The sequence below is a fragment of the Kribbella sp. NPDC051952 genome (assembly GCF_040680855.1).
Taxonomy (GTDB): Bacteria; Actinomycetota; Actinomycetes; order Propionibacteriales; family Kribbellaceae; genus Kribbella.
On sequence record NZ_JBFAXQ010000003.1, the window covers coordinates 281,139 to 338,809 of the forward strand.

At 68.3% G+C, this 57,671-nt stretch carries 46 protein-coding genes (1 of these 46 only partly in view); 28 read left to right on the top strand and 18 right to left on the bottom strand.

Annotated features, from left to right (window positions below; translation table 11 throughout):
- From AB0L70_RS08435 to AB0L70_RS08450, 4 genes are all read left to right on the top strand, one after another.
- Positions 1 to 621, top strand: partial view of an ABC transporter ATP-binding protein gene (locus AB0L70_RS08435; RefSeq protein WP_363681462.1) — the 3' portion only. The gene continues 381 nt to the left of window position 1, outside the view; 621 of the gene's 1,002 nt are visible here — the last part of the coding sequence; the start codon falls outside the window, past its left edge; the stop codon is at positions 619 to 621.
- Position 622: 1 nt separating this feature from the next.
- Positions 623 to 1,444, top strand: coding sequence for a hypothetical protein (locus AB0L70_RS08440; RefSeq protein WP_363681465.1), 822 nt, complete (start codon positions 623 to 625; stop codon positions 1,442 to 1,444).
- Between the two features lie 189 nt (positions 1,445 to 1,633).
- The gene (locus AB0L70_RS08445) at positions 1,634 to 2,431 is read left to right on the top strand and encodes a DUF2785 domain-containing protein (protein WP_363681467.1); all 798 of its coding nucleotides are present in this window, start codon (positions 1,634 to 1,636) and stop codon (positions 2,429 to 2,431) included.
- A gap of 340 nt (positions 2,432 to 2,771) precedes the next feature.
- Complete coding sequence (locus AB0L70_RS08450) at positions 2,772 to 4,076, top strand: cytochrome P450 (protein ID WP_363681815.1); 1,305 nt, start codon at positions 2,772 to 2,774, stop codon at positions 4,074 to 4,076.
- A gap of 616 nt (positions 4,077 to 4,692) precedes the next feature.
- On the opposite strand, the gene AB0L70_RS08455 is transcribed toward AB0L70_RS08450, so the two are convergent.
- Together AB0L70_RS08455 and AB0L70_RS08460 are read right to left on the bottom strand one after the other, a co-directional pair.
- A complete protein-coding gene (locus AB0L70_RS08455) occupies positions 4,693 to 5,415 on the bottom strand; it encodes a leucine-rich repeat domain-containing protein (RefSeq protein WP_363681469.1) in 723 nt (240 codons plus the stop codon).
- A 9-nt stretch (positions 5,416 to 5,424) separates the two neighbouring features.
- On the bottom strand, positions 5,425 to 6,243 hold the full coding sequence (locus AB0L70_RS08460; protein ID WP_363681471.1) for a TIGR03619 family F420-dependent LLM class oxidoreductase: 819 nt from the start codon (positions 6,241 to 6,243) through the stop codon (positions 5,425 to 5,427).
- Between the two features lie 218 nt (positions 6,244 to 6,461).
- Here AB0L70_RS08460 and AB0L70_RS08465 point away from each other — a divergent pair, with 218 nt between their 5' ends.
- Both AB0L70_RS08465 and AB0L70_RS08470 read left to right on the top strand, forming a co-directional pair.
- On the top strand, positions 6,462 to 8,018 hold the full coding sequence (locus tag AB0L70_RS08465; protein WP_363681473.1) for a GGDEF domain-containing protein: 1,557 nt from the start codon (positions 6,462 to 6,464) through the stop codon (positions 8,016 to 8,018).
- A gap of 39 nt (positions 8,019 to 8,057) precedes the next feature.
- Positions 8,058 to 9,617, top strand: a complete 1,560-nt coding sequence (locus AB0L70_RS08470; protein ID WP_363681475.1) for a GGDEF domain-containing protein — start codon at positions 8,058 to 8,060, stop codon at positions 9,615 to 9,617.
- Here AB0L70_RS08470 and AB0L70_RS08475 read toward each other — a convergent pair.
- Positions 9,611 to 11,050: a methyltransferase gene (locus AB0L70_RS08475; protein WP_363681477.1), complete on the bottom strand. Its 1,440-nt coding sequence runs from the start codon at positions 11,048 to 11,050 to the stop codon at positions 9,611 to 9,613. The two genes, AB0L70_RS08470 and AB0L70_RS08475, sit on opposite strands and share 7 nt — an antisense overlap.
- Positions 11,051 to 11,057: 7 nt before the next feature.
- Positions 11,058 to 14,711: an NPCBM/NEW2 domain-containing protein gene (locus AB0L70_RS08480; RefSeq protein WP_363681479.1), complete on the bottom strand. Its 3,654-nt coding sequence runs from the start codon at positions 14,709 to 14,711 to the stop codon at positions 11,058 to 11,060.
- A 157-nt stretch (positions 14,712 to 14,868) separates the two neighbouring features.
- Here AB0L70_RS08480 and AB0L70_RS08485 point away from each other — a divergent pair, with 157 nt between their 5' ends.
- From AB0L70_RS08485 to AB0L70_RS08500, 4 genes are all read left to right on the top strand, one after another.
- Positions 14,869 to 16,185 (top strand): hypothetical protein, encoded by a 1,317-nt coding sequence (locus AB0L70_RS08485; protein WP_363681481.1) that lies wholly within the window; start codon positions 14,869 to 14,871, stop codon positions 16,183 to 16,185.
- A 282-nt stretch (positions 16,186 to 16,467) separates the two neighbouring features.
- Positions 16,468 to 19,194 carry a type I DNA topoisomerase gene (gene topA, locus AB0L70_RS08490; protein ID WP_363681483.1) on the top strand — a complete coding sequence of 909 codons (2,727 nt, stop codon included), beginning with the start codon at positions 16,468 to 16,470 and terminating at the stop codon, positions 19,192 to 19,194.
- A gap of 10 nt (positions 19,195 to 19,204) precedes the next feature.
- Entirely contained in the window at positions 19,205 to 19,636 is a 432-nt protein-coding gene (locus tag AB0L70_RS08495; protein ID WP_363681485.1) for a Fur family transcriptional regulator, read from the top strand.
- Positions 19,637 to 19,945: 309 nt separating this feature from the next.
- Positions 19,946 to 22,744 carry a glycoside hydrolase family 2 TIM barrel-domain containing protein gene (locus AB0L70_RS08500; protein ID WP_363681487.1) on the top strand — a complete coding sequence of 933 codons (2,799 nt, stop codon included), beginning with the start codon at positions 19,946 to 19,948 and terminating at the stop codon, positions 22,742 to 22,744.
- Between the two features lie 113 nt (positions 22,745 to 22,857).
- On the opposite strand, the gene AB0L70_RS08505 is transcribed toward AB0L70_RS08500, so the two are convergent.
- A complete protein-coding gene (locus AB0L70_RS08505; protein ID WP_363681489.1) occupies positions 22,858 to 24,273 on the bottom strand; it encodes a PLP-dependent aminotransferase family protein in 1,416 nt (471 codons plus the stop codon).
- Between the two features lie 63 nt (positions 24,274 to 24,336).
- On the opposite strand from AB0L70_RS08505, the gene AB0L70_RS08510 reads away from it, so the two are divergent.
- The 7 genes from AB0L70_RS08510 (at position 24,337) to AB0L70_RS08540 (ending at position 33,038) form a co-directional block, all read left to right on the top strand.
- Entirely contained in the window at positions 24,337 to 25,437 is a 1,101-nt protein-coding gene (locus AB0L70_RS08510) for a pyridoxal phosphate-dependent aminotransferase (RefSeq protein WP_363681491.1), read from the top strand.
- Positions 25,438 to 25,446: 9 nt separating this feature from the next.
- Entirely contained in the window at positions 25,447 to 27,429 is a 1,983-nt protein-coding gene (gene tmk / locus AB0L70_RS08515; protein WP_363681493.1) for a dTMP kinase, read from the top strand.
- Entirely contained in the window at positions 27,429 to 28,601 is a 1,173-nt protein-coding gene (locus tag AB0L70_RS08520) for a DNA polymerase III subunit delta' (RefSeq protein WP_363681495.1), read from the top strand. The genes tmk and AB0L70_RS08520 overlap by 1 nt, the downstream gene beginning before the upstream one ends.
- A gap of 125 nt (positions 28,602 to 28,726) precedes the next feature.
- Positions 28,727 to 29,395 (top strand): DUF4190 domain-containing protein, encoded by a 669-nt coding sequence (locus AB0L70_RS08525; RefSeq protein WP_363681497.1) that lies wholly within the window; start codon positions 28,727 to 28,729, stop codon positions 29,393 to 29,395.
- A gap of 34 nt (positions 29,396 to 29,429) precedes the next feature.
- The gene (locus AB0L70_RS08530) at positions 29,430 to 30,446 is read left to right on the top strand and encodes a DUF4190 domain-containing protein (RefSeq protein ID WP_363681499.1); all 1,017 of its coding nucleotides are present in this window, start codon (positions 29,430 to 29,432) and stop codon (positions 30,444 to 30,446) included.
- Positions 30,447 to 30,489: 43 nt separating this feature from the next.
- Positions 30,490 to 31,500: a regulatory iron-sulfur-containing complex subunit RicT gene (ricT, locus tag AB0L70_RS08535; RefSeq protein WP_363681817.1), complete on the top strand. Its 1,011-nt coding sequence runs from the start codon at positions 30,490 to 30,492 to the stop codon at positions 31,498 to 31,500.
- Positions 31,497 to 33,038, top strand: coding sequence for an alpha/beta hydrolase (locus tag AB0L70_RS08540; protein WP_363681501.1), 1,542 nt, complete (start codon positions 31,497 to 31,499; stop codon positions 33,036 to 33,038). The genes ricT and AB0L70_RS08540 overlap by 4 nt, the downstream gene beginning before the upstream one ends.
- Here AB0L70_RS08540 and AB0L70_RS08545 read toward each other — a convergent pair.
- A complete protein-coding gene (locus tag AB0L70_RS08545; RefSeq protein WP_363681503.1) occupies positions 33,035 to 33,661 on the bottom strand; it encodes a hypothetical protein in 627 nt (208 codons plus the stop codon). The two genes, AB0L70_RS08540 and AB0L70_RS08545, sit on opposite strands and share 4 nt — an antisense overlap.
- Positions 33,662 to 33,749: 88 nt before the next feature.
- Between AB0L70_RS08545 and AB0L70_RS08550 the strand changes: the two genes are divergently transcribed.
- Entirely contained in the window at positions 33,750 to 34,088 is a 339-nt protein-coding gene (locus AB0L70_RS08550; protein ID WP_363681819.1) for a sterol carrier family protein, read from the top strand.
- A 166-nt stretch (positions 34,089 to 34,254) separates the two neighbouring features.
- Here the strand turns inward: AB0L70_RS08550 and AB0L70_RS08555 are convergent, their stop codons facing one another.
- On the bottom strand, positions 34,255 to 35,058 hold the full coding sequence (locus tag AB0L70_RS08555; protein WP_363681505.1) for a hypothetical protein: 804 nt from the start codon (positions 35,056 to 35,058) through the stop codon (positions 34,255 to 34,257).
- 143 nt (positions 35,059 to 35,201) lie between these two features.
- Between AB0L70_RS08555 and AB0L70_RS08560 the strand changes: the two genes are divergently transcribed.
- Positions 35,202 to 36,488: an MFS transporter gene (locus AB0L70_RS08560; RefSeq protein WP_363681507.1), complete on the top strand. Its 1,287-nt coding sequence runs from the start codon at positions 35,202 to 35,204 to the stop codon at positions 36,486 to 36,488.
- Positions 36,489 to 36,500: 12 nt separating this feature from the next.
- A complete protein-coding gene (locus AB0L70_RS08565; RefSeq protein WP_363681509.1) occupies positions 36,501 to 37,469 on the top strand; it encodes a hypothetical protein in 969 nt (322 codons plus the stop codon).
- 83 nt (positions 37,470 to 37,552) lie between these two features.
- Here the strand turns inward: AB0L70_RS08565 and AB0L70_RS08570 are convergent, their stop codons facing one another.
- Positions 37,553 to 39,040 (bottom strand): PLP-dependent aminotransferase family protein, encoded by a 1,488-nt coding sequence (locus AB0L70_RS08570; protein ID WP_363681511.1) that lies wholly within the window; start codon positions 39,038 to 39,040, stop codon positions 37,553 to 37,555.
- A gap of 28 nt (positions 39,041 to 39,068) precedes the next feature.
- Here AB0L70_RS08570 and AB0L70_RS08575 point away from each other — a divergent pair, with 28 nt between their 5' ends.
- The 3 genes from AB0L70_RS08575 to AB0L70_RS08585 are packed head-to-tail and all read left to right on the top strand — an operon-like array spanning position 39,069 to position 41,532.
- Positions 39,069 to 39,869 carry a methyltransferase gene (locus tag AB0L70_RS08575; RefSeq protein ID WP_363681513.1) on the top strand — a complete coding sequence of 267 codons (801 nt, stop codon included), beginning with the start codon at positions 39,069 to 39,071 and terminating at the stop codon, positions 39,867 to 39,869.
- Positions 39,866 to 40,009: a hypothetical protein gene (locus AB0L70_RS08580; RefSeq protein ID WP_363681515.1), complete on the top strand. Its 144-nt coding sequence runs from the start codon at positions 39,866 to 39,868 to the stop codon at positions 40,007 to 40,009. Before AB0L70_RS08575 ends, AB0L70_RS08580 begins: the two co-directional genes overlap by 4 nt.
- Positions 40,010 to 40,041: 32 nt before the next feature.
- Positions 40,042 to 41,532, top strand: coding sequence for a CYTH and CHAD domain-containing protein (locus AB0L70_RS08585; RefSeq protein WP_363681517.1), 1,491 nt, complete (start codon positions 40,042 to 40,044; stop codon positions 41,530 to 41,532).
- Positions 41,533 to 41,654: 122 nt separating this feature from the next.
- Here AB0L70_RS08585 and AB0L70_RS08590 read toward each other — a convergent pair whose 3' ends face one another.
- The 9 genes from AB0L70_RS08590 to AB0L70_RS08630 form a co-directional block, all read right to left on the bottom strand.
- Complete coding sequence (locus AB0L70_RS08590) at positions 41,655 to 43,286, bottom strand: cation acetate symporter (protein ID WP_363681821.1); 1,632 nt, start codon at positions 43,284 to 43,286, stop codon at positions 41,655 to 41,657.
- An 11-nt stretch (positions 43,287 to 43,297) separates the two neighbouring features.
- Positions 43,298 to 43,630: a DUF485 domain-containing protein gene (locus AB0L70_RS08595; protein WP_363681519.1), complete on the bottom strand. Its 333-nt coding sequence runs from the start codon at positions 43,628 to 43,630 to the stop codon at positions 43,298 to 43,300.
- A 230-nt stretch (positions 43,631 to 43,860) separates the two neighbouring features.
- Positions 43,861 to 45,435: a cation acetate symporter gene (locus AB0L70_RS08600; protein WP_363681521.1), complete on the bottom strand. Its 1,575-nt coding sequence runs from the start codon at positions 45,433 to 45,435 to the stop codon at positions 43,861 to 43,863.
- 12 nt (positions 45,436 to 45,447) lie between these two features.
- Positions 45,448 to 45,828: a hypothetical protein gene (locus tag AB0L70_RS08605; protein ID WP_363681523.1), complete on the bottom strand. Its 381-nt coding sequence runs from the start codon at positions 45,826 to 45,828 to the stop codon at positions 45,448 to 45,450.
- A 1-nt stretch (position 45,829) separates the two neighbouring features.
- Positions 45,830 to 46,576 (bottom strand): LytTR family DNA-binding domain-containing protein, encoded by a 747-nt coding sequence (locus AB0L70_RS08610; RefSeq protein ID WP_363681526.1) that lies wholly within the window; start codon positions 46,574 to 46,576, stop codon positions 45,830 to 45,832.
- Positions 46,577 to 46,586: 10 nt separating this feature from the next.
- Entirely contained in the window at positions 46,587 to 47,717 is a 1,131-nt protein-coding gene (locus tag AB0L70_RS08615) for a histidine kinase (protein WP_363681528.1), read from the bottom strand.
- Between the two features lie 17 nt (positions 47,718 to 47,734).
- The gene (locus AB0L70_RS08620) at positions 47,735 to 48,472 is read right to left on the bottom strand and encodes a metallophosphoesterase family protein (protein ID WP_363681530.1); all 738 of its coding nucleotides are present in this window, start codon (positions 48,470 to 48,472) and stop codon (positions 47,735 to 47,737) included.
- A gap of 55 nt (positions 48,473 to 48,527) precedes the next feature.
- Entirely contained in the window at positions 48,528 to 49,697 is a 1,170-nt protein-coding gene (locus AB0L70_RS08625; RefSeq protein WP_363681532.1) for a hypothetical protein, read from the bottom strand.
- A 1-nt stretch (position 49,698) separates the two neighbouring features.
- Complete coding sequence (locus tag AB0L70_RS08630) at positions 49,699 to 50,886, bottom strand: hypothetical protein (protein ID WP_363681534.1); 1,188 nt, start codon at positions 50,884 to 50,886, stop codon at positions 49,699 to 49,701.
- 102 nt (positions 50,887 to 50,988) lie between these two features.
- On the opposite strand from AB0L70_RS08630, the gene AB0L70_RS08635 reads away from it, so the two are divergent.
- From AB0L70_RS08635 to AB0L70_RS08655, 5 genes are all read left to right on the top strand, one after another.
- Positions 50,989 to 52,425 (top strand): serine/threonine-protein kinase, encoded by a 1,437-nt coding sequence (locus AB0L70_RS08635; protein WP_363681536.1) that lies wholly within the window; start codon positions 50,989 to 50,991, stop codon positions 52,423 to 52,425.
- A gap of 57 nt (positions 52,426 to 52,482) precedes the next feature.
- Positions 52,483 to 53,826 carry a dipeptidase gene (locus AB0L70_RS08640; RefSeq protein ID WP_363681538.1) on the top strand — a complete coding sequence of 448 codons (1,344 nt, stop codon included), beginning with the start codon at positions 52,483 to 52,485 and terminating at the stop codon, positions 53,824 to 53,826.
- Between the two features lie 73 nt (positions 53,827 to 53,899).
- Positions 53,900 to 55,024: an NAD(P) transhydrogenase subunit alpha gene (locus AB0L70_RS08645; RefSeq protein ID WP_363681540.1), complete on the top strand. Its 1,125-nt coding sequence runs from the start codon at positions 53,900 to 53,902 to the stop codon at positions 55,022 to 55,024.
- A complete protein-coding gene (locus tag AB0L70_RS08650) occupies positions 55,021 to 55,326 on the top strand; it encodes an NAD(P) transhydrogenase subunit alpha (RefSeq protein ID WP_363681542.1) in 306 nt (101 codons plus the stop codon). The genes AB0L70_RS08645 and AB0L70_RS08650 overlap by 4 nt, the downstream gene beginning before the upstream one ends.
- The gene (locus tag AB0L70_RS08655) at positions 55,323 to 56,693 is read left to right on the top strand and encodes an NAD(P)(+) transhydrogenase (Re/Si-specific) subunit beta (RefSeq protein ID WP_363681545.1); all 1,371 of its coding nucleotides are present in this window, start codon (positions 55,323 to 55,325) and stop codon (positions 56,691 to 56,693) included. The genes AB0L70_RS08650 and AB0L70_RS08655 overlap by 4 nt, the downstream gene beginning before the upstream one ends.
- Positions 56,694 to 56,704: 11 nt before the next feature.
- Here the strand turns inward: AB0L70_RS08655 and AB0L70_RS08660 are convergent, their stop codons facing one another.
- Positions 56,705 to 57,580, bottom strand: coding sequence for a helix-turn-helix transcriptional regulator (locus AB0L70_RS08660; RefSeq protein WP_363681547.1), 876 nt, complete (start codon positions 57,578 to 57,580; stop codon positions 56,705 to 56,707).
- Positions 57,581 to 57,671: the final 91 nt, after the last annotated feature.

Here is a 57,671-nt window from a genome sequence, read left to right on the forward strand (position 1 = left end):
TACTCACTGGGTATGTCGCAGCGGCTCGGTATCGCCGGCGCACTGCTCGGCGACCCGGAGGTGCTGCTGTTCGACGAGCCGGTGAACGGTCTCGACCCGGAAGGCATCGTCTGGATCCGCACCTTCATGCACCGGCTGGCCGACGAGGGCCGGACCGTGCTGGTGTCCAGCCACCTGCTGTCCGAGATGGCACTCACGGCCGAAGAGCTGATCGTGATCGGCCGCGGCAAGCTGATCGCCCAGAGCACCACGCAGGAGTTCGTCGACCGTGCCAGCGGCACGACGGTCAAGGTGCGTACGCCGCAGCTCGACCAGCTGGCCGGAGTCCTGCACCAGCAGCAGCTGGTGACCCGGATCGAGGACATCGAGAACGAGGGCAAGGTCCTGTTCGTCGAGGGTGACCTGACCACCGACCAGATCGGTGAGTCCGCCGCCGCGCACGGCATCGTGCTGCACGAGCTGACCCTGCAGCGCGGCTCGCTGGAGCAGGCGTTCATGCAGATGACCGGTGACTCGGTCGAGTACCACGCACACGACGAACTGGCGGCGATCGTCAGCGCACCACCACTCGACGCACCGACGAACACCGAGGTCGTCGCGGGTCCGAAGGAGGACAACTGACATGGCGACGGCGACGACGTACAAGAGCGTGGAGGCCGACGGCCCCACCTACGGCGGCCTGTCGGTCATCACGGTCGAGCGGATCAAGCTGTTCTCCACCCGTTCGCCCTGGTGGTGCATGGTCATCGCGGCCTTCCTCACCGTTGGCTTCGCGGCGCTGACGACCGGCTTCCTCAAGGGCGCCGACGAGCAGCAGGCGACGATCTTCATCACCCAGCCGGGCGCCCAGCTCAGCCAGATGGTGATGATGGTGATGGCCGCGCTGGCCGTCACCACCGAGTACCGGTTCGGCACCATCCGGACCAGCTTCCAGGCCGTTCCGCAGCGTGCCGCGCTGCTGCTCGGCAAGACCGCGGTGGTCGCGTTCCTGGCCGCTGTGGTCGGTCTGATCGCCTCCTTCGGCGCCTGGGGTGTCGGCAGCCTGTTCGCGAGCAACGCGGACCTGGCCATCAACACCGGAGCCGAGTGGCGGCTGCTGGCCGGTCAGGGCCTGGTCTTCGCGATCTCCGCCGTGTTCGCGGTGGCGGTCGGCATCCTGATCCGGCAGAGTGCCGGTGCGATCGCGATCCTGATCCTCTGGCCGCTGCTGGTCGAGAACCTGGTCAACCTGATCCCGAAGGTCGGCGACGACCTGGCCAGGTGGGCGCCGTTCGCGAACGGCAGCTCGTTCCTGAACCAGGGCCAGGACTTCGGTCTGGCCGGACAGGGCGCCGGGGGCAGCGACTTCGCTCTCAGCCCCTGGTGGGCACTGCTGTACTTCGCCGGCTGGGCGGCCGCACTGATGCTGATCGCCCTGTTCTCGGCGAGCAGGCGGGACGCGTAACACCAACTGAACGACCCCGGCCGAGGTTGAGGGGCCCTGGCCGGGGCGCGAGGCCCGGCCGGGCTGAGGGGTCCTGGTCGCTTCGGCCCGTGGCATATTTGGGAGACCAGATGCGCCACGGGCCGTTCCTTTGCGGCGATGCGTTCCAGAGGTGGCGAGATGGACCAGGAAGCGTCTACCGTGCCGCGCATGACCGACTGGGCGCAGGTGCGCGTTGCGGGATTCGAGGTACCGGATGATCGGCCGGTGGGCGAGCTGGTCGCGGAGCTGACCGGGATGCTGCGGTCACCGGATCCGATGGTGCGGGACAAGCAGGCGTACTCGGTGCTCGCCACCTGGATCGGCCGCGGCGTGCTGCCGGCACAGCAGTTGCGCGCCCTCGGCGACGAGATGGTCCCGCGGTTCGGGGACAGCGAGATCCAGGCCCGGACCTTCGCTCCACTCGTCCTGGACGCGATCGTCTCCGCCGGTGTCTACGAGCCGAGCTGGGTGCCGCCGTACGAACGCTGGTACGTCGCTGAGGACGACCTGCGCGGGTACGACGTCAAGCTCGGCTGGCTGCACGCCGTGGCGCATGGAGCGGACCTGCTGGGGACTCTGGGGCTGCACTCCGCAGTGGAGCCTGTGCAGATGCTCCGCCTCGGTATCGGGCGGCTGCTCACGCCGACCGACTACGTGTTCCGCGACATGGAGGACGATCGTCTCGGCTACGCCCTGGCCGCCACGTTGACGCGTCGCGAACTCGCGGACTCCGACGTGGTCGAGTGGCTCGACCCGGCGCTGCGTGCGTTCTCGAACCCGCCGGTGGAAGGAATCGCCCCGGAGGTCACCAACACGATCCGGACCCTGCGAGCCCTCTACGTGTTCGTCGATCACGGCGTCCGTGTGCCGGCCAGTGCCGCGGATGTGACGCAGATCCCGCAGGGCGACGCGGTAAAGACAAAGATCGCCGAGGTGCTTCGGGTCGTGACGCCGTACTACCTCTGAGTAATCTACGTCGGTGATCTTCTGGTCGTTGCTCTGGTCATCCTTCAGGGGAACCCACCGTGGGTGGGTCACGCATCCTACTTTCGGCTGCGGTTTCCCTGAAGTGTCCCTGAGGGACGGCGTGCCGCGGTCCAGGGCAAGGTACAGGTGGGTTCCGGTGGAAGCGCGGAACCTGTGTATGACAAGGTCTGCACTGGTAAAACCATGGCCCCCTCCCATGGTGGTGCCAACGCCACTGCTGGAGTAGTGCCAACACCATCAGATCTGGTCCTTGGCGAGGTTAGCTTTAAGTGACGCAAGCCGTCGGGGGTTGCAGTTCTAGAGAGGGCGCGTGGAAGTCATGGTTGCGACATACCTGAAGAAGTGGGTCGGCAGCCGGATCTTGAACAGGACCACCCGCAAGGGTGGTCTCGACCTGTCGAAGATGCGGATGTTCCCGCGCCAGGTCTCGATGCCGCTCCGCCGCGAGGGGCTGGATCCGGTCCCGGAGCTGGCGCAGGTGCGCGAGACCGAGCCGGTGCACAAACTGGCCCACCTGTTCGGGCTGAACGTCTTCGTGGTCAGCGGTCACGCCGAGGCGAAGGCCGTTCTCGCCGACACCACGAACTTCAGCAACGACATCCGGCCGCTGGTCGGCTCGGACCCGAACAAGCCGTCGGAGGGGATCGGCGGTCTCGGGTTCACCGATCCGCCGGACCACACGCGGCTGCGCAAGCTGCTCACCCCCGAGTTCACCAAGCGCCGGCTGGCCCGGCTGGAGCCGGCGATCGAGAAGATCGTCAACGACCAGCTGGACCTGATGGAGGCGAAGGGCCCGGTCGCGGACATCGTGGCGGACTTCGCCTTCAACGTGCCGTTCCTGCTGATCGCCGATCTGCTCGGCGTGGAGGAGTCCGATCGCGATCGGTTCCGCGCGTTGGGGCCGGCCCGGTTCGACCTGTCCGGTGGTGGGATCGGGGTGTTCGGGTCGGCGAGTGAGTCGCGGGACTTCCTGTTCGAGATCGTCCGCAAGCAGCGGGCCGAGCCGGGTGACGGGCTGATCGGATCGATCATCCGTTCACAGGGTGATGATCTCGACGACATCGAGCTCGGTGGGCTCGCTGACGGGGTCTTCCTGGGTGGGTACGAGACGTCGGCGAGCATGCTCGCGCTCGGGACGCTGGTGCTGATGCGTGACCCGTCGAACTTCGAGCGGATCCGGAACGAGCCAGGCGCTGTTGACGTGATCGTGGAGGAGTTGCTGCGGTACCTGACCGTCGTACAGGTCGCGTTCCCGCGGTTTGCCCGGCATGACCAGGAGCTGTTCGGTCACCAGGTGAAGAAGGGCGATCTGGTCGCCGTGTCGCTGTCCGGGGCGGACCGGGACAAGAAGGTCTTCGGGGAGGACGCTGAGGACTTCTATCCGCGTCGTACGGTGTCTTCCGCTCATCTCGCGTTCGGTCATGGGATGCACCGGTGTGTGGGTGCTGAGCTGGCTCGGATGGAACTGCGGGCCGCGTTCACTGCGTTGGCTCATCGCTTTCCCGATCTGTCGCTCGCCGTACCCGAGGAGCAGCTCCGCTTCCGCGACTTCTCCATCGTGTACGGCGTAGAAGCCCTCCCCGTCCAACTACACGCCACCGCCACCAACCAAGCCGCCGTCTAACAACCCACCCCCACCCGCTCCACCCAGCCGCCGCGAACGCCCCGTTCGCGGCGGCTGCTTGCCGTCCGCCTCCGGCTGGTCGTGGTGCCGGTGATGGGTTGGTTGTGCGAGACGTGGTCGGTGCGCATCGGCCACCGCTTCGCGACTGCTGCTTGCCGTCCGCCTCCAGCGGTGGGCGGGACTGGTGTCACGACCACCGTGGTTCGCGCTGGGGGCTATGGATGCGGCTGGGGTGTTTGCGGGGATATCCGCTGGTGTTGTCGGTTGTCTGGTGGTGTGGCGGGCAGATAACCGTCAGCTGGAGGGGTTATCCCCTCGGGTGTCGAGCCGGTTGATTGGGTCGTGGTGCCGGGTGGTGGGTTGGTGCATCGGTCACCGCTTCGCGGCGGCTGTTTGTTGACCGCCTTCCGCGGGGGCGGGACTGGTGTCACGGTCGCCGTGGTTCGCGCTGGGTGCTGTGGATGCGGCTGGGGTGTTTGAGGGGATATCCACTGGTGCTGTCGGTTCTGTGGGGGTGTGGCGGGCAGATAAGCGTCAGCTGGAGGGGTTATCCCGTCGGGTGGCGAGTGGGTGTCGGGGGTGGAGCAGCGGGGCGGTGGTCGGGTGTGGGGTGCGGTTAGGTTTTGGTGCGGTAGGTGGCGCAGCCTCGGTGGTGGAGGGAATGGATCCAGGGTGGGGTGGTGGGGAGGTTCAGCCAGCGGAGGTCTAGTTTTTCTAGGGCTGGGAAGGCGTCTGGTGGGAGGTCTGGGAGCTGGGTCAGGTGGTTGGCCCGGAGGTCCAGATGGCGGAGGTTGGGTAGGCGGCTCAGCTGGGTGGGGAAGTCGACCAGGGCGTTCGCGCGGAGGCTGAGTACGCGGAGTTCGGTGAGTTGGTCGAAGGTCTGCGGTAGGCGTTGGATCGCGTTGCGGTCCAGGTGGAGTTCGCGCAGGCCGGCGAGGTCGCCGTACGTGGTGGGGAGTTCGGTGAGGCGGTTGCCGTACAGGCGCAGCTCGATCAGCTTGCTGAGTCGTCCGAGTGACTCGGGGACCGAGGTCAGGCCGTTGTCGGTCGCGCCCAGGTATTGCAGGGATGAGAGATTGCCGAGCGTCGACGGCAGCTCGGTGATCGCGAGGTCGCTCACGTACAGGAACTCGAGCCGCTGCAGCCGGCTCAGGTCAGGAATCGCCTTCAGCGGTTGATGACTGAGATCGAGAACCCGCAACTCGGTCAGCTCGCCCAGCCAATCGGGCAACTCCGTCAGCTGGTTCTCATGCAGATACAGCTCGTCGACGGCCCTCTGCTCGCGGAGACTCTCGTCGAGGGACCGCAGACCTGACCCACCGAGATTTACCGTCGGCATCCAGCCACCCTATGGGGTGAGGGCGAGGCGTTCGGCGAATGCGGATAGGTCGTCGAGGGTTGCGGGGTTGACTACCAGGCGGGTGACACCTTGGGTTTCGAAGGCTTCGACGGTTTGCGGGGTCAGGTCGGTGGGTGCCCAGCGGGTGTAGTCGAGGTTGTCGCGGGCGGACGTCGTACGAATGAGGTCCCATTGCGCGGCGCGTTCTTCAGGGGACAGGGCGCCGCCCGGGAAGTAGCCGTCGCCACGGTGGGCAGCTCGGCGGGCGGCGGCGCGGCTCGAGCCGCCGATGTGGATGGGGAGTGGGGCCAGCGGGTGCGGGAAGCTGGTCAGGTTCTCGAAGCGATAGAACTCACCCGAGTAGCTGACACCGTCCGCGTCGCCTGACCACAGCAGGCGGAGGATGTCGATCGCTTCGTCCGTACGGCGGCCACGTGACGCGAAATCGACTCCGGCGGCAGCGGCCTCGCCGGCGAGGCTCCCGAGACCGACCGTGAGCAAGCGCATCCGTCCCTTGGACAGTACGTCGATCGTCGCCAGGCGCTTCGCGAGTACGACGGGATGGTGGTACGGCAGCAGCAACACCGCGGTGCCGAGCAGGATCCGGTCAGTCGCGGCTGCGACGAAGGCGAGCAGGTCGAGCGGATCGCCGTACGGCAAGGTGGTTGGCAGTTCCATCCGGCCGAACATCGCGCCGGGGTAGAGCGCGATGTGCTCCGGGACGTAGAACCCCTCGAATCCACAGGCCTCCGCATGCTGTGCGAACGCGACCAGCTTGTCCGGATCCATCCCCTGGAACGGCGTGCTGTAACTCACCGCGAATTTCATCCCAAGACCCTAAAACCCTGCCCCTGGGGGCAATGCAAACGCGGGCTTCTTACGGAACTGGGGGTTCTTGTGCGTAGCGTTGTTGTGGCACTAGGTGGTCGGTGTCCGGTTCGGGTCGTGACAGGAGTGGGGGTGGGTGGTCACAATGGGCGGTCTGGCCCGAGGTGCGGGTGTGTGGGGAACAGGGAAGGCCGTCGGCGGGTATGGGTAGTGGCGAGATGGCTGCGGGGGACGCGCTGACCGCCCGGATTGCTGCTGCCATGACTTCGGCTCAGTCGGGTGGGCATGCGAGCGCGGCGGTGGAGCTGGAGGCGATCCGGGTCGAGCTCGGTGGTGTGCCGAGTTATCAGCTGGCCGCCGTCGAGTACGTGCGTGGTGTCACGGCACATCACGCCAGCGACGCCGACGAGGCGCTGAAAGCGGTCGACGACTGCATCGCGGTCGCGAAGGCGATCGACGAACCAGGCTGGGAAGCGAACGCCCTGCCGATCCGGATCATCAACCTGGCCCGGAGCGGACGTGGTGGCGACACCATCAACGACCTGGTCACCGCCGAGCACGCACTGAGCCGGACGCAGGACCCCGGCCTGACCGCCTGGGCCCACACCGGCCTCGGCTATGCGTACGACGTTCTGCGACTTTTCGAACTGTGCATTCCCCACTACGAGCTCGCCTCCCAACTCGACGTGGACGTGTTCGAGCTGGCCGAGTCCGCGGCGATCGACCGGCTGAATCTCGCCGAGACCTATCTGCGTTGGGCCCACGAACTCGAGCGGCTCGGCGATCCGGCGTACGACCAGGAGATCCAGGACCGGCTGGCGTCGGCGGCGTACTGGTCGCGGGAAGCCGAGCGGGTGGTCGTCGACGACGAGAGCCAGAAGTTCTGGCGACTGACCGCGCGGTTGTGGCTGGCGGCCGCAGCGACGAACGCGGATCCGGCCGCGGCGGTGGTCGAGCTGACCGAGTGCCGAGACGAGATCAGCAAGCTGGGTGAGACCGAGCGACTCGCGATCGCCGGCGCCTATCTGGCCCGGGCGCTGCAGGCCGACGGCAAACCGGAGGAAGCCAAGGCGGCCGCCGATCGAGCCGCGGATGACCTGCTTCCGTTGGCCGATCCGTCGACCAACGTGCTCGTGTTGCAGACCGGGTCCGAGATCGCCGCGGCCGCCGACGAGCCGGGAGCCGTGATCGGCCTGGAGTACGCGCGGTCGGTGGCGAGGGGCTGGTGGAAGGAGCGGCAGCGGGCGCTCAACGCCGTACGGCATGCGCTTGCCACCCGGGATCTGTCCGCGCGGCACGACGCCGAATGGCACGCGGCGCGGCAGGATCCGCTGACCGGCGTGGGGAATCGGCGCGCGATGGACGAGCGGTTGACCGCGGCCCGCGACTCCGGGCGGGCGGTGACGCTGCTTGCCATCGATGTAGACGAGCTGAAACTCGTGAATGACACCTTCGGGCACGCCTGTGGGGACGAATTGCTGCAACTAGTGGCAAATCTCCTGGTAGAACAGGCGCGAGCAACCGATGCCGTGATTCGATCGGGAGGCGATGAGTTCTTCGTGGTGCTCGACCAGCCGGACGCCAAAGGCGGTGCGCAGCTGGCCGAGCGGATCCGGACCGCGGTCGCGGCGATCGCGGCGGCGACGGACAAACCCTGGCTGCGACGGCTCGGACTGAGCATCGGGTACGCCGCAACCGCGGAAGGCGTCGGGGTCGATCAGCTGATCGCCACGGCGGACCGGCGCCTGTACGGGGACAAGCGCCGCAAGAGGTGAGGCCGGCACCAGCAGCCGCAGGAACGCAGGGGAGGTGTAGTGCGCGAGACGTCGGGGGTGACGGCGCGGATCGCGGCAGCGATGACGCGGGCGCAGTCCGGCAGTCCGGCCGAGGCCGGCCTGGAGATCAGCGCGCTACTCAGCGAGCTGGGGTCGGAGCCGAGTCACGAGCGGGCCGCGGCCGAGTACGTGCGGGCCGTCGCGGCGCATCACGCCACTGACTCGGTCGAGGCGCTGGACGCCGTCGACGCGTGTATCCGGGTCGCCCGCGCGATCGACGCGCCCGGCTGGGAAGCGAACGCGATCGCGATCCGGATCGTCACGCTGATCCGCACCGGTGAAGGCGGTGACTCCGTCGCCGACCTGGTCGCCGCCGAGAACGCTTTGTCGCGCACCCGCGATCTAGGCCTGGCCGCCTGGGCACACACCGGCCTCGGGTACGCCTACGACCTGCTCCGGCTGTACGAGCTGTGCATCCCGCACTTCGAGCTCGCCGCGGAAGGTGACCACGATCCGCTCGGACTGGCCGAGGCCCCCGCGATCAACCGGCTCAACCTGGCCGAGTCCAACCTCCGCTGGGCGCATGAGCTCGAGCGCCTCGGGGATCCGTCGTACGACGAGGAGGTCCGGGAGCGGAGGCGGTCCGCGCATCGATGGGCCGGCGAGGCCGTCGAGGTGATCGTCCGCGCGGATCTGCTCGGGTACTGGCCGATCGCCGGGCGGATGTGGTTGGCCGCCAGCAACGAAGAGGCGGACGCCGCCGAGGCTGCAGTGGTTCTCAAAGATGCCCGGGACCAGTTGGCCAAGCTGGGTGATCTTGAGCTGGCCGCAATCGCAGGGACCTACCTGGCCAAGGCGTACGCCGCTACCGGCCGGCTAGACGACGCCATAGAGGCCGCGGAGCGCGCAGGCAGCGATCTGCCGCCGACCTCCGATCCGCCGGTCGAAGCACTGGTCCGGCACACCGCTGTGCAGATCGTGGCCGAGTCAGGTGACGCAGGAGCGGTCACTGGGCTGCAGTACGCGCGCGCGATCACCAGAGGCTGGTGGGCGGAGCGGTTGCGCGGTTTGTACGCCGTACGCAGTGCACTGGCCAACCATGAGCTCTCCATTCGGCACGACGCGGAGTGGCGGGCCGCACGGGAGGATCCGCTGACCGGTGTGGGTAATCGGCGGGCTCTGGACGAGCGGATGTCCGTGGCGCATGACGCCGGCCGCTCGGTGGCGGTGATCGCGATCGACGTGGACAACCTCAAGGTGATCAACGACAGCTACGGGCACGCGTGCGGTGACGACGTACTGCGGCGGGTCGGGCATCTGCTGACAGAGCAGTGCCGGGCCGAGGACGTGGTCGCGCGGGCCGGTGGGGACGAGTTCGTCGTCGTACTGGACAAGCCGGACGAGCGTGGTGCGCGCGAGCTGGTGGAGCGGATCAAGTCCGCGGCGGACCGCGAGGCGGCACTCGCGGTGGAGCCCTGGTTCGCCATGCTGCGGCTCAGCATCGGACAGGCGAGCAGCACAGACGGTACGCCGGTCAGCGATCTCCTGACCGAGGCCGACCGGCACATGTACGCCGACAAGCGCAGACGGCGTCAATAGTCCAGGAAGCCTTCTACAACAAGGCGTCTGACCTCCGGCAGGTAGTCCCGGTAGACGTCCTGCACCGGGCGATCCAGCAGGTCGGCCAGCGCAGCCAGGATCTGTCCGACACTCAGGTCGCCGTCACACGCGCCGACGAACCCGGCCAGCACAGTGTCGGCCTGCTCCGCCCGTCGCATCCCGCACTGCCGCCGGAGCACGATCGTGGCCGGATCCTCCGCACCGGGCTGGCCACTCGTCTCCTGGACCACGTCCTCCGCCAGCATCAGGTGCAAGCCGGTCAGGTCCGCCGGCATCCCCTCAGCACGTTCGAACCGACGCAGTACGTGCGGTCCGATCGGCCGCTCGATCTCATACGGCCAAGCCTCGGCCTCGAGCTCACCTTCCACGTTGTGCAAGGTGATCCAGCCCATCCCGATCGCCTCGACGCTCTGCGCCTCGAGCCAGCGCATCCACTCGTCGTACCGCGTCGTGTACGCCGGACTCCCTTGCAGACCCGCATCCCGCAGCCACAACTCGACGTACTCCGACGGGTCGAGCTGCTCGCGCTGGACGGCCCAGGCGGACCGATCGACCGTCCAGCCGGCGATCCGGTCCTGCCAGTCCTCACCACGCACACAGGTCCAGTTGGCCAGCAGCTGACACCAGCCACCGTCGGTCAGGTGGTACGGCGCCTGTCGTACCAGTTGCTCGACGACGGCATCACCGGCGAACCCGGTCTCCCGGTAGGTCAGCCCGCCACCAGGCGGTGAGATCACGTACGGCGGATTGCTCACGATCAGGTCGAACCGCTCGTCGCGCACCGGCTCGTACAGGCTGCCCTCGCGCACGTCGAGGTCGATCCGGTTCAGCGCTGCCGTCCACCGGGCCAGCTGGAGCGCCCGCGGGTTGACGTCCGTGGCGACGAGCTGGTTGACCCGATCGGACAGGTGCAGCGACTGGATCCCGCAGCCGGTGCCGATGTCGAGCGCTCGCTCGGCCTTGATCGGCACCGTGAGGTGGATCAGGCTCAGACTGGCCGGCGCGATGCCGAGCACGTAGTCCGATCGCATGGGTTCACGTCGTCCGTCGAGGCCCGGCGTCAGGTCGGCGACCACCCACCACTCCCGGTCGTCCTCGGCGAACGGACGGATGTCGAGCAGCGCTCGTACCTCGTCGCCGCCGTCGGAGACGATGCCGAGAGCAATCAAATCGATGCCGGGAAATGCCTTCTCCACAAGAGGTTTCGGCACAAGGCGCTGCAGCAGGAACAGCTGGATCATGGTGTCGAGGGGGTCACCCGAGGCGGTGCGCCGGCCCGCAAGAGTCGTCTCGTTGCGGGCCAGCGCATCGTTGGCCTGGGCACCTAGCCGCCCGGCGACACCATCGACCGTGTAGCCGGCTGCCGTGAACGCCTGTCGCAGCGCGTCCACCTCGGTCCCCGTCAGGTTCATACGACCATTATGGGTTGCAGCTCACCTTGGCCTCCGCCCAGTCGCCGTGATCGCTGGTGACACCGTCGCCGCCGTCCGTCACCTGGAGGGTGAGGGCCTGCCCGCCGGTGACGTCGACCGAGACGTTCGCGGTCGGCGACGTACCGGTCAGGATGTCCGAGGTGTACTTGGCGACACCGTCGACCAGGACCTTGAAGCTGACCTTGCCGCGGTCCTCCATCTCGTCGTCCACGCCGACCTTGGCGGTGAACGTCGTACAGTTGCCGCCCAGTCGCACACTGACCGACGACGGTGCGTGCGTGCCGAGACCCTTCGCGTACGACGTGCCGTCGAGGGTGATCGCTGCTCCGTCACCGGCGGCGTCCTCGCCGTTGCTCTTGTCGCGCTCGACCGGTCCCCAGCCGTTGGTCGAGTCGAGGAACTCCAGGTCACTCACCCACCGCTCGCCGGTAGGTGCTGGCGGCAACGGTTTGTCCGCGATCGTGGCCGCGAAGAATCCGAGCCCACCGCCGGGCAGCTTGATCGCCTTGACCGTCTTCCCCGGATCCAGGGGTACGGCGGTGTAGAAGACCCGGTAGTCCGTGGTGGTGTTGCCGAGACCCGCGGGAGTGTAGCGACCCTTGACCGAGACGGCGAGTTTGGCGCCACCGGTCTCCGGGTCCTGGCAGCACCAGTTCGGTAGCTGGAACGTGCCTTCGGATTGGGTGCCGTCGGTATAGATGATCGTCACCGTTCCGCGGGCGTTCAGGCTTGCACCCGAGCCGAGCAGCGCGAGATGTGAGCCGGTGCCGGAGACAAGGATCGGTGCCGGTTGATCCTTCACCAGGTTGGGCGTGCCGGGTGCACCGGTCGGCCAGGTGAACTCCGCGCCCTGGACGGTGACCTTCGCGCCCGGGGTGTAACCGGCGGTGGCGAGGGCTTCACCGTTGTAGCTGTCACCGGCACCGTCGAAGTTGCCCTTGGCATAGGTTGCCGCGTCGGAGATACCGACGACATTGGCTGCCTGGGACAACGATGCGTACGGCAACTGGGCGGTCGCGCTGGCGGAGTTGGAGTAACTCTTGCCTTCAGCAACATAGGACACCTTGAGTTCCAGGGTGAAGCTCGCCGGTTTCACGTCCGCGCCTGGCGTGACTTGCAGCTTGGTCGTGACCGTCTGACCGGGGTGGACCGTGGCGAACGTGTTCGGCCCGGTAACGCTCCAGCCGGCCGGCACCTGGGCGTCCAGGCGCACGTTGCGCATGGTCGTCTGGCTGCCGTTGCGGAACGTCGCGGTGACCTCAGTGGCCTGGCCTGGTGCGTTCCACAGTGACGGCGTGGTGAGCTCCGGAGTGCCGAAGGTGTTCGACACCGAAGATCCACCGACCGAGGTGGTGCCCAGCAGCCTGACCACGCTGTTGCGGGCCGTCGAGAGCGATGCGGTCTGCACGCGGACCACGCCGTTCTGGTAGGTCCAGTTGGCCTTCCGGCCGTCGATGGTGACCGCGTGCGGTGCGCTGCCGGTATGGACGGTGAGCTCGTACGGCCTCGCAGCCGGCTTGCCCGCATAACTGCCGTTGCTGCGGCCGATGTTCACCGTGATGTCGCCGCGCGACTTGGTCGGCGCGTCGACGGTGAAGGTCTGCTGGGCCGACTTGGCCGAGCGAGTGACGCGGTCGTCCTCGTACAGCGTGAACGACGACTTCCCCTCCGGATAGATGTCCACGGTGAGCGGATCGCCGAAACCCTGCTCGGCCGCGGAGTTGATCCCGGACCTCCACATCGGCACGACCGCACCGGCCTTCACGAACAGCGGGAGCGTGTCGAGCGGCGCGTGGTAGCCGTTGATCGTGGTCGGACCCTGGTAGACCCGTCCGGTCCAGTAGTCGACCCACCGGCCCTTCGGCAGGTAGATACCACTCTTCACCTCGTCGGCACCCCACATCGGCGCAACCAGGAACTCCTTGCCGGCCAGGAACTCGTACTTGGTCGTGTCATCCCAGGTCTTGGGGTCGTCCGGGTACTCCAGCACCAGCGATCGATTCAGCGGTGCCCCGGTCCGATGCGCCTCGGCGGCGTACGTGTAGAAGTACGGCAGCAGCCGCTCGCGCAGCTTGAGGTACTTCCGGTTGATCGCCGTGTACGGGGCGCCGTACGCCCAGGGCTGCTTGTACGCCGGAGTCGACCAGCCGGACATGGTCATGAAGGCCGGGTTGAACACCTTCCACTGCATGTCCCGCACGTACGACGTAGCGGAGCCTCCGAAGATCCCGTCCACGTCACCGGCGCTGTACGCGATCCCGGAGTTGCCGGAGCCTGTGATGGCCGGGATCTGCCACTTGATCGCGTCCAGCGAACCACTGTGGTCGCCGGTCCACTGCACCGCACACCGTTGGGCACCGGCCCAGCCCTCGACCATCCAGGCGAAGCCACGGGCGTTGCTGTACTGCTCGATGCCGTCGTGCGCGGTATCGCAGGCGCTCAGGGCGTAGCGGTAGCCAGGTCCGACCCAGGCGACGTCCAGCTTGCGTACGCGTACTCCGGCGTCACCGACCTCGGCCGCCTGCCGGTCCAGCGAGGACTGCGTCCACAGACCCATCTGGAGGTTGCGCTGCCGCAGTTCGTCACCGGTCTGCTTGAGTGCCGGGATGTCCCGCTTGCCCCACCAGGTGCCATCGACCTGCTCGGAGTCGGTGTTGGCGGAGTAGCCGCAGCCGTAGTCGTCGTTGACGAGCATCCAGCCACCTGGCATGTCCTCGTCCTTGAACCGCTGCGCGACCTTCACCGCATCCAGGGTGGTCACCTTGTCCGGGTTGACCTTCCAGTCGTTGCTGGGGTCGGGGTCCGTGCCGTAGTGACCGCGGTTGTAGCAGTCCGAGTCGCCGTACTCGAGTCCGTAGATCGGAGGCATGAACGGGCGGCCGGTGAGCTCGGTGTAGCGGTCGAGGGAGGTCTTGAGGTCGCCGACGAAGTAGTACGCGTCGAACCGCTTCTCGTCGTGCGTGGTGGCCACCGGGCTGGTGAAGCTGTAGCTGCCGGGGGTGAACGTGTTCCGCAGTACGCCGTACCCCGCGGTGCTCATGTAGTACGGCGAAGCGTTCGGGTTGCCGCCGTCCTCCCAGTTGAAGTCCTTGGTGATCTTGATCGTCTCGTCGCGGTGCGAGAAGCGGCCGTTCTGCATACCGCCGCCGAAGAACTGCTCGTTGGTGCCGCGACCGAGCGTCTGCGTGGTGGCGGTGTCGGTCCAGGACAGCGGTGCGGTCTCGGCCCAGACCAGCTGACCGTTCGCGCGGTAGACGGAGAACCGCAGTGGGGACTTCTGCGCGCGGACCTCGATCTTGCCGGTCGTGAGCGAGTAGTAGGAGCCACGGTCGCGCCAGGACGTGCGCGGCGTGCCGTAGTCGGTCTTGGTGACGATCGTCGACGCCGGGGCGTTCGGATCCTCGGGCGGCGTACTGGCCGGATCGGTGAAGTTCCCGTCCGGCGCGAGCCAGAGCCGGAACACATCGTCCTTCAAGAAGACGACGCGCACCTTCGCCGCTCCGGCGGAGAGCGTGTACGTCGCTTTGTCGGCCGAGAACCCGGAAATGTCACCGAGCGTGGTGCCGGCGGCCCGGGCGGGCGTGCTCACGTGCACCATGGCGGCGGCGACGAGGGCTAGAACGATTACTGAACGTTTCATGCGGACAAAGATGCTCACGAGTGCCTCACTTCACGCATCAATGAACAAGATGCGGTCATTGAAGCTCACCGGCGACGCGTTGTCACCAGGTCGGCCGTGATGAAGTTGAGACGGTGTCTCCATGACGGGGTGAAACCGGAGCATGACGATGAGTCGCATGGCGATCAGGCGACCCATCAGCACCAACAGCCACAGCTTCACCAGGCGTCACGTGCTGACGGCAGGTCTGGCTGCGGGCCTGACGCTGATCAGTCCGGGTCTCGCGCAGGCCTCGCGGTACGAGCCGGAGGACGACCCCGACTTCCATCCGGTCAAGTTCCGGCTGCCGGCGCCGACCGGCCGGAAGACGCTCGGGACGACCGCCATCCACTTGATCGACCGGGACCGGCCGGACCCGACCATGCCCAGCGGTCAGCGCGAGCTGATGATCAGCCTCTGGTACCCGGCCTCGATGGTGGATTCCGCGCCGTACGCCAAATACATGCCCGCGCGGACGGCGGTCGAGGTGGACGACGCCTGGACCGGTGAGTACGGGCTGGCGCTGCCGACCGGGTCGTTCGACTTCGCCAACACCGAGACGCACTCGCGCGTCAACGCGCCGATGCAGCCGCTGCGGCATCCCGTCGTACTGTTCTCACCCGGCTATCAGTACAGCCGGTTCGTCAACACCGCCCAGGCCGAGGACCTCGCCAGCCGTGGATACGTCGTCGTGACGATGGACCACACGCACGAGACGCCGGTCGAGTTCCCGGGCGGGCGGTTCCTGCCGGGTGTGCCGGCGTCGCAACTGCCCGATCCGGACTTCACCCGGAAGGCGGTCGAGACCAGGACCGCGGACGCGCGCTTCGTGCTGAACCAGCTGGAGCGGATCGCCGGCGGGCAGAATCCCGATGCCGAGGGCAACGATCTGCCGCGGGACGTGGCGGCGGGGCTGGATCTGCGCAAGATCGGGATGTTCGGGTTCTCGCTCGGTGGATACGCGACCGCGAACACGCTGCTCGAGGACCGCCGGGTGCTGGCCGGCCTCGATCTGGACGGCACGCTGCAGGACGACCGGACCAAGGGACCGCTCGGCGAGGTGGCGCGGAAGGGACTGGACCAGCCGTTCCTGCTGTTCGGTTCGGACGAGACGCAGCGGACCGATCCGGACAAGGACGGCTACGACGGCTCGTGGGCGAACTTCTGGACCGCCCAGCAAGGCTGGAAGCTCAACCTGGCCCTGGCCGGGACCAAGCAGAAGGCGTTCACGGACTATCAGTTCATCTTCGACCAGCTGTTCCGCGAGATCTACGGCGACGACCCGATCATCACCTCGGTGATGAAGGCACTGGTCGGCGGTGCCGACCCGGAGCGCAGTGTGCGGGCCCAGCGGGAGTACATCGCCGCCTTCTTCGACCAGACCCTGCGGCGCCGCCCGGAGTTCCTCCTGCGCGGCAACTCACCGAAGTACCCGGAAGTCCACTTCGTGTCCTGAGATCCGGTCTACGCCGGGAGACGGCGTACTCTCGTAACGCGGGGGCCGGGCGTGGCCGGTCCGCGACGCGCGGTGACGGTGGTTCTTCGCCCCCGTCTGGAAGACTCGAAACGACGCGGCCAGAAACCCTGGGGAGGCGCGGCCGGGGGGTGACCGGTTACCGTGCGTTGAGAAATGCGTTGCCGTCGGCCGTACTCTGTCCTCGGACGGAGTCGGCTCTGTGCTCGGGGGAACAGGCGTCAGGACAGAGACGTTGTCGGCAGGACGAGAGTAAGGAGCACAGTGGCAGGGGCAGCAGGGACGAAGACATCGGTGGGCACCCGCCTGGTGATCGTCGAGTCGCCGAAGAAGGCGCGGATGATCGCCGGCTTCCTGGGGTCCGGATACGTGGTGGAGTCCAGCTTCGGCCACATCCGCGACCTGCCGAGCGGCGCGGACGAGATCCCGGCGAAGTACAAGGGTCTGCCGTGGGCGCGGCTCGGCGTGAACGTCGAGGACCACTTCGACCCGCTGTACGTCGTCCCGGCCGACAAGCGGGCGCAGATCCGCAAGCTGAAGGACCTGCTCAAGGGCGCCGACGAACTCTTCCTGGCTACCGATGAGGACCGCGAGGGCGAGGCCATCGCGTGGCACCTGCTCGAAGAGCTGAAGCCGAAGGTCCCGGTCAAGCGGATGGTCTTCCACGAGATCACCCCGAAGGCGATCCAGGACGCGGTCGGCAACGCCCGCGACATCGACGATCACCTGGTCGACGCCCAGGAGGCGCGCCGGATCCTCGACCGGTTGTACGGCTACGAGGTCTCGCCGGTGCTGTGGAAGAAGGTCATGCCGAAGCTGTCGGCGGGCCGGGTCCAGTCGGTCGCGATCCGGATGGTGGTCGACCGTGAGCGCGAGCGGATCGCTTTCCGCAGTGCGTCGTACTGGGATCTGGATGCCACGCTGGACGCCGGCGAGGACCGCACCCCGCGGCAGTTCCCGTCCCGGCTGGTCGCTGTCGACAGCCAGCGGGTGGCGCAGGGGCGTGACTTCAGCTCGGTCGGTGAGCTCAAGAGCGCGAACACGGTCCACCTGAACGAGCAGACCGCGACCGCACTGGCTGGAGCGCTGCGCGACTCGCAGTTCACCGTCCGGTCGATCGAGTCCAAGCCGTACTCGCGCAAGCCGTACGCGCCGTTCCGGACCACCACGCTGCAGCAGGAGGCCGGCCGCAAGCTCGGCATGTCCGCCTCGCAGACCATGCAGATCGCCCAGCGGCTGTACGAGAACGGCAACATCACCTATATGCGTACTGACAGCGTCACGCTGTCGGACACCGCGATCACCGCGGCCCGGGCCCAGGTCCGCGAGCTGTACGGTGCGTCGTACCTGCCGGACAAGCCGCGCGTCTACACCTCCAAGGTGAAGAACGCGCAGGAGGCACACGAGGCGATCCGGCCGGCCGGTGAGCACTTCCAGACGCCGGCCCAGACCGGTCTGTCCGGTGCGGAGTTCCGGCTCTACGAGCTGATCTGGATGCGCACGATCGCGTCCCAGATGAAGGACGCCGAGGGGCGCAGCGTCTCGATCAAGATCGACGCGACCGCGTCGACCGGCGAGAAGTGCGACTTCACCTCGTCCGGTCGCGTGATCACCTTCCACGGCTTCCTCAAGGCGTACGTCGAGGGCGCGGACGACCCGTCCGCCGGGACGGACGACCAGGAGACCCGGCTGCCCGACGTGGCCGAGGGCGACGTACTGCCCGCGGTCGAGGTGCTGGCCTCCGGACACGAGACGAAGCCGCCGGCCCGCTACACCGAGGCCACGCTGATCCGCGAGATGGAAGAGCGCGAGATCGGCCGGCCGTCGACGTACGCGACGATCCTCGGCACGAACGTGGCCCGCGGGTACATCTACAAGAAGGGCCAGGCGCTGGTGCCGGCCTGGCTGGCGTTCGCGGTGGTGCGGCTGCTGGAGGAACACTTCACCCGGCTGGTCGACTACACGTTCACCGCGTCGATGGAGGACGTGCTCGACGAGGTCGCCGCCGGCGACCTGCAGCGTGAGGGCGTGCTGTCCCGGTTCTACTTCGGCGACGACAACCTCGAGGGTCTGCAGTCGATGGTCAGCGATCTGGCCGACATCGACGCACGGGAGATGTCCACCTTCCCGGTCGGCGGTGACGACAGCGGGATCGTGCTCCGCGTCGGCCGCTACGGGCCGTACGTCGAGGACAAGGACGAGCGGCGCGCGAACGTGCCGGAGGACCTGCCGCCGGACGAGCTGACCGTCGACAAGGCCCAGGAACTGCTCGAGCAGCCGTCGGGGGTCGAGCACGACCTTGGTACGGCGCCGGACACCGGGTTGAAGGTGGTTGCGAAGGCCGGGCGGTTCGGGCCGTACGTGACCGAGGTGCTGCCGGAGGACGCGCCCAAGGGTGCGAAGCCGCGGACCGGCTCGTTGCTGAAGTCGATGGCGCTGGACAGCGTCGATCTCGACGACGCGATGAAGCTGCTGTCGCTGCCCCGGGTGGTCGGCAAGGACCCGGAGAACGGTGAGGAGATCACCGCGCAGAACGGGCGGTACGGGCCGTACCTGAAGAAGGGCACGGACTCGCGGTCGCTGGCGACCGAGGAGCAGATGTTCGACATCACGCTCGAGGACGCGCTGAAGATCTACGCCGAGCCGAAGCAGCGTGGTCGCCGGGCGGCCGCGCCGCCGCTGAAGGAGCTGGGCGAGGACCCGGCGTCCGGCAAGCCGGTGGTGGTGAAGGAGGGTCGCTTCGGCCCGTACGTCACCGATGGCGAGACGAACGCGACGCTGCGCAAGGACGACTCGATCGAGGAGATCTCGCTGCTGCGGGCGGCGGAGCTGCTGGCGGACAAGCGGGCGCGTGGTCCGGTGAAGAAGGCGACCCGGAAGGCGCCGGCGAAGAAGACGGCGGCCAAGAAGACCGCTGCCAAGAAGACGACCACGAAGAAGGCTGCCGCAAAGAAGACCACGGCCAAGAAGTCGGCGGCGAAGAAGTCCTGAGGGAGCGCACGTGACGAGTCCGGTCGAGGTCAGCGCGCAGCGGCTGCGGGAGCGCGGCGAGCGGGTGACCCCGGCCCGGCTCGCCGTCGTCGAGGTGCTCGCGGGTACCGAGGAACACTTGAGTGCCGAGCAGATCGGCGAACGGGCCGAGCAGTTGCGCCCGGGGATCCATCGCGCCACGGTCTACCGTGCGCTCGACGCCCTCGGCGAGTTCGGTCTCGTCACGCATGTCCACCTCGGCCGGGCGGGGACGACGTACCACCTGGCCGGCGACCTCGCTCCGCGCCACCTGCACCTGCGCTGCTCCGAGTGCGGCACCGTCTACGACGCCCCCGGCGACATCCTCGAGGCAGCCCGCAAAAAGGTCCAACGAGACCTCGGCTTCCAGCTGGCCCCCGAGCAGGTAGCCCTAGTAGGCATCTGCCGCGACTGCCAGTCCTAACCGTCCCCACCCCCGCGGCACCACCCCGCTCCCGCGGAGCCACCCCCGCTCCCGGCCGGAGCCACCCCGCTCCCGCGGCATCACCCCCTCCCGCGGCGCCACCCCGCTGCCGGCCGGATCCGCTGACCCGGAACAGGAGGGGATAACCCCCCGGGGTTGCCCCTTCTCCCCCTCTTATACGAGCCGACAACCGGCAACGCCGGGGGTTATCCGTTCTTGTGATGATTCGGGTGGGGCCGCGGCGAGGAGCGGGGGCTGTCCATATTTGTTCACGAGTGTGGATTCGTGAACAAGTTGGGCTTAGGGTCGATGTCTGTGACCCAAGACTTGAGCTATGTCGAGGACTTTGCTCCCGGCGCCAACGTGCTTCCCCCGCGGGCCTGGCTGGATGACGACTCGGCCCGGCTGCCGCTGACCGGTGAGTGGAGTTTCCGGTTGTCGGCGAGTGTTGCGGAGGCGCCGGACGACCTGAAGGACCCGGACACCTCCGGGTGGGACACGATCGCGGTCCCGGGTCACTGGCAGCTCAGTGGGTACGGCGCTCCCGCGTACACGAACGTGGTCTACCCGTTCCCGGTCGAGCCGCCGTACGTGCCGACCGACAACCCGACCGGCGACTACGTCCGGACCGTGACGGTCCCGGCGGACTGGGCCGGCGCCCGGGTGGTGCTGCGGTTCGAGGGTGTCGACTCGCGGTTCTCGGTGCACGTGAACGGCGAGCTGGTCGGCTGGTCGTCGGGTTCGCGGCTGCCGTCGGAGTTCGACGTCACCGAGCTGGTTGCCCCAGGCAAGGAAGTTCGGATCGCGGTGCGCGTGCACCAGTGGTCCGCGGGCAGTTACGTCGAGGACCAGGACATGTGGTGGCTGTCCGGGATCTTCCGTGAGGTCAACCTACTCGCGCTGCGTCCAGGTGCTCCGACCGACGTTTTCGTCAAGGCGGCGTACGACCATGTCGACGGCGCGGGCACCCTGCTGGTGGAGTCCGACGTACCGGGCACTGTCAGCGTGCCTGAGTTGGGCTTGGAGCTGCCGACGGGCGAGCACCTCCGGATCGAGAAGGTCGAGCCGTGGAGTGCGGAGGTGCCGCGTTTGTACGACGCGGTGCTGCGAACGGACGGTGGTGAGGTCCGGCTGCAGATCGGCTTCCGTACGGTCGCGATCGTCGACGGAGTCTTGACGGTCAACGGCAATCGGGTCCTGTTCAACGGGGTCAACCGGCACGAGTTCCACCCCGATCGCGGTCGGGCACTGACCGAGCAGGACATGCTGGACGACGTACTGCTGATGAAGCGGGCCGGGATCAACGCGGTCCGGACCAGCCACTACCCGCCGCACCCGCACTTCCTCTCGCTGTGCGACGAGTACGGCCTGTACGTGGTCGACGAATGCGACCTGGAGACGCACGGGTTCGGGTACGAGCCGCAGCCGCCGAAGCTGCCGAACCCGGTCATGGACGAGCGGTTCCGCGACGATCTGGTCGACCGGATGCGCCGTACCGTCCAGCGGGACAAGAACCACCCGTCGATCATCATCTGGTCGCTCGGGAACGAGTGCGGGATGGGCGAGAACCTCAAGGCCATGTACGATCTGGCCGAGGAACTCGACCCGTCGCGGCCGGTGCACTACGAGCGTGACACCGAGGCGGAGTTCGTCGACATCTACTCGCGGATGTACACCTCGCCGGAGGGGTGTGCGGAGATCGGCGCGGACACCTCGCTGTACCGGAACCTGCCGTTCATCCTGTGTGAGTACGGCCACGCGATGGGCAACGGTCCGGGCGGGCTGCTCGACTACCGCGAGGTGTTCGAGAAGTACCCGCGCTGCCAGGGCGGTTTCATCTGGGAATGGATCGACCACGGCCTGCGGACCACGATCGACGGACGCGAGGTCTATGCGTACGGCGGTGACTTCGGCGAGACCATCCACGACGGGAACTTCGTCTGCGACGGCCTGCTGCTCCCGGACCGGACACCGTCACCCGGCATGCTCGAGTACATCAAGGTGATCGAGCCCCTCCGCATCGTTGCCGACGGCAACAGCGGCATCGCGATCACCAACCGCTACGAGGTCCGCGACACCAGCCACCTGCGGTTCACTGTGCGGGTCGAGGCGGAGGGGGAGGTTGTCGGCGGCGGCGGACTGCCGGTCCCGGTGATCGCGGCCGGCGAGACGGTGTCGGTGGAATTCCCGCCGGCGCTGGTGAAGCTGCGGGACGCCGGCCGGCCGGAGACCTGGCTGACGGTGACCGCCGAACTCGTCGAGGCGACGCCATGGGCCGAAGCCGGTCACCGCATCGCCTGGGGCCAACTGCGCTTGGACGAGCCGGCCGCCGCTGCTGACGTGACTGGTGCACCTGCCAACGACGTGGTGGCCGGTGTCGGCGGGATCAGCTTCGGTGCGGTGAAGAACGCCCGGCTGGATGTCTGGCGGGCGCCGATCGACAACGACGCGATCCCCGGTGTCGCGGCTGCGTGGCGTGAGCAGGGTCTGCATCGCGTGCAGCACCGGGTCGTATCGCAGGGTGAGCGTGACGGGGCCTGGGAGGTCGTCACCCGGACCGCGCCGCCTCAGCTGCAGTGGGGTCTCGTCAGCACCTGGCGCTGGACTGCTGTCGACAACGGGGTCGTCCTCGCGTTGAGCGTCGTACCCGAGGGGCAGTTCCCGGAGGTGCTGCCGCGGCTTGGGATCACGTTCGAGCTATCGAAGGTCGAGCGGGTCGAGTGGTTCGGCACCGGGCCGAACGAGGCGTACGTCGACACCCGGGAGGCTGCCGCGGTCGGCAAGTACTCGGCCACGGTCGCCGAGCTGCAGACGCCGTACGTCCGTCCCCAGGAGAACGGCCACCGCATCGACACCCGCTGGGCGACTCTCGACGGGCTCCGGATCCAGTCCGTCGGTTCCCTCTTCGGCCTGACCGTTCGGGACTGGACCACCCACGACCTGGAGACCGCCAAGCACGCCCCGGACCTCACCCCGGGTGACACCACCTACGTCACCCTCGACATCGCCCAGACCGGCGTAGGCACAGCCGCCTGCGGCCCAGCGCTCCCGGACCGCGACAAGCTGAAGACAGCCCCAGCCAGCCTGGCCCTCCGCTTCACCAGCTGAGTATGCGGACCTGCGCCACTCATCAACTTGCGTCCGCTCGACCGGCTCACGCTCAACTGCGAGCCGCCGTTGGCGAACGAGCGGGTTGATGAGTGGCGTAGGTCCGCTCTGGTTCAGATGGCGATGGCCGGCCGGGGATGGACGCGGTCGGCTGGTGGGTGGTAGGCGTGCCAGGCAGTGGTCAGGCGGGTGACGGCTTCGGTCAGCTCGTCGGGGCGGGCTCGGAAGTGCAGGCGGACGTGGGCGTCGCTTTGGCCGGTGACGTCCAGTCCGGTGCCTGGGAGGACGGCCAGGCCGTGGCGTAGGGCGGTTTGGGCGTAGGAGGCGCCGTCGCCGTACGGGAGGCGGACCCAAAGGCACTGGCCGCCGGTGACGGTCGGGACGGCCCAGGTGGGCAGGTGCTGGGTGAGGAGCCCGCGCAGGTGGTCGTGGCGGGCTTGGAGTTCTTCGGCCAGGCCCACGCGGTCCAGCTGAGGTAGTAGGTGGGCGGCGGCCAGTTGCGCGGGGACGTTGCCACCCAGGTCGTGGACGGCGCGGATGCGGGCCAGGCGGTTGATGAGTGGGGCGGACGCGCGGATCCAGCCGATCCGGAGTCCGCCCCAGATGCTCTTGCTGAGTGAGCCGATCGAGATCACGGCATCGCTGTACGCCGCCATCGGTGTGAGTCGCGTCGTACCTGGGAAGCCGAGGTCCGCCGGCACCTCGTCCTCGATCAGGGGTACGTCGGCAGCCCGGGCCAGCCGCTCCCGTGCCAGGGACGGCAGCACCGAGCCGGTCGGGTTCTGGTACGTCGGAATCACATAGGCCAGCGCCGGACGCCGCTCCCGCACCGCCGCCTCGAACCCATCCAGTCCGACCGGCAGACCACGCAGTACCGCGCCCTTCTCCCGGAACGCCTCCAACGCGCCCGGGTACGTCGGGGCCTCGACGAGCACCTGGTCACCGGGCGACACCAAAGCATGGGCCAGCAGCGACAGTGCCTGCTGACCTCCATTGGTCACCATCACCTGGTCGGGACAGGTCGGAACGCCCCGCCCGGTGTAGCGGTCCGCGAGAGCCTGTCGTAGGACCGGATGGCCGAACGGGTAGTACCCGATGTCACCAGTGATCCGCGCGAGCTCAGGGACGATCTGCGCGTACGCCTCCGCGACTTGCGGGGGCGGATCACCCGGAGCGGCACAGATAGCCAGCAGTACGCCGTCATCCCGCGACTCCAGCGAGTCGAGGAACATCGGATCCACCGGCGCATCCTCAACCGGCCCAGCGCTCGTCCAACCGGCAACATGTGTCCCACTGCCCTGCCGACGGGTGATGCGGCCCTCTGAGCGCAGTAAGTCGTACGCCGCGACCACTGTGGTCCGGCCGACCGCCAGTGCGCCGGCTAGAGCCCGGTCCGGTGGCAGCAGCACTCCGGGGGGCAGTTCACCGTCGTCGATCAGCCGCCGGAGCCTGGCCGCGAGCAGCACGTACAGCGGGCCGCGGCCGGATGACCAGCGGCCCAATCGCTCTGCTACCTCGATTGGTCTCATTCGCGAACCAATTCTGCCGGATTGGCTCTGGGGACGCCAGTGCATCGTCCGGACGATGGAGGCATGGCGACCTTCCCCCGCAACGACATCGCGTCCCTGACCGCCGACCACCCCCGTCACGACCTCGGGGAGAGCTACGGACCGGACCTGCGCCTGGGTGACCTCCTGACCCCGGACCTGGCCGATCTCGAGCTCGCCTACGGCACCGCCCCCGGCGATCTCCGGCTGCGGACCGCGATCGCCGACCGGCACGGCGTACTACCGGACCAGGTCGTGGTCACGGTCGGTGGGATGCACGGGATCTTCCTGCTCGCCTACCTGCTCGTGGATCGCGGCGAGCAGGTCGTCACGACCCAGCCGCTGTTCCCGTCGACCGGCAACTCCTACGCGTCGATCGGTGCCGATGTCCGCGTGGTCCCGCTGACCTTCGACGACGGCTACCGCCTGACCGCCGAGGCCGTCCGCGCGCAGCTGACGCCGGACACCAAACTGGTCAGCCTGACGACACCACAGAACCCGTCGGGCATCGCCGTACCGCGGGAGACGCTCGGCGAGATCGTCGCCGCGATGACCGAGATCTGCCCGGACGCGTACCTGATGGTCGACGAGACCTACCGGATCGCGTCGTACGGCGATGATCCGGTCGCGGCGACTGCGGCAGGCCTGGGTCCGAAGGTGGTGACAGTGTCGTCGTTGTCGAAGTGTCACGGCGCGGCCGGCCTGCGGATCGGCTGGGTCGTCAGCACCGACGCGGAGCTGGTCGACCGGCTCAAGACCGCGAAGTTCAACACGGTCGTGTCCGCGTCCCCGGTCACCGAGGCGCTCGCCGTCCGGCTGCTCGAGCGGGAGGACGAGATCCTCGCCGTACGCCGTGCTCTGCTCGCGGAAGGTGTGGCGATCACAGAAGAGTGGGTGCGGGCCAACAGCGACGTGATCGAGTGGGTCCGGCCGGATGCGGGTGCATTGTGCACGGTCCGGTTCAAGCAGCCGGTCGACCTGGACCGGTTCCAGCGGGCTGCCGCCGAGCTGGGGGTGCGGCTGGCCGACGGCGACTGGTTCGGGGACGAGCCCGGGGTGTTCCGGCTGGGGTTCGGATTCCCGCCCCCGGGCGAGTTGAAGGTCGCGCTGGATGCGCTGCGCGAGGCTGTCGACGCCGCACACTAGTCTTGCGGTGTGCCGGAGGTTTATGACCCGTTGACCGATCCTGCACCGGCGCATGACGTGCGGGCGGTGTTGCGGATCCGGGCGTTCCGGCGACTCTGGATCGCGTTCGGGCTGTCCAGCCTCGGTGACTGGATCGGCCTGCTGGCGCTGACCGCGATGGCGAAGTCGTTCGCCGGTGACGACTACCAGGCGGCCAACTTCGCGATCGGCGGCGTGCTGTTCCTCCGCGTCCTGCCGGCCCTGGTGATGGGCCCGGTGGCCGGCTGGATCGCGGACCGGCTGAACCGGCGGTCGACGATGATCATCGGCGACCTGGTCCGGGGTGCGTTCTTCGTCAGCATCCCGATCGTCGGCACGCTCACCTGGGTGCTGGTGGCAACGGTGCTGATCGAGATCGTCAGCCTGATCTGGGGTCCGGCCAAGGACGCCAGCGTGCCCAACCTGGTGCCCCGGCACCGGCTCGAGGCCGCCAACCAGATCAGCCTGATCACGACGTACGGGACGGCGCTGCCGGCCGCGGTCATCTTCACCGCGATCACGCTGCTGTTCCGCTGGGCCGGCGACTTCGCCATCGACCTGGCTGTGTACGTGAACGCCGCGACCTTCGTGATCTCGGCCTTCGCGATCATCTCGGTCTCGGAGATCGGCCGTGCGGTCCACGAGCACGACGACCACCCGACGCTGTGGCGGACGATGGTCGAGGGCTGGTCCTACGTCACGGGCACGCCGGTCGTGCGGGGTCTGGTGGTTGGGATCTCCGGTGCGTTCGCGGCGGGCGCGGTCGTGATCGGCCTCGGTCGCACGTACGTCGAGGATCTCGGCGCCGGCGATCCGGGGTACGGCGTACTGTTCGGGGCTGTTTTCGGCGGTCTCGCGCTCGGGATGGGCTTCGGGCCGCGGATCTTCTCGGGTCTGTCCCGGCGACGGTTGTTCGCGGCCGGGCTGGTCGGGTCGGGGATCTGCCTGGCCGGGCTGGCTCTGATTCAGCAGATCGAGATCGCCACGATGATCGCGATTCTGCTCGGGTTCTGCGCCGGCGCTTCCTGGGTCTCCGGGTACACGTTGCTCGGGCTCGAGGTGCCGGACGCGGTTCGCGGTCGGACCTTCGCCTTCGTGCAATCCGCCGTACGGACTGTTCTTGCTGTGACGCTGGCGATCGCGCCGTTCGCGGCCGGTGCGATCGGGCGGCACACGTACACGGTCGCTGAGAAGTCGGTCACCTACAACGGTGCCTCGATGACGATGCTCATCGCCGCGATCGTGGCCGGAGTCATCGGTCTGGTCGCCTGGCGCCAGATGGACGATCGTCCCGGTGTCCCGTTCTGGCGCGATCTGCGCCGCAGTTTCGGCAAGACACCCGGCGTGTATCCGACGACCGGCCTGTTCATCGCGCTCGAAGGTGGTGAGGGCGCTGGGAAGTCGACCCAGTCCGCGTTGCTGGTCGAGTGGCTCAAGGAGCAGGGGCAGCAGGTCCTGCTCACCCGCGAGCCGGGCGCGACCGAGCTCGGCAAGACGCTGCGGGAGATCGTCCTGGACCCGGCCACCGGCGACATCTCGCATCGCGCCGAGGCGCTGATCTACGCCGCCGACAAGGCCGAGCACGTGGATTCGGTGATCAAGCCCGCGCTGAAGGCCGGCGCGGTCGTCATCACCGACCGGTACGTCGACTCCGCGCTGGCATATCAGGGATCCGGACGGGACCTGGACCTGAGTGACGTGGAGCGAGTGAATCGCTGGGCGACCGATGACCTCCGGCCGAACCTGACCATCCTGCTCGACCTGCCGCCGAAGCACGGCCTCGGTCGCTTCGCCGAGCGGGACCGGATCGAGGCGCAGTCACACGACTTCCACGAGCGGGTCCGGAACGCGTTCCTCGAACTGGCCGCCGCCGAACCGCAGCACTACCTGGTCCTCGACGCGGCCCAGGATCGTGAGGATCTCGCCAAGCAGATCCGCGCCCGGCTCCAACCCCTCCTCCCGAAGGTGAACTGATGACCGTCTGGGACGACCTTGTCGGGCAGGAGCCGGCTGTCGCCGTACTGACGAAGGCGGTGGCGGGCGCCGAGGCCGGGATGCGGGGCGAGCGAGGCGCCGCGGTTGCCGGGATGACGCATGCCTGGCTGATCACCGGACCACCTGGATCGGGCCGGTCGAATGCGGGGCGGGCGTTCGCAGCGGCTCTGCAGTGCAAGAACAACCAAGGCTGCGGCGAGTGCAACGAATGTCGTACGGCGCTCAGCGGAGCACACCCCGATGTCTCCTTGATCCGCACCGAATTGCTGTCGATCCGCGTCAGCGAGATCCGTGAACTGGTTCGCCGGGCCGCGATGAGCCCGACCCAGGGCCGGTGGCAGGTGATGGTGGTCGAGGACGCGGATCGCTTGACCGAGCAGGCCGCTGACGCGCTGCTCAAGAGCATCGAGGAGCCCGCGCCGCGGACCGTCTGGGTGTTGTGCGCGCCGACGGTGGAGGACGTCGTACCGACGATCCGGTCGCGGTGCCGGCTGCTGGTGTTGCGGACGCCGCCGGTGGACGCGGTCGCGCAGATGCTGGTCAGCACGCTGGGTGTGGATCCGGAGCTGGCCGGATTCGCCGCGCGGGCTGCGCAAGGCCACATCGGGCGGGCTCGGGCGTTGGCACGGGACGAGGAAGTGCGGGCGCGGCGGACCAAGGTGCTCGAGGTTCCGTTCGCCTTGCGCGACCTCGGTGCTTGCCTGAAGTCAGCGCAGCAGTTGGTCGAGGCCGCGAAGGAAGAGGCGAAGGCCAGCGCGGAGAAGGTCGACGAGAAAGAGCGGCTCGCCCTCGAGCAGGCGCTCGGTGTCGGGACCAAGGGCGCCAAGCCACGCGAGGCGAACGCCGCGTTGAAGGAGCTCGAGGATCAGCAGAAGGCGCGCGCCAAGCGGTGGGAACGCGACGTGCTGGACCGGTCACTGGTTGATCTGATGGCGCTGTACCGGGATGTGATGGTCGTGCAGACCAAGGCCGGCACCGAACTGATCAACGCCGAACTGCACCGCAACATCGAGCAATTGGCGGCCAGAACCACGCCAGAACAGACGATTCGGCGTATCGGCGCGATCGCTGCCTGTCGCGAAGCGATCGAGACGAATGTCGCGCCCCTGCTCGCGCTCGAGGCGATGACGATCGGGCTGTTCGAGGGGTAGGTCACACTCCGAGACTGCTGTCCGATTACTGGTCAGCCGATGTAACACCGAGACCGGCGGGTCCGATGTCCGTGTGTCCGGGCAAAACAGATCGCTCGGCACGATTGATTGCCGAACGGACCCGAATGAGCCAGCCGCCCCCACCGATCCAGCCTGCGCGGCCCTCGCTGCCGTCGGCCGAGTCCTGGCTGGCCGGCGTCCCGACACCGGCTCAGCAGCGACAGGACCGGTACGCCGTGGCCGCGCTGGTGACGAGCCTGCCCGGACTCGTCCCGATCGCCGTGGTTCTGGCCGGGATCGCCCTGCGCCGGATCAAGCGGACCGGCGGTCGCGGCAAGGCGCTGGCGTACGGCGCTCTGGTGGTCAGCCTGTGCTGGGTCATCGCGATCGGTGTCGCGGTCGCCCTCGGCCTCGACGTCGAGCGCCGGGCCGGGATCGGCCGGACCGTCGCGATCTCGCAGGTCGACGTCGGGCGGTGCTTCGACGCGGACCTGGAGGCCCAGGCGCTCAAGTCGGTCCGGCTCGCGACCTGTTCGGTCGCGCACACCGGGGAGGCGTACGCGAAGGTCCGCGCCAGCCTGACCGGACTGTCCGCCGAGCAGACCGGGACGGTCGCGACCCAGCAGTGTGCGATCGCGTTCAACACCTTCGTCGGCAAGCCGTACGAGCAATCCGAGCTGGACATGTACTACGTGGTGCTGGAAAATCGTGCCGTTGCTGATGGCAACGTCCTGTGCCTGGTCGGGATGCCGGGGATGAAGCTGACAGGTAGCATGCGCGATTCACAGCGATAGTCGTACCGGCGTCAGTTGCCAGTTGGGGGAGAGCATGGCGCAGCCACCGTACGGCCCGGACCCGGGCCGGCCACAAGACCGGCCGCAGGACAGTACGCGGCCGTTTCCGACGTACGGCCGTCCTGAGGAAGCCACCCAGCAGTTGCCGACCCAGCAACCTACGCAGCAGTTGCCGACCCAGCAGCCAGGCACTCAGTGGGCAGCTCCCGGTCAGCCTGCCGGGCAACAACCGCCGCCCCCGCAACAGCCTCCGGCCGGACAGCAACCGCCGTACGGGCAGCAGCCTTCTTATGGGCAGCAGGCTCCTCCCGGGCAGCAACCGCCGTATGGGCAGGGGTATGGGCCGGCGCAGTATCCGGCGCCGTACGGTCAGCCGCCGGCGCCGTACGCGTATGGCTACGGGTATCCGGGGCAGTCCCGTGGAACCAATGGCCTGGCGACCGCGGCGCTCGCGACTGGACTCGGCGGGCTCGTGATCCCGTTCGGCGCGCCGGTGGCGATCGGCCTCGGCATCGCCGCGCTCGTGCAGCTCCGCAAGCGCCAGGAAAGCGGCAAGGGGATGGCGATCGCCGGCCTGGTGATCGGTTCGCTCATCACGCTCGGCTATCTGGCCCTCATCGCGTTCATGATCGTGCTCGGCAGCGGCAGCGAGGGCGACTACGGTTCGTCCGGCCCCGGCTCGACCTCCTCCGGTTCCGCGGTGGACGTCGACGCACTGGCCGTCGGCGAGTGTTTCGACGACGGCGACGACGAGGGCGAGGTGGTCCGCCGCCCCTGCCCACAGGCCCACGACGGCGAGATCATCTCGAACATCACCCTCCCCGAAGGCCCGTACCCCGGCGACAAGAACGTCGTCAAAGCCGCCAAGTCCGGCTGCGCCGGCGACTTCGCCAAGTACGTCGGCAACACCATGGACAAGTCCGAACTGGACCTGGCCTGGTGGACCCCCGACCAGGACCTCTGGGAAGACGAAGACCGCCTGGTCATCTGCGCCGCCTACGGCCCACCCGGCGAAGACCTCACCGGAAGCGTCAGGAACAGCCGCAGGTAGTACGCCGGGAAGGTGGTTGTGCAAGTACTCTGGCGCGGTGGGCATGGTGATGGCGGTGTCGTTCGAGCGGTATGGGCGGCTGTACTACCTGGACCCCGGCCCGCATCGTCCGCGTGTCGGGGAGAAGGTGCTGGTCCCGACCGATGACGGGCCCGAGGTGGCAGAGTGTGTGTGGGCACCGCAGTACGTCACCGAGGAGATCGGCGGGCTGCCGCTGTGTGAGGGCATCGCCACCGCCGCGGACCTGGATCGGGACGAGCAGAACCGGCAGCGGCGTGCCGACGCGCGGGTGATCGCGAAGCGGACGATCCGGCAGCACGGGTTGCCGATGAAGGTGGTCGGGATCGATTTCGTCGATCGCCGGGCGGATGTCGACCAGCTGGTGATCGTGTACTTCTCTGCGCCGCACCGGGTGGATTTCCGCGAGCTGGTGCGGGATCTGGCCCGTGGGCTGCGAGCCCGGATCGAGCTGCGGCAGGTCGGCGCGCGGGACGAGGCCCGGCTGCAGGGCGGGATCGGGCCGTGTGGGCGGGATCTGTGCTGCGCGACGTTCCTGAAGGACTTCGAGCCGGTCAGCGTACGGATGGCGAAGGACCAGGATCTGCCCTTGAACCCGCTGAAGATCTCCGGCGCGTGTGGGCGGCTGATGTGCTGCCTCAAGTACGAGCATCCGCTCTACCAGGAGTTCAACGCGAAGGCGCCGGCGACCGGGACCCAGGTGGAGACCCCCGCGGGTGATGGAGTGGTGGTCGGGCACAACGTACCGAGCGACACCGTGGTGGTCCGGTTGGCCGCGTCCGGCCGGCGCTGTGCGTGCAGCCGCGCGGACGTGTGCTCGCCGCGGCAGCAGTACGAGGCGTCCGACACGACGACCCCGGACGCACCACCGCTCGAGGTCGACGCCGTACCAGCAGAACCCGAGGTCCCAGCGGCTGAGGTTCCCGAGGCTGAGGCCGAGACGGAAGCAGGGGCGGAGACCACGGAGGAGCGGCGCAAACGGAAGCCGCGCCGGCGTCGCCGTCTGCATCACGACGAAGGAGACACCCCGCAGTGAGATTCCGCAGGACAACCGTTCTGGTCGCCGCTCTGGCGGTCCTGGCGAGTGGATGTGGGGTGGCGAGCCGCGCGCAGGACGCGGACGGGGGTACGGCGACCTCCGGGCCGGGTGGCAATCCGTCCAAGGGTCCGGTGGGACCCATTCCGGCCGGGCTGGAGAAGTTCTACCAGCAGCAGCCGGACTGGGAACGCTGCGGCAGCAACCAGCAGTGCGCGACGATCACCGTGCCGCTGGACTACTCCAAGCCGACCGGCCAGACGATCGAACTGCGGGCGCGGAAGGTGCTCGCCCGGGACCGGTCCGGGAAGATCGGCACGCTGTTCATCAACCCGGGCGGCCCAGGCGCCTCCGGGCAGGAGTACGCCGCCTCGGCCGGGTTCGCGTTCGGGGCGTCGCTGCTGCGCAAGTACGACGTGATCGGCTGGGACCCGCGCGGTGTCGGCGAATCCACGCCCGTGCGCTGCCTGGACACGGCCCAGCTGGACAAGTTCATCTCCACCGACGGCAGCCCGGACAACGAGGCCGAGGTCGCGGACCTGAACAACGAAGCGAAGATCATGGCGAACGGCTGTGAACAACGCTCCGGTGAGCTGCTCCCACATGTCTCGACCAAGGACGCGGCCCGGGACATCGACGTACTGCGGGGGATCGTCGGCGACGCTCAGCTGAACTACTTCGGCGCCTCGTACGGCACCTACCTGGGTGCGACGTACGCCGAACTCTTCCCGAAGAACGTCGGCCGGCTCGTGCTCGACGGTGCGGTCGACCCGTCGCTGACCACGAAGCAGATGGGGATGGCGCAGGCGAAGGGCTTCGACACCGCGCTCGACGCGTTCGCCGAGGACTGCGCGCAGCGGTCCTGCCGGCTGGGGAGCACCAAGGACGAGGTGCTCGGGAAGATCGACCAGCTGCTCAGGGACAGCGACGCGAAGCCGCTGCCCGGCGACGGCAAGCGCGAGGTCACCCAGGCGATCGTGCTCCTGGGGGTCATCTTCCCGCTGTACCTGAAGCAGTTCTGGCCGCAGCTCGAGGACGCGGTGCTCGACGGGCTGGCCGGCAACGGCTCCCGGTTGCAGGCCCTCGCGGACCAGTACACCGAGCGGAAGCCGTCCGGGTACGCCGACAACGCCAACGAAGCGATCATCGCGGTGAACTGCCTGGACAAGCCCGACTACACCTCGGTCGCGCAGATCAAGGCGGAGGTGCCGACGTACGAGGCCGCGTCACCGCGGTTCGGGCAGTACATGCTCTGGTCGTCGATCGGCTGCGTGAACTGGCCGGTGAAGGCCGCGGGCACGCCGCACGCGATCAAGGCGCCGGGGACGAAGCCGATCCTGGTCGTCGGCACCACCCGCGACCCGGCCACGCCGTACGCGTGGGCCGTCGGACTCGCGCACCAGTTGGAAAACGGTGTCCTGGTCACCCGCGACGGCGACGGCCACACCGGCTACAAAGCGGGCAACGCCTGCGTCGACGGCACCGTCGAGAACTTCCTGCTCACCGGTTCGGCCCCAACCGCCGACATCAAGTGCTAGTTGGGTCGCGTATCGCCGGCTGACGGCGGGAGCTGCAGGCTGTCGGTGGCGTGTTGGAGGATCGCGCGGAGGGCGGCCTCGTCCTGGGGGCGGCCGCCGACGGTGATCTCGACCGCGGACGTCTCACCGCTGTCCGCGGAGACCCAGCGGGACAGGCCCATTCGCGGTCCACGCGCCTTGTCGGTGTACGTGTAGACGAGGGTGCCGTTGTCGCGGCTGATCAGCTTGAGATCGCGCTCGTCGATGCTGCGGAACCGCTCGTCGACGAGCTGATCCGGGCTCTTCTTGCTCCCTCGCGTGTCGAACCGGATCTGCCAGACGCCGGTCGGGTCCGAGAACCGCGGTCGCGTGCCGTCCTGCGAGCTCTTCCACCCGGTCGGGACCTCAGCTGCGACCGGATCCTTCGCGGTACCGAAGGTCTGCAGGGTGTACTGCAAGGAGTCAGGTTGGAGCCCGTCGCCTCGCACCGACGTACTCGGCGTCGGTTGACTGTTCACCGCGGCGGGCGTGTCGTCACCAGCCAGCGGATTGCCGTTGAAGGCGAGGACCCCGCCGAACACGGCTACGCCGACGGTCATTCCCGCCAGCGTCATCAGCAGCGCCTGGTGCCTGGGCGTGAGCATCCCGACCTCGCTTCCTGTCTCCGGGCCGATTATCCCCGACGAAAGGGGCGTCTCCGCAAACCGCCGCGTACGCTGGCACGTCGTGGACATGCACGACCCGGGTTTTCACCAGGCCTTACAGCGCTATGACGACGGTACGGCGGAACGCGCCGACCTCAAGCTGCTCACCAAGGAATTGCTGAAACGCCTGGTCGCGAAGGCTCCCGGACACGCGGTCGAGGTGCGCGTTCCGCCGTACGGCGCGGTGCAGTGCATCGAAGGTCCGCGACACACCCGTGGTACGCCGGGCGCGGTGGTGGAGATGCCGCCCGACCTCTGGATCGACCTGGCTCTCGGCCGGATCGCGTGGGCCGACGCCCGTTTCAGCGGGAAGTTGCGCGCGAGTGGCGAACGCACCGACCTGAGTTCCTACCTGCCGCTGGCATGAAGGGACCGCGGCACCCCCGCCCGGGATACCGCGGCCCAGAGTTCAAACGATCAACGACCGGCTGTGTTACTCGCCCAGACCGTGCAACGTAGAGCGGGCAGGCTGCGGACAGCACTGAGCCGCGGCACCCCCAGGATGCCGCGGCTCATTGGTGCTGCCGGTCGGGTCAGCGACCGGCGGTGTTGGTGGCCCACACGGTGGTGCGGCCATGGACGATGACGGCGTTGCCGGTGTTCAGCATCTGCAGGACCGAACCGGTCCGGATGGCGGTCTTGCTGGACCACAGCGGCTTGTTCGCGGCCGTGTAGACGATCAGATTGCCGTCGCTCTGCATGACCACCCAGGCGCCCGGGTTCTTGCCGGTGCCCGTGCCCCAGAGCGCGGTCTTGCCGTTCTTCACCAGCACCAGGTTGCCGTCGGTCTGCATCATCAGCCGGTAGATCCGGTTGGTGGAGAACAGTGCCTGGCCGGCCTTCAAGGCCCGGTTCGGACCGAGCGTGCCGAGGACCATCGCGCGGGTCCAGACCGCCTTGTTGCGGACGTTGTAGAGGACCAGGTTGGAGTCGTCCTGGACGGCGAGCTTGGCGCCGGTGCTGCCGGCGGTGTTGCTCGCCCAGACCACGGTCCGGCCGGAGATGACGACCAGGTTGCCGTCGCGCTGCATCACCAGCGACGACGACTTGCGGTTGGTCATCGTGCCCCAGATCGCGGTCCGGCCCTTGATCAGTACGGCGTTGCCGTCGGTCTGCATCCGCAGCGTGTAGAGGTTGTTCGCGGACCGCCGGAACTGTCCGGGCTTGAGGCTCTGGCCGGACAGCAGCAGGTTGTTGAGCGCGGTCGGCGCCGTCGCCGCGGTTGTCGTCGTACCGGATGCTTGTGCGGCCGAAGGAACGAGCAAGGTGGCACCGGCGGCAACCCCCGCGACGAGGGTGGCGAGCGCCTTGGTGCGCACGGACTTGATCGAGATCATGCGGTTGGTTTCTCCGTCTTCTCACCAGATCGGGGCCGGACCGATTCCGGACCCGCGAGGATTGGCGCCGCAAGCAACCACTCGATCTCACGGTAAGGACAAAAAGGTTCTTCCCGAGGGGACCGGGATGTCACTATGTGCCAGTGGCAGCAAGTTTCCGCGCGGGGCTGGCCCGGCTTCGTGTCGATCTGACTCCGTGGCGTGCCTCCCGCGATTTCCGCATCCTGCTGATCTCGGGCTCGATCTTCTTCCTCGGCGGCATGGTCGGGTACGTCGCGCTGCCGTACCAGCTGTACCAACTGACCGGATCGAACTTCGCCGTCGGTGCGATGGGTCTGGTGACGATCGCGCCACTCGTCGTGTTCGGCCTGTACGGCGGCGCCCTCGCGGACCACGTGGATCGCCGCAAGATGCTGATCGGCACCGGAATCGCGCAGGTGGTGATCTCGGCGGCGATGCTCGGCAACACGTTGCTCGACAACCCCCAGGTCTGGCTGATCTACGTCTGCGGCGGCCTGAACGCGGTCGCGACGTCCTTGCAGCGGCCGTCGCGGGAGGCTCTGCTCCCGCGGGTGGTGAAGCACGCGGAGCTGCCCGCCGCGGTCGCGCTCAGCTCGCTGATGGGGCAGATCGGTCAACTCGCCGGCCCCGCGCTGGGCGGGGTCCTGGTCGGATCGGTCGGGGTGACCTGGGCGTTCGCGGTCGAGCTCACCGGGATCATCGGGGCGACGCTGATGTACGTCGGACTTCGCCCGTACAAGTCCAGCGAGCACAGCACGCCACCGAGCCTGCGCGCGATCGGCGGCGGGATCGTCTACGCGTTCCGCCGGAAGGACCTGCTCGCGACGTACCTGGTCGACATGGTCGGCATGTTCCTGGCGATGCCGATCGTGCTGTTCCCGGCGTTCGCCACCGAGATCCTGAAGGAACCGAAACTGCTCGGTCTCCTCTACAGCGCGGAAGCGATCGGGGCGATGTGCGCGAGCCTCACCAGCGGGTGGGCCAAACACGTGCATCACCAGGGGCGGGCCGTCGTCATCGCGACCATGTGTTGGGGTGCTGCGGTCGGAATTGCCGGACTGGCGCCGAATATCTGGTTCGCGATCGGGTTCTTCGCCCTCGCCGGGGGTGCGGACATGGTGTCGGTGCTGTTCCGGTCGGTGATCTGGAACCAGACGATCCCGGACGAGATGCGTGGCCGGCTGGCGGGGATCGAGATGCTCGGGTACTCCCTCGGCCCGCTGGGCGGACAGGCGCGCTCGGGTCTCGTCGCGGACCTCACCGGGGTCCGGACGGCGATCGTCAGCGGCGGCGCCCTGTGTGTCATCGGGGTGATGGGGACGGCCGTGTGGTTGCGTGAGTTCTGGCGGTACGACGCCCGTACCGACGAACACGCGGTACGGGAAAGGGAACTCCGTACCGCAAGTTAGAGTCGGGTCATCATGCGTATCCGAGCGGTAATGGTCGTCGCCGGTCTGTTGGCCGTCGCCGGGTGCAGCGGCCCTGGACAGGAGAACGCTCCCAACGTTCCGCCGCTGGTCTCGGTGAGCACTCCTTCGGAGACGCCGTCCCCCACTCCCTCGGAGACGCCCAGCAGTCCCGCCACGTCGAAGGTCGCGGACACGTTATGTGTGCGGATGGATCAAACGTTGGTTCAGTCGACGCTGGCCGTGCCGGTCGTGCAGATCCAGCCGAAGCCGATTCCGGCCGAGTTCGGGCTGCCGACGTACGACGTCTGTCAGTTGGCGCTCAGCGCGAGTCCGAACGGGGCGGTCCTGCGGGTCGGGATTTCGGTGCTTCCGGCAACTAAGGCGACGTTGGCGGCAACGCAGAAGGCGTACGCGGCGACGAAGGGTCTGCCGGCCAAGCCTGCCCTGGTGGGTGAGGGCGGGTACGGCACGCCCACGTTTGTGGTGTTCCTGCTGGGTGGGCGGTTGTACAAGGTGAGTGGACCGCCGGCGACGCTGGCGAAGTACGTCGTACTCGGGCAGGAAGTCGTCCGGCAGGCGCCCGGGTTGCCTGAGGCGGCGCCGCAGATCACGCGGTCCGAATGTGACCGTGGTTCGTCCGCGGCGGAGAGGGCGATGGGCGCGCCGGCGATGATCCGCCGGGACGGGCAGACCCTGCTCGGCGACCTGGTCTGCGGGTGGGTGAACCCGGCCAGCGTGCTGTCGACCTCGGTACGCCGTACTCCGAACGCGAAGGCGTTGATGACGTCGATCCGGAAGGCGTCGACCTCACAGCCGATCCCGCTGGGCGACGAGGGATACGTCGATACCGCCACCGGGCGGACCACGATCCGGGTCGGCGACGACAAGCTGGTCGACTTGGTTCCGCTGCCGGCGCGGGCAATCAACCCGGACCTGATGACCCAGTTCGCCCTGGCAATGTCCTCGCTGTACACCCGCTGACGTACCTAAGGACAGGTAGTAGTCGGCTGATTCGGGGTCTGGGCCGGTCGGTCAGGCGTGGGGTGGAGCGGCGGAGGGGACTACTACCTGTTCTTAGGTACGCAGTCGGCGATGGTGGCGATGGCTTCGGTGATTTCGGTGGGGGTGCGGGCGGCGTAGCCGAGGACGAGGCCGGGGGCGTGCGGGAGCTGGCAGTGCCAGGAGAGGGGGTGGGCCTTGATGCCCTGCTGGAGGGCGGTTGCGGCCAGTTCGATGTCGTTGGTGGTGTCGTCGAAGGTGATGGTGAGGTGGAGGCCGGCCGCCGCGCCGTGAACGGTTGCTTTAGGCAAGTAGTTGGTGATGGCGGCGACCATGGCGTCGCGACGGGTCCGGTGGCGGCGGCGGAGGAAGCGGAGCTGGCGTTCCAGTTCACCGGATTCCATCAGGTGGGCGAGGGTCAGCTGGGGCAGGGCGGCGTTGCCGAGGTCGGCCAGGCGCTTGAGGCGGATGAGCGCGTTCTTGTACTGCGGGGGTGGGAGCATCCAGCCGATCCGGAGCGAGGGAGCCAGCAGCTTGGAGACGCTGCCGGCGTAGATGACCTGGTCGGCCAGCATGGCGCGCAGGGCGGGGACCGGCGGGCGGTCGTAGCGGTGTTCGGCGTCGTAGTCGTCCTCGAGGATCAGGCCGCCGTCGGCTGCCCATTGGATCAGCTCGCGGCGTCGTTCCCCTTCTAGTACGACGCCGGTGGGGAAGTGGTGGGCCGGAGTTGCCATGACCACTTGGGCTTTGGATTCGCGGAGGAGGTCGACGCGGAGGCCGTTCGCGTCGACCGGGATGGGACGGGTGCTGAGGCCCCAGTTCTGTAGGTGCTGGCGGGAGCCGAGTGAGCCCGGGTCCTCGACCGCGATCTCGCCGATGCCGCGTTGGGTGAGGGCTTGGGCGACCAGGCCGATCGCTTGAGAGACGCCGGCGACGATGATCAGGTCGTCCGGGTTGGCGGTGATGCCGCGGTTGCGCGCCAGCCAGTTGGCGACGGCGCGTCGGAGGGTGGGCGTCCCGGCCGGGTCGCCGTAGCCGAACTCCGCGGACCCCAGTTCCTTCAACACTCCCCGCTCAGCTCGTAGCCAGGCCGCCCGCGGGAAGGCCGCCAGATCCGGCACCCCCGGCGTGAGGTCAATCCGAGCTGGGATCGCCCGCAGACTGTCGAACACATCCAACCCAGGTGCCTCGGCAACCCTGGCAATCCGTGGGACCTGGGCCGTGGTGCGCGTGGACTGGTCGGGGGATCTGGTGGGCGTGGCGACGACGATGGTGCCCGCGCGGCCCTGACCGGCTAGTTGGCCGTCTTCGGTTAGGCGTTGGTAGGACTCGGTGACTACGCCTCGAGAGATGTGGAGTTCGGCGGCCAGGACCCGGGTGGCGGGGAGGCGGCTGCCGATGGGGAGGCGACCGTCGGAGATCGCGGCGCGGAGGCGTTCGGTGAGCCAGTCCGCCAGTCCGCCCGCCGGAGCCTCGGCCGGGTTCAGCTGGAGGAAGTCGGCACCTACCGGTCCATTGGACCTACCAGTTTGGTCTTGATTGGACCTGTCCACAGGACCATTGTGACGGCACCGTGGAGGTATGGGAACCGACTACGTACACGGCTACACCCCGGCGGAGACGCGCCGGCTGACCGACCAGGCGCAGACGCTGGCCGATCTCCTTCATGGCGGCACCAACTACGCACCCGGCAGCCGCGTCCTCGAAGCAGGCTGCGGAGTCGGTGCCCAGACGGTCCAGCTGATCACCCGGAGCCCCGGGATCGACCTCGTCTCCGTCGACATCTCCGAAGAATCATTGACCCAAGCCAAAGCCCGAGTAGCGGCCATCGCTCCAGACGTCACCGTGGAGTGGCGGCTGGCCGATCTGCACGCGCTCCCGGACGAGCTGTTCGATCACGTCTTCCTCTGCTTCGTGCTCGAGCACGTGCCCGACCCGCACGAGACGCTCACCCGCCTCCGTCAGCACCTCAAGCCCGGCGGGACGATCACCGTGATCGAGGGCGACCACGAGTCGGCGTTCTTCCACCCGCGCAGCGAACACGCGCAGGCCGTCATCAACTGCCTGATCGACCTTCAAGCCGAAGCCGGTGGCGACTCCCTGATCGGCCGGCGACTCCAGCCGCTCCTCGCCGACGCCGGGTACGACGACGTCCACACCCACCCCTGCACCGTGTATGCCGATGAGACCCTCCCGCACCTGGTCGACGGCTTCACCCGGAAGACGTTCATCGCGATGGTCGAGTCCGTCCGCGACCGCGCCATCGCCGCCGGCCTGCGCACCCCGACCGAATGGGCCGCCGGGATCCGCGATCTGGAGAAGGCTGCCGAGTCCGGCGGCACCTTCCACTACACGTTCTTCAAGGCGGTGGGACGAAGATGATCACCCTGCTGGCGTTCGTCGTACTGATCTGCCGGGGACTCAATCGCAACCAGCGCCGGCAGGTGCGGACGACGTCGTACAACGGTGTGCCCGACCGGGATCTGGAACGGCTCGTCGCCGATCTGCGGGCACTCAGCTGACCAGTTCATGAACGCCTGGTAAACAAGGGGACATGCCCCCCACAGCGCAGCTGGAGATCGAGACCAAGTACGACGTCGACGAGAGCACGATCCTTCCGGCGCTGCACGAGCTGCCCGGGGTTGCGAGTGTGGCGCAGCCGGTCGAGCTCGACCTGGAAGCGGTGTACTACGACACCGCCGGTCTGGACCTGGCTGCGAACAAGGTGACCTTGCGCCGGCGGACGGGCGGCGAGGACGACGGCTGGCACGTGAAGTTCCCGGTCTCGTCGGGCGAGCGACTCGAGGTCCACCATCCGCTCGGCCGATCGACGCGCACCGTCCCGATCGCGGTGATCCGAACGGTCCGGGTGCACGTCCGGGACCACGCGGTCGCACCGGTCGTCGCGCTGAACACCCGCCGCGTCGTCCACAAGCTGCTCGACGCGAACGGCGACGTCCTCGCCGAGGTCGCCGATGACCATGTGACCGCGACGGTCGAGGGTGCGGAGCCGGAGAGCTGGCGGGAGTGGGAGGTCGAGCTCGTCGGGGGCGACGACGTACTGCTCGAGGACGCCGGCGACCTGCTGACCTCCGCGGGCGCCCGCCCGGCCGCCGGCCCGAGCAAGCTGGCCCGCGCGCTCGGCGATCGGGTCCCGACCGGAGCCAAGTGGGAGCTGCCGTCGAAACCGCGGACCTCCGAACTGTTCCGTGCGTACGCCGGAGCCCAGGTGCGCGCCATCCACGAACGCGATCCCGAGGTACGGCGTGATCTCCCCGACTCGATCCACAAGTTCCGGGTCGCGACCCGGCGACTGCGGTCCGCGCTGGCGACGTACCGGCCGGTCGTGGATCGCGAGGTCGGCGACCAAATCCGGGACGAGCTGAAGTGGCTGGCCGGAGAGCTCGGCGCCGCACGCGATGCCGAGGTCCAGCGGGAACACTTCGCCGACCAGGTTGCGGACCAGCCGACCGAGCTGGTGATGGGCCGCGTCGCGGGCCGGATCGACGACCACCTGCGCGGTGTGTACAAGCAGGGCCGATTGGATGCGCTGGCCGCGCTCGAGAGCGATCGCTACTTCCGTCTGCTGGACGCGCTCGACGAGCTGATCGTGAAGCCGCCGGTGCTCGGCGACGACGGCAAGGCGAAGAAGCAGGTGCACGATCTGATCGAGCACGACTGGAAGCGGGTCCGGAAGGCCGTCAAGCGGGCCAAGCACGCGGAGACGTCCGCCGAACAGGACCACGAGCTGCACGAGGTCCGCAAGGCTTCCAAGCGACTGCGGTACGCCGCGGAGTCCGCCGTACCGGTTCTGGACAGTGAGGCGTCCGACCTGGCCGATCGGGCCGAAGGGGTGCAGGAGGTCCTCGGTGAGCACCAGGACAGCGTCGTTGCCCGTGATCTGCTGCGCCAACTCGCGGTCCAGGTGCATCTGGACGGCGGCAACGCGTTCACCTTCGGTCGCCTGCACGCCGCCGAGGAGTACCGCGGCACGGCCTCCCGGGACGCCTTCTTCGAGCTGTGGCCTGCCCTCAAGCTGGGCTGAACGCGAAACGGACCCGGCTTCAAGAGCCGGGTCCGTCACGGGGGCGGGGGTAGGGCTGCCAGGCAGGTCCGCGTGAAGTAAGCAGGGCCTGCCTGGCAGGTATCTGGTGCTAGTGCTGCACCCTAGTGCTGCACCGCCTTCTCGGCGCCCGCACCGGTCAGGGAGCGGACCTCCATCTCGGCGAACTTGTCGACGTCGACCGGCTCCTTGCTGGTGATGGTGCCGAGCCAGCCGAGGACGAACGCGAGCGGGATCGAGACGATGCCCGGGTTGTCCAGCGGGAACAAGTGGAAGTCGATACCGGTGTCGGTGATCATCGACAGGCTGGCGTGGGTCTTGGCGTCGACCTTGCCGGAGACGACCGGGCTGAACGCGATCAGGATGATCGCCGAGCCCAGACCGCCGTAGATGCTCCAGAGTGCGCCGCGGGTGTTGAAGCGCCGCCAGAACAACGAGTACAGGATCGTCGGCAGGTTCGCACTCGCGGCGACCGCGAAGGCCAGCGCCACCAGGAAGGCGACGTTCTGCCCGTTCGCGAAGATGCCGCCGACGATCGCGACGATGCCGATCACGACCGCGGTGTACCGGGCCACCCGGACCTCGCCGACGCCGCTGATCTGGCCCTTCTTGATGATCGAGCCGTAGATGTCGTGGGCGAACGACGTACTCGCGGTGATCGTCAGGCCGGCCACGACCGCCAGGATGGTGGCGAAGGCGACCGCGGAGATGACGCCGAGCAGGACCTCGCCGCCGAGTTCGAAGGCGAGCAGTGGAGCGGCCGAGTTGGCCTTACCGGGTGCGGCCTTGATCCGGTCCGGGCCGACGATCGCGGCGGCGCCGTACCCGAGCACCAGCGTGAACAGGTAGAAGATGCCGATGATCCAGATCGCCCAGCTGACGCTGCGGCGGGCTTCCTTGGAGTCCGGCACGGTGTAGAAGCGCATCAACACGTGCGGCAGACCCGCGGTGCCGAGTACGAGCGCGAGGGCCAGCGAGATGAAGTCCAGCTTGGTGACGCCGGTGACGCCGTACTGCAGGCCCGGGCTCAGCAGCTTCTCGCCGGCTGCCGGGCTCTTGTCGACCGCCGCGCCCATCAGGCCGGACAGGTTGAACGAGTACTTCGCGAGCACCCAGACCGTCATCAGACCGGCGCCGACGACGAGCAGCGCGGCCTTGACGATCTGCACCCAGGTGGTGCCCTTCATGCCACCGACCAGGACGTAGGTGATCATCAGGATGCCGACGACGGCGATGACGAGGCCCTGACCGGTCCGGCCGTTGACGCCGAGCAGCAGTGCGACCAGGCCGCCCGCGCCGGCCATCTGCGCCAGCAGGTAGAAGAAGCAGACGACGAGCGTGGAGATCGCGGCCGCCATCCGGACCGGACGCTGCTTGAGCCGGAACGAGAGTACGTCGGCCATCGTGAACCGGCCGGTGTTCCGGAGCAGTTCCGCGACCAGCAACAGGGCGACCAGCCAGGCCACCAGGAAGCCGATCGAGTACAGGAAGCCGTCGTACCCGTTCAGGGCGATCGCGCCGGCGATGCCGAGGAACGACGCGGCGGACAGGTAGTCGCCGGAGATCGCGATGCCGTTCTGCGGGCCGGTGAACGACCGGCCGCCGGCGTAGAAGTCGGCCGCGGTCTTGTTGTTCCTCGACGCCCGGAAGACGATGCCGAGGGTGACGAGGACGAACAGCGCGAAGATGATGATGTTGACGGTCGGGTTGCCGATATCGGTTGCCAGCGGCAACATCAGTGGGGCGGTCACTGGTCGGCTCCCTCGATCTGGTCGCGCAGCTTCTTGGCGTCGGGGTCGAGCCGGCGGTCGGCCCAGCGGACGTAGATCAGCGTGATGGCGAACGTCGACACGAACTGGCCGAGCCCGAACAACAGGGCGACGGTGATGTTGCCGCCGACCTTGTGTGACATGAAGCCGTGCGCATAGTCGGCCAGTAGGACGTAGACGAAGTACCAGACCAGGAACAGTCCGGTCATCGGGAAGACGAAGTTCCGGAACCGGCGACGTAACTCGGAGAAGTCCGGTGACAACTGGACATCGCGGTACGTCGTCAGATCAGGCTCGCGCGTATCGCTCATCGCGTGACCTCCAAACAAGGATTTCAAGCCGGGCGGTAGAGGCCGGGCAGGGGCTGCTGCTGGTCCGTACTGTGGCCCCGGTCACGCTCCGCTAACAGCACCCACACGCATCGAGCGCTCAGCGGACCACACCAGTCGTCCGGTGGATCACTCCGCTGCGACGAGCGGTAGGAACGGCACGACGAGCGGCGGACCGCCACCACTCACCAACCTCCCGTGCAGGTCGGGCGCTAGGCGTGGCGACGCGGTGGCGAGGTGCCGGCTGGGCGGTTGGTGAGTGCTGCGGGTCCGGGTCCGCGATCCACGTCGACGGCTTCCGGGGTGTGCAGGCGGACCATGCTGCGGGCGGTGCCGGCCGGGATGCGGTCGGGGGTGAGCTTGGAGACGACGATCACGGTAAGGAACGCGAGCGGCATCGTCCACGCGGCCGGCTGGCCGACCAGCGCCCGTGGCCAGCCGCCCGACGGCGCGCCGATCACGTTCACCAGCGCCGCCGCACTCGCCGCGATCCCCCCGACCACCAGCCCGGCCGCGGCCCCGGTCGTCGACATCCGTCGCCACCAGATCCCCAGCACCAGCAGGGGACAGAACGTCGACGACGCCACCGCGAACGCCAGTCCCACGGTGTCCGCGAGGCTCAGCGCACCGGTCGCGGTGAATGCCAGGTAAGGCACGGTCATCGCGAGCAGAGCCGCGATCCGGAAGCTGTTCACGGCCACGTAGTCCCCACCGGTCCACCGATGCAGCCGGCTCCGCAACAGGTCCTGATCGATCACACCGGCGATCGCGACCGTCAGTCCCGACGACGTCGACAGGAACGCCGCGAACGCCCCGGCCGCGACCAGCGCACCCAGCACATCCCCTGCTGTACCAGGGAGAACGCGGCTCGGCAGCTCGAGTACGACGGTGTCCGCGCCACTGCTCACCAGGTCGGGCGCGAACGTCCGGCCCAGGACGGCGTACATGGGTGGGAAGAGGTAGAAGAGGCCGAGCAGCGCCAGTACGACGACCGTCGTACGCCGGGCCGCGCGGCCGTCCGGGTTCGTGTAGAAGCGGACGAGTACGTGCGGAAGGCCCATCGTCCCGAAACAAAGGGCTAAGAGCAACGAATAGGTCGCGTACAGCGGATGGTCGCGACCGCCGGCCCTGGACAGCGGCTCGGCCCATGTGGCCGCTGCGCCGTGCAGGGAATCGAGGACGTCGGCCGGGTGGTTCCAGACGACCAGGATCACGAAGATCGGCGTGGCCAGTGCGGTCAGCTTCAGCCAGTACTGGAAGGCCTGCACGAAGGTGATCGAACGCATGCCACCCGCAGCGACGTTGATCACCACGATCACCGCGACGACCGCGGCGCCGAAGTGCGGTGGTGCGCCGGTGACCGTTTGCACCGCCAGTCCGGCGCCGTGCAGTTGGGGAAGCAGGTAGAGCGTGCCGATGCCGACGACCAGGCCGGAGCAGATCCGGCGGACCGTCGCGGACTCGAACCGGGTCTCGGCGAAGTCGGGCAGCGTGTACGCACCGGACCGGCGCAGCGGGGCGGCGACCAGTACGAGCAGCATCAGATAGCCGACGGTGTAGCCGACCGAGAACCAGAGCATGTCCGCGCCGTTCACCAGCACCAGACCGGCGACGCCGAGGAACGATGCCGCCGACAAGTATTCGCCGCTGATCGCAGACGCGTTCCAGCGTGGGGTGATCGCCCGGCTGGCGACGTAGAAGTCACTCGTGGTCCGCGAGATCCGCAGCCCGAACAACCCGATCCCGATCGTTGCCACGATCACCAACCCGATGCCCGTCAGACTCATTGCCGCGGACATCTACTGCCTGCCGACGAACTCGGTGAACTCGGTTTCGATCCGCTCGGCGTTGCGGACATAGATGCGCGCGGCAACGTAAACCACGGGATAGACGACGATGCCGAGGATGACCCAGGGCAGCGGCAGGCCGAGGATGGCGAACGTGCGGGTCGGTGGGACCAGCCAGAACAGCAGCGGGATGCTGCCGAGGACCAGGAGTACGCCGCCGATGACGGCCAGCGTGAGTCGCAGCTGGGACTGGATCAGCGAGTGCATGTAGACCTCACCGAGCCGGGTCTGCTCGTCGATCTCGCGCGTACCGGTGGGGATGATCGGGCGCCGGGCCGCGCTGGTCCGGGGGCTCGTGACCCGGACCCTCCGCGAACTTTCCGGCGTACTCACGTCATCCGCGCAGGGACGTGGATCGGACCAGGAGATCGCGAAGCTCGCGGGTATGGCGCCGGCTGACCGGTAGCCAGTCGCCCCCGACCCGGACCGCGCACCGGCCGCCGTCGACGCGCATCTCGTCCACGTGGGCGAGCGCGACCAGCGTGCTGCGATGGATCCTGGTGAAGCCGGCATCGCGCCAGCGTTCCTCGAGGGTGCTGAGCGGGATCCGGACCAGGTGTGAGTTCTGGCCGGTGTGGAGGCGGGCGTAGTCGCCTTGGGCCTCGACGTACCGGACCGTGGAACGCTTGACCCGTCGGGTGATGCCAGCGAGCTCGACCGGGATCAGTTCATCGGTGTCCTCGGGTGGCGGCGCTGGGACCGGCGCTCCGGTCATGATTACCCGGCGAATCGCAGCAGCCAGCCGCTCGGCGCGGACCGGCTTCATCACGTAGTCGACCGCCTCGACGTTGAACGCCTCCACCGCGTGCTCGTCATACGCCGTGACGAAGACGATCTGCGGCCGGGGTTGGCGGAACTTGGAGAGCACCCTGGCCAGGTCGATGCCGTCCAGCCCGGGCATCTTGATATCGCAGAACACCACGTCGATGTCCGAACCCTGCAGGATTTTGAGTGCTTCCGGTCCGTTCGACGCGGTCCGGATCGGGCCGATCCGAGGGTCCTCGGTCAGCAGGTAGACGAGTTCGGCCAGGGCGGGCTCCTCGTCGTCCGCGACCAGCGCGCGCAGCGGAGTGTCGGCCATGGGGCGAACACTACGGCGAGGCATGCACTCCTGAGGAGTATTTGGGCACCCGGAAAGTCACCTTCGTGCCCGCGTCCACCGCGGTTTCCACGACCAGCCCGTACGCGTCGCCGTACACCTGCCGCAGCCGCGCGTCCACGTTGCCGAGGCCGACCGAGTCGCTGCCGGACTCGCCGGACAGGGCCGCCCGGATCACCTCGGGGTCGCTCCCGGACCCGTCGTCCTCGACGCTGATCTCCGCCTCGCTGATCTGGTCCCGGGCCCGGATCGTGATCCGCCCGACCCCGGTGGTGCCTTCGAGCCCATGCCGTACGGCGTTCTCCACCAGCGGCTGGACGACGAGGAACGGGATGACCACCGGCAGCACCTCGGGGGCGATCAGCAGCGACACCTTGAGCCGGTCGCCGAACCGGGCCTGCTCCAGGACCAGATAGCGCTCCACGTTGCGCAGTTCGTCCGACAGCGTGGTGAATTCGCCACCGCGCCGCAGCGCGTAGCGGGAGAAGTCGGCGAACTCCAGCAGCAGTTCCCGCGCTCGCTCCGGATCCGTGCGCACGAACGACGCGATCGCGGCCAGGGCGTTGTAGATGAAGTGCGGGCTGATCTGCGCCCGCAGTGCCCGCAACTCGGCCTCCATGGCCCGGGTGCGCTCCTTGTTGAGCTCGGCCAGCTCTACCTGGCCGGACACCCAGCGGGCGACCTCTTCGGTGGCTCTGACCAGTGCAGCGGAGGTTCTGGGGCTATACGCGACCAGTACGGCGACCACGCGCTCCTCTGTGACGATCGGCGCGACCACAGCAGCCCGGATCGGGCATTGCGGGTCGCCACAGGCCACATCGTGTGCGCCCAGGACCGCCGTACGTCCCGAGCGGAGGGTCATGGCCGCGATGTCCTTGGCGTCCCGGCGGTGGTTGCTCTCGTAGGGTCCGCCGACGCCGTCCCACGCCAGTACGCCGGAGGAGTCGCAGATGGCGATGGCCGCCGTACCGAGGAGGTCCCTGAGGTGGCGGCTCGCTCGGCCGGCCGCTGCGGGGGTCAGGCCCTCACGCAGGTAGGGAGAGGCTAACGAGGCGGTATGCAGGGTCGCATACGTCGCCTTGTCAGCTGGAGTCCCAAAATGCTTCCGCCGCCGCGCGAACACCCCACGACGGTAACCGCTCAGCCTTCGGCGCGCGGTCTGAACGCTTCCAGGGCCTCCGTGTCGGAGTAGTTGGTCAGCAGGTACTCCGCTACCCAGCCCTCCCGGCCGGGGTAGGTGGACTCGGTGACGATCCGCTCGGCGGCCTTGATGCTGTCCAGGGGCGCCCTGCGCAGTTGCACGCCATCGGAGCTCAGGAGAGCCCAGCTCGGGCCGGGAGCGCCGTACGGCATGCCCACACTGCCAGCGTTCACCACGAGCCGCCGGTCGACCTGTCGTGCGAACGGCATGTGCGTGTGACCGCAGACGACCGTCCTGACCTCGTCCGGCAGCCCACTGAATACCTCGGCCCACCGGGCGATCGGACTGTCGACGAGGACCATCTCCTCGTCGTCCCGCGGGGTGGCGTGGCAGAACAGCACGTCCCCAATCGTCACCGTGGTGGGTAGTCCGGCCAGCAACTCCACCTGGTCCGCCCGCAACTCTCCAGCCGCCCAAGGGCTCACCGCATCCGGTGCCTCGCCCGCGAACTTCCCGCGAGCCATCTCCACGAGCTCCCGGTCCGCGTTCCCCCGCACCCACACCACCCGGTCGCCCAACGCCGTCAGCACATCCAGCGTCTCCACCGGCTGCGGCCCACTGGCAATGTCCCCCGCCAGCAGGATCACATCAGCCGTGCGTACGTCGTCCTCCGCCAGCACCGCCTCCAACGCAGGCAGCACCCCATGCACATCAGCCAGCACCGCAACCGTCGTCATCCCCGCAGTCTGCCGCGAAACCCCTGCAAACACAGGGCTATCTGCTCAGAGCAGATCAGTGGGCGAAGTCGACCAGCTCTGCGGTGGTGATGTCGGTTGCCCGTTCACACGTGCCGGTGTCGATGGCACAGCGGACGATCGCGCTCTTCGTGACCGGCGCCTGCCCGCCACCGGAGACCACCGCGATCAGCAAGAGGTGCTGGTTGTCCTCGGCGGCGGTCTTGTAGAAGCACCCGCTCCACTGCCGGAGGACAGCGCCGGTCCGCGCGTTCAGCGCCGTCACGATGTTGCTGCAACCGTCGACGACCGGCGCGGCGATGGCGACCGATCCGTCCGGGGTGAATCCGGTCACGGCGTAGTCGCACGTGCGGTAGAGCTTCTTGCCGGTGGCAATCTCGACGACCGTGCCGCAGTTCGAATCGTTCGCCGGCAGCGACGACGCCAGCCGGCCGTCGCGCGACACGGCCAGTGGGCCGGAGGGCACGTTCTTCAGCAGAACGCCCTTCGGGGCGCCCGGCGTCCACGTGTAGAGCCTGAAGGTCTTCTCCGACCCCCGGACCGAGGCCCGGTAGTAGACCTTGCCGTTCGTGTACGCCATCAACTGGATGCTCCGCACATCCTTCAGCAGCACGGATCGCACGGACCCACCGCGTTCGGAGTACAGCGTGGCGCCGTACGACATCTGTCCGCCGATCAACGGCGGGTTGTCCGCGTACGCCGCAGCCGACCCGTCAGCGGTGGCGGTCACGGTCCAGATGTCGCGCGTACGACGCGACACCACACTGTGGGAATCGAGTCTGAGGAGCTCGCTCTTCCCGTCGTCGGACGTGACGTTTGCCAGCACACCATCGCCGAAGCGGACGACGTCCCCGACGGTTTCGCTGCCGGGGATCTTCTCGTCCGGGCCGGCACCGCCGAGGACGGCGCGATCGAAGCGGTACGTCAGCTGGGGATCGCCACCCATCGGCAGCTTGGCCACCTCGAGAGCGATCGGTCCAGTGGGCGGCGTAGTGGGCGGGGTGGTCGACGGCGTGGCTGTCGGGGTCGGTGTGGGCTGCGGGGTGTTGGAAGGCGGTCGTGCAGTGGGGGTGCTGCTCAGTGGGAGGGCCCTGGCGGTCGTCCTGTCCACCGGGCCTTGCTGGTAGGCGAGTGTCGCGCCACTGGTGACCGCCGCGACGGCCACGGCCGCGACGATCGCGATCAGTTTCCCGTTCTTGCTTCTCACGTCAGGAACCGAGCAGCAGCGTGCCCTTGGCCAGCGGCGTAGCCCGCTCGCAGGCGCCGGTGGCGATCGTGCAGCGGATGATCGAGGCGGGCGTCTCCTCACCGGTATCGGCGAGCAGTAGCAGGTGCTGGTCGTCCTCGGCGACCGCCTGCCGGAACACTCCGGTCCACTCGTGCAGGAGATTGCCGGTCTTCGCGTCCAGGGCCGCGGCGAGGCCGTCGCCGTACCCGTCGCGGTAGAACGGACCCGCGATCGCGGTGCCGCCGTCCCGGGTGAAGCTGTCGACCTGGTACTCACAGGTCTTCCAGAGCCGCTTGCCGCTCGCAACCGCGAGCACGCTCGTGCAGCTGTTGTAGTCGTTCAGGGTGGTCAGTGACGCGGCGATCGAGGCGTCACCGGAGACGGCGGTGGGCTTCGGCACGTTCTTGAGCGCGGTCGCCTTGGACTCGCCCGGGATCCACTCGTACAAGGTCCAGGTGTTGTCGGCCTCCTTGGCCGACGCGTGGAAGTAGACCTTCCCGTTGACGTAGCCGATCAGCGTCGTGTTCCAGACGTCCGGCATGTTGAGCTTCTGCACCTGCTGCTGCTCTGCGTAGATCGTGGTGCCGGCCGACTGCTCACCGAGGTCGGAGTACAGGCTCGTGTTGTAGGCGGCCGCCATCCCGTCCTCGGTGCTGACGAGGCCGGTGATGTTCGGCGTCTTCCGCAGGACCTTGCCGTCCGAGCCGATGGTCAGCATCTCAGTGGTGTTGTCGGTCCCGCTCAGGATCGCGAGGACCGACTGGCCCATCCGGGCGACCGCCTGGATGTTCTGGCTGCCCGGGATCTTGAGGTCCTGCCCGGCGCCGCCACGGACCGTCCGGCCGGTCAGGTAGGGGACCTGCGGCACCCGTCCGTCGGCGAGCTTGGTCAGCTTGACCTCTGACTTGCCGCCCTTGGTGGGCGCCTGGGACGGCTTCGTGGTCGGCGTCATCGGAGGAGTCGCCGACGGCGTCGACTTCGGGGTGGTCGAAGGCTTGACGGTCGATGGAGCCGGGGTCGGCGACGGCGACGGGGTGCCGGACAGCGGGGCCGCGTCGGCCGTCAAGGTGCTCGGTCCTTGCCGGTAGGCGAGGGCGGCGCCGATGGCTATGGCGGCCACGGCGACCGCTGCGATGAGGGCGATCAGCCGCCCGTTCTTCTGCCGCATCAGCGCGCTCCTAACGTCTCCAGCACCGATGATGACGCCCGGAAACACCCTTTTGTTCGCTCCAGCGAACGGGTCGCAGGAGGAATCGAGCATAATTGCGCCATGGACCAGCCACCGCGGATCGGCCGGTACTCCCTGGTCCGCCGGGTGGGTGCCGGGGGGTTCGCGACCGTCTGGCTGGCCCGGGACGAGCAACTGGACGCCGAGGTCGCGGTCAAGATCCTGTCCGACAACTGGATCGAGGACGACGACGTACGCCGCCGGTTCCTGGCCGAGGGCCGGTTCCTGCGCAAGGTCGATTCGCTGTACGTCGTGGGCGTCCACGACATCGGTGAGGCCGACGACGGCCGTCCGTTCATGGTGCTCACGTACGCCGATGGTGGGACGCTCGCGGACCGGATCAAGGCCGGGCCGCTCGAGTTCGCCGAGGTCGTCCGGGTCATCACCCAGGTCGGCCGTGGCCTCAAGCACCTGCATGCCCGTGGCGTTCTGCATCGGGACGTGAAGCCGGCCAACGTGCTGTTCCGCTCCGACCCGTCCGGCGACCGCGCGATGCTGTCCGACCTCGGTCTGGGCAAGGCGCTGGCCGAGGTCTCCCGGATCACGATGCCTGGCGGCACCCCGGCGTACGTCGCTCCCGAGCAGGTGATGGGGGAGCGCCTGGACCACCGTGCGGACCTCTACTCGCTGGGAGCCGTCGCGTACGCCGCCTTCACCGGACAGGCACCCCATGGCGTGGCCAGCCTCGGTGCCGTCATGCAGATCGAGGCACCACCGCCGTCGATGACCACGCTGCGCGAGGACGTGCCGGACGCGATCGATGTCGTCGTACGCCGTGCTCTCGAGCCGGACCGGGACAAGCGCTGGCCGGACCTCGACAGCTTCCTCAATGCGTTGCGGGAGGCCCACAACACCGGCGAGGTGCCGCATGCGCTGGTGCCGGCCGCCGCGATGCCCACACCGGCAACCGCGGTCCCGGTCGACCAGGCCACGGCTCTGGCAGCTGCGAGCACGCCGACGCCGACCTCGGGCGAGCAGACGGTCGCGACCCCGGCGAAACGGTCCGGCCGCTCCCGGTGGATCGCCGTACTCGCGGCCGTCGTCCTGGCTGCGGGCGGAGGGTACGGCGGGTACGAATACGTCCTGAGCCGTCCGGTGAAGGTCGGGACCGGGCCGCTGTCCGTGGAGGTCCCGCGGTCGTGGGAGCAGAAGGCGGTCGACGCCAACAAGTCCATGGTGGTGAGCACGAACACGGCCGCGTGGCAGGGCAACAGCTCCACGGAAGGCGTCTTCGTGGGGATCCAGGACGGGCAGACGCTGCCGAAGACCGCCACGCCACCGCCCGACTGCGATCCCGCCTCGGTCGACCCACCCCAGACCACCGAGGTCAGTGAGGTGTCGTTCCGGTTCAGCTGCAAGGGGCCGTCGGTGCTCGAGCGGTACAAGCTGATGGACGGCAAGGTGCTGCGGGTCCAGGTGCGGGACGACAACGCCACCACCCGCGAGGACGTGGCGAAGTCGGCGAAGTACACGCCTTGAGCTACGCGCGCGGGTTCCGGGCGGCGGGCCGGCGAACGGACGCCGTACGGTAGGCGCATGACCGATCTGTCCGCGGCGATCGACCGCGTTCTGCCCAGTGTGCGTGCTGACCTCGAGGACCTCATCCGGATCCCTTCGGTCAGCTACGAACCGGCCCGCGCGGCCGACGTCCAGCGTTCTGCCGAAGCGACCGCGGCGCTGTTCGAGGCCGAGGGTTTCACGGTGAAGATCGTCCGGGCCGGCGACGGTGCGCCCGCGGTGATCGCGAAGAAGGCCGCGCCGGCCGGGAAGCCGACCGTGCTGCTGTACGCGCACCACGACGTCCAGCCGACCGGACCGGTCGAGCAGTGGACCTCGGACCCGTTCGAGCCGACCGAGCGCGGCGACCGTCTGTACGCGCGCGGCGCGGCCGATGACAAGGCCGGTATCGCCGCCCACCTGGCCGCCGTACGGGCCTTCGGCAACGACCTGCCGGTCGGCGTGACCGTGTTCGTCGAGGGCGAGGAGGAGATCGGCTCGCCGACCCTGCTGCAACTGCTGGACGAGTACTCCGACGAGCTCGCCGCCGACGCGATCGTGATCGCCGACTCCGGCAACTGGGACGTCGGCCGGCCCGCGCTGACGGTCTCGCTGCGCGGCCTGGTCGAGTCGTACGTCGAGGTGCGGACGCTGGATCACGCGGTCCACTCCGGTCTGTTCGGCGGGCCGATCCCGGACGCACTGACCACGATGTGCCGCCTGCTCGCCACCCTGCACGACGACAAGGGCGACGTTGCGGTGGACGGACTGCACGCTTCCCGGGCGGCGGATGTCGTGTACCCGGAGGACCGGCTGCGGGCCGAGTCGAGTGTCCTGGACTCCGTCCGGCTGACCGGGTCGGGCACCCTCGTCGATCGCCTGTGGACCCGTCCGGCGATCGCCGTACTGGGTATCGATGCGCCGACGGTGGCCGAGGCGAGCAACACGCTCGTACCGGTCGTGCGGGCGAAGGTGAGCCTGCGGGTCGCGCCGGGCGACGACGCGATCAAGGCGAGCGCGGCGCTGAAGGCGCACCTGGAGAACCACGCGCCGTGGGGTGCCCAGGTCACCGTGATCGAAGGCCAGACCGGCCAGCCGTGCAGCGTGAATGCCCGCGGCGCCGGGTACGAAGCGGCCCGGTCCGCTTTCGAGACGGCGTGGGGCGTCGAGCCGATCGACATGGGGATGGGCGGCTCGATCCCGTTCATCGCCGAGTTCCAGCAGACCTTCCCGCAGGCCTCGATCCTGGTCACAGGCGTCGAGGATCCGGATACCCGCGCACACGGAATCGACGAGGGTCTGCACCTCGCCGAGTTCACCAAGGTCTGCCTGGCCGAGGCGTTGCTGCTTCAGAACCTGGCCGACCAGGCAGGCGCCTCGTGATGCTGCGTCAACAGCATCACGAGACGCCCAGCGGGCTTTTCGGCGACCCAGTGTTTGGCATAGGTTTCGGCGAGTGAAGATCGCAGTCGTACGGGAGACCAGACCGGCCGAGCGCCGGGTCGCGCTGGTGCCGGAACAAGTCGCGAAACTCATCGAGCTCGGTTATGACGTGGCGGTCGAGCCGGCCGCGGGCGAGCGGGCCTTGTTCTCCGACGACCAGTACCGCGACGCCGGTGCCGAGGTGGCCTGGGGTGCCGACCACGCGGCCACGATCGTGGCGTCGGTGCAGCCGCTCGAGCGCGAGCGCCTGCAGCGGTTGCACGCCGGTACGGCGCTGATGTCGTTCCTGCCGACCAATCCGCCGGATGCGGTCCGGACCGCAACCCGCGCCAAGCTGACCGCTTTCGCGATGGAGCTGATCCCGCGGATCTCCCGGGCCCAGTCGATGGACGCGCTCTCCTCCCAGGCCCTGGTCGCCGGCTACCGCGCCGCGATTGTCGCGGCCGAACGGCTGCCACGGTTCTTCCCGCTGAACATGACCGCGGCCGGCACCGTCCCGCCGGCCCAGGTCGTCGTCCTCGGCGCCGGCGTGGCCGGACTACAGGCGATCGCGACCTGCAAGCGCCTCGGCGCGGTCGTCAAGGCGTACGACGTCCGTACGGCGGCAGCCGAGGAGATCGCGTCGATGGGCGCCGTACCGATCGAGCTCGAGCTCGGCACGCTGGACGGTCCTGGTGGATACGCCCGGGAGATGACGCCCGAACGCTCCCAGCTCCAGCGTGAGCTGCTCACGCCGTACATCGCCGCCGCGGACGCCCTGATCACGACAGCCGCCGTACCCGGCCGGTCCGCGCCGATGCTGGTGTCGCGGTCCATGGTCGAGCAGATGAAGCCCGGATCGGTCGTCGTCGACCTCGCTTCCGAGCAGGGCGGCAACGTCGAGGGATCCGTGGCCGGCACCGAGTTGACCATCGGCAGCGCGCTGGTCTGGGGTGGCGCGAACGTCGCGAGCCAGATGGCCGGACCGGCCAGCCGGCTCTACGGCCAGAACATCACCAACCTGATCCGGCTGATGACCCGCAACGCGGCCTTCGACCCGGACTTCAACGACGAGATCGTCCGCGGCTGCTGCGTCACCCACGACGGCAGCGTCCTCCACGAGCCCACCCGCGAACTTCTGGAAGGACAGGCCCCGTGAGCGAGTCCATCGCGCTGCTGACGATCTTCGTACTGGCGGCATTCGTCGGCGTGGAGGTGATCAGCAAGGTCTCCTCGACCCTGCACACCCCGCTGATGTCCGGCGCGAACGCGATCCACGGCGTCATCCTGGTCGGCGCCATCATCGTCACCGGCCAGGCCGAGTCGACGCTGGTGGTGATCGTCGGACTGCTGGCCGTCGTACTGGCAACGGTCAACATGGTCGGCGGCTTCGTCGTCACCGACCGGATGCTCGAGATGTTCAAAGGTCCGGGGGCTCGCAAGAAGGAGCTGCACAAGTGATCCCCACCTGGGCCCAGATCGGCTATCTGGTTGCCGCGGTCTGTTTCATCGTCGCGCTGAAGGCATTGTCGTCGCCACGCAGCGCCCGGACCGGCAACCTGCTCGGTGCCGCCGGTGCGGTACTCGCGGTGATCATCACGTTCGCGGCGTACAAGCCGGACCACCTGGCGCCGATCCTGATCGCGCTGGTGATCGGCACGATCGGCGGTGTGATCGGGTCGCGGCGGGTGCAGATGACGCACATGCCGCAGCTCGTTGCCTTGTTCAACGGTGTCGGCGGTGGCGCGGCCGCGCTGGTCGCACTGATGGAGCTCGGCGAGGTACGCGACGGTGAGACCATCGCCGCGATCGCGACCGCGTTCACCGTGCTGGTCGGGGCGATCAGTTTCTCGGGCTCGGTGGTGACGTTCGCCAAGCTGCAGGAGCTGATGACCACGCGGCCGGTGACGTTCCCCGGTCTGCCGGTGCTCTTCATCGCGTCGATCCTGGGTGGCATCGCGCTGTCGGTCTGGCTGGTCTCGGACCCGCGCGTGTGGGTCGGCGTACTGCTCTGCCTGGTCGGTCTCGCGATCGGTGTGATGCTGGTGCTGCCGGTGGGCGGGGCCGACGTACCGATCGTCATCTCGCTGCTGAACGCGTTCACCGGCCTGACCGTGGCCGCCGGCGGTTACGTGCTCGGCAACACGCTGCTGCTGATCGCGGGCACCCTGGTCGGCGCGGCGGGTACGTTGCTGACCAAGCTGATGGCCGACGCGATGGGCCGCTCCGTCTTCAACATCCTCTTCGGCGCGGTTCGCGGTGGATCGACGCTCGGTGGCGGTACGGCGTCCGAGCGGCCGGTGATCTCCGGTGGCCCGGAGGATGTCGCGATCCTGCTCGGGTACGCCAACCGGGTCATCATCGTTCCCGGCTACGGCCTCGCGGTCGCCCAGGCCCAGCACACGCTGCGCGACCTGGTCGACGAGTTGCAGAGCCGCGGCGTGAAGGTCGACTACGCGATCCACCCGGTCGCGGGCCGCATGCCCGGCCACATGAACGTGCTGCTCGCCGAGGCCCAGGTCCCGTACGAGCAGCTTCGCGAGATGGACGACATCAACGGCGACTTCAAGACGACGGACGTCGTACTGGTTGTCGGCGCCAACGATGTCGTGAACCCGGCCGCCCGGACGACGCCGAGCGCGCCCATCTACGGCATGCCGATCCTGAACGCCGACGAGGCGCAGCGAGTCATCTTCCTGAAGCGCTCCATGCGCCCGGGCTTCGCCGGCATCGAGAACGAGCTCCTCTACGACCCGAAGACCACCCTGCTCTTCGGCGACGCCCGGGAGTCCCTCACCAAACTCCTCGGCGCCCTGAAAACCGTGTGAACTAAGGGCTTTCAGACCCAGCCGCGTTTCGCCGCCGCCACGCCGAGCTCGAACCGGCTGGCGGCGTCGAGGCGTTCGGAGAGATTCGCGGTGATCCGCCGGGCTGTGCGCAAGGAGATCCCCAGCAGCCGGGCCACCTGCTCGTCCTTGGCGCCACCGGCGAGCAGCCGCAACACCTCAGCCTCGTGCGGCGTCAGCGGAGTGTCGTCGTCGCGGTCGTCGGGGTCGAACATCTCCGAGGCGCGGGCCCAGTAGGCGTCGAAGAGAGCCAGAGCCACCGAGACCACCGCGGGGGTGCGGTGGATGACCGCGCCGGCGGTCGGGCTGTTGGGGTCCATCGGCATGATCGCGATCTCGTGATCGAGGATGAGCAGCCGCATCGGGAGCGTCGGCGTCGACCGGACCTCGCCACCGAGCCGATGGATCGTCGCCGCGTAGTCGAGGGCCTGCTTGGAGGCGGTCATGCTCTGGAGGTAGACCGTCCGCATCCTCAGGCCGCGGCCGAGGAGGCCGAAGTCCGGTGACTGGTCGGCCGGCTGGACGACGTCGTCGACATGCGCGGGGACGAGACCCCAGAAGGTCTCGCGAGCCTTGGACGCGAGCTCCTCGATGCGACGAGAAGCATTCGCCCGGCCCTTGATCACCTCGACGTCTCCGCTGCTACGCGCGGTGAGGAGTTCGTTGTACTGCTCGGCGACCACCTCGGCCGACGCCTCGGCCTCCTTGAGCTCACCGAGCAACTTGGTCAACTCGGTGCGGCGCCGCTCGGCCAGACCGGTGAGGCCCACCCGGGGATGGACGGCGTGCTCGGACTCGGGATTCGTCCAGGTCGGGACGAGCAGTTCGAGCTTGCGGAGCGTGGCCATCAGCGCTTCGACTTCGGGCACCGAGCAATTTACTAGCGCGGCAATCTGCTCCGGCGTACTGTCTGGATGGCTGAGGAGGGCGTGGTAAACCGCAAAGGTGGCTTCATCCACA

Bases quoted from the DNA above. Each gene is read 5' to 3' on its own strand.
- AB0L70_RS08440 (WP_363681465.1), top strand. From the start codon at position 623: ATGGCGACGGCGACGACGTACAAGAGCGTGGAGGCCGACGGCCCCACC.
- AB0L70_RS08445 (WP_363681467.1), top strand. From the start codon at position 1,634: ATGACCGACTGGGCGCAGGTGCGCGTTGCGGGATTCGAGGTACCGGAT.
- AB0L70_RS08450 (WP_363681815.1), top strand. From the start codon at position 2,772: ATGGTTGCGACATACCTGAAGAAGTGGGTCGGCAGCCGGATCTTGAAC.
- AB0L70_RS08455 (WP_363681469.1), bottom strand. From the start codon at position 5,415: ATGCCGACGGTAAATCTCGGTGGGTCAGGTCTGCGGTCCCTCGACGAG.
- AB0L70_RS08460 (WP_363681471.1), bottom strand. From the start codon at position 6,243: ATGAAATTCGCGGTGAGTTACAGCACGCCGTTCCAGGGGATGGATCCG.
- AB0L70_RS08465 (WP_363681473.1), top strand. From the start codon at position 6,462: ATGGCTGCGGGGGACGCGCTGACCGCCCGGATTGCTGCTGCCATGACT.
- AB0L70_RS08475 (WP_363681477.1), bottom strand. From the start codon at position 11,050: ATGAACCTGACGGGGACCGAGGTGGACGCGCTGCGACAGGCGTTCACG.
- AB0L70_RS08480 (WP_363681479.1), bottom strand. From the start codon at position 14,711: ATGAAACGTTCAGTAATCGTTCTAGCCCTCGTCGCCGCCGCCATGGTG.
- AB0L70_RS08485 (WP_363681481.1), top strand. From the start codon at position 14,869: ATGGCGATCAGGCGACCCATCAGCACCAACAGCCACAGCTTCACCAGG.
- AB0L70_RS08500 (WP_363681487.1), top strand. From the start codon at position 19,946: ATGTCTGTGACCCAAGACTTGAGCTATGTCGAGGACTTTGCTCCCGGC.
- AB0L70_RS08505 (WP_363681489.1), bottom strand. From the start codon at position 24,273: ATGAGACCAATCGAGGTAGCAGAGCGATTGGGCCGCTGGTCATCCGGC.
- AB0L70_RS08510 (WP_363681491.1), top strand. From the start codon at position 24,337: ATGGCGACCTTCCCCCGCAACGACATCGCGTCCCTGACCGCCGACCAC.
- AB0L70_RS08520 (WP_363681495.1), top strand. From the start codon at position 27,429: ATGACCGTCTGGGACGACCTTGTCGGGCAGGAGCCGGCTGTCGCCGTA.
- AB0L70_RS08525 (WP_363681497.1), top strand. From the start codon at position 28,727: ATGAGCCAGCCGCCCCCACCGATCCAGCCTGCGCGGCCCTCGCTGCCG.
- AB0L70_RS08530 (WP_363681499.1), top strand. From the start codon at position 29,430: ATGGCGCAGCCACCGTACGGCCCGGACCCGGGCCGGCCACAAGACCGG.
- ricT (WP_363681817.1), top strand. From the start codon at position 30,490: ATGGTGATGGCGGTGTCGTTCGAGCGGTATGGGCGGCTGTACTACCTG.
- AB0L70_RS08545 (WP_363681503.1), bottom strand. From the start codon at position 33,661: ATGCTCACGCCCAGGCACCAGGCGCTGCTGATGACGCTGGCGGGAATG.
- AB0L70_RS08550 (WP_363681819.1), top strand. From the start codon at position 33,750: ATGCACGACCCGGGTTTTCACCAGGCCTTACAGCGCTATGACGACGGT.
- AB0L70_RS08555 (WP_363681505.1), bottom strand. From the start codon at position 35,058: ATGATCTCGATCAAGTCCGTGCGCACCAAGGCGCTCGCCACCCTCGTC.
- AB0L70_RS08565 (WP_363681509.1), top strand. From the start codon at position 36,501: ATGCGTATCCGAGCGGTAATGGTCGTCGCCGGTCTGTTGGCCGTCGCC.
- AB0L70_RS08575 (WP_363681513.1), top strand. From the start codon at position 39,069: ATGGGAACCGACTACGTACACGGCTACACCCCGGCGGAGACGCGCCGG.
- AB0L70_RS08580 (WP_363681515.1), top strand. From the start codon at position 39,866: ATGATCACCCTGCTGGCGTTCGTCGTACTGATCTGCCGGGGACTCAAT.
- AB0L70_RS08585 (WP_363681517.1), top strand. From the start codon at position 40,042: ATGCCCCCCACAGCGCAGCTGGAGATCGAGACCAAGTACGACGTCGAC.
- AB0L70_RS08590 (WP_363681821.1), bottom strand. From the start codon at position 43,286: ATGTTGCCGCTGGCAACCGATATCGGCAACCCGACCGTCAACATCATC.
- AB0L70_RS08595 (WP_363681519.1), bottom strand. From the start codon at position 43,630: ATGAGCGATACGCGCGAGCCTGATCTGACGACGTACCGCGATGTCCAG.
- AB0L70_RS08600 (WP_363681521.1), bottom strand. From the start codon at position 45,435: ATGAGTCTGACGGGCATCGGGTTGGTGATCGTGGCAACGATCGGGATC.
- AB0L70_RS08610 (WP_363681526.1), bottom strand. From the start codon at position 46,576: ATGGCCGACACTCCGCTGCGCGCGCTGGTCGCGGACGACGAGGAGCCC.
- AB0L70_RS08620 (WP_363681530.1), bottom strand. From the start codon at position 48,472: ATGACGACGGTTGCGGTGCTGGCTGATGTGCATGGGGTGCTGCCTGCG.
- AB0L70_RS08630 (WP_363681534.1), bottom strand. From the start codon at position 50,886: ATGCGGCAGAAGAACGGGCGGCTGATCGCCCTCATCGCAGCGGTCGCC.
- AB0L70_RS08635 (WP_363681536.1), top strand. From the start codon at position 50,989: ATGGACCAGCCACCGCGGATCGGCCGGTACTCCCTGGTCCGCCGGGTG.
- AB0L70_RS08640 (WP_363681538.1), top strand. From the start codon at position 52,483: ATGACCGATCTGTCCGCGGCGATCGACCGCGTTCTGCCCAGTGTGCGT.